The organism is Microcoleus sp. CZ3-B2, from assembly GCF_036705055.1.
Taxonomy (GTDB): domain Bacteria; phylum Cyanobacteriota; class Cyanobacteriia; order Cyanobacteriales; family Microcoleaceae; genus Microcoleus.
The window spans coordinates 1-57,320 of record NZ_JAUBTN010000033.1; the positions used below are offsets into that span (position 1 = coordinate 1).

56 protein-coding genes (1 of these 56 running past the window's edge) are annotated in these 57,320 nt (G+C 45.5%); 34 read left to right on the plus strand and 22 right to left on the minus strand.

The window, feature by feature from the left end; all coding sequences use genetic code 11:
* Together QUA97_RS16105 and QUA97_RS16110 are read right to left on the minus strand one after the other, a co-directional pair.
* Nucleotides 1-523: ArnT family glycosyltransferase (locus QUA97_RS16105; RefSeq protein WP_333195211.1), on the minus strand; the 523-nt coding region annotated here is incomplete at its 3' end.
* Between the two features lie 405 nt (nt 524-928).
* Nucleotides 929-1,507, minus strand: coding sequence for a hypothetical protein (locus QUA97_RS16110; RefSeq protein WP_194068199.1), 579 nt, complete (start codon nt 1,505-1,507; stop codon nt 929-931).
* 311 nt (nt 1,508-1,818) lie between these two features.
* Between QUA97_RS16110 and QUA97_RS16115 the strand changes: the two genes are divergently transcribed.
* Together QUA97_RS16115 and QUA97_RS16120 are read left to right on the plus strand one after the other, a co-directional pair.
* On the plus strand, nt 1,819-2,151 hold the full coding sequence (locus QUA97_RS16115; protein WP_194068200.1) for a DUF565 domain-containing protein: 333 nt from the start codon (nt 1,819-1,821) through the stop codon (nt 2,149-2,151).
* 57 nt (nt 2,152-2,208) lie between these two features.
* Nucleotides 2,209-3,354, plus strand: coding sequence for a glycerate kinase (locus QUA97_RS16120; protein ID WP_194068201.1), 1,146 nt, complete (start codon nt 2,209-2,211; stop codon nt 3,352-3,354).
* 407 nt (nt 3,355-3,761) lie between these two features.
* On the opposite strand, the gene QUA97_RS16125 is transcribed toward QUA97_RS16120, so the two are convergent.
* Entirely contained in the window at nt 3,762-4,127 is a 366-nt protein-coding gene (locus QUA97_RS16125; protein ID WP_194068202.1) for a hypothetical protein, read from the minus strand.
* Nucleotides 4,128-4,454: 327 nt separating this feature from the next.
* Here QUA97_RS16125 and QUA97_RS16130 point away from each other — a divergent pair, with 327 nt between their 5' ends.
* A complete protein-coding gene (locus tag QUA97_RS16130) occupies nt 4,455-4,982 on the plus strand; it encodes an orange carotenoid protein N-terminal domain-containing protein (protein WP_194068203.1) in 528 nt (175 codons plus the stop codon).
* 336 nt (nt 4,983-5,318) lie between these two features.
* Here the strand turns inward: QUA97_RS16130 and QUA97_RS16135 are convergent, their stop codons facing one another.
* Entirely contained in the window at nt 5,319-7,214 is a 1,896-nt protein-coding gene (locus QUA97_RS16135; RefSeq protein WP_194068204.1) for a sensor histidine kinase, read from the minus strand.
* 212 nt (nt 7,215-7,426) lie between these two features.
* On the opposite strand from QUA97_RS16135, the gene QUA97_RS16140 reads away from it, so the two are divergent.
* From QUA97_RS16140 to QUA97_RS16150, 3 genes are all read left to right on the plus strand, one after another.
* Entirely contained in the window at nt 7,427-7,576 is a 150-nt protein-coding gene (locus tag QUA97_RS16140; protein WP_194068205.1) for a hypothetical protein, read from the plus strand.
* Between the two features lie 157 nt (nt 7,577-7,733).
* Nucleotides 7,734-8,453, plus strand: a complete 720-nt coding sequence (locus QUA97_RS16145) for a response regulator (protein ID WP_194068206.1) — start codon at nt 7,734-7,736, stop codon at nt 8,451-8,453.
* A 599-nt stretch (nt 8,454-9,052) separates the two neighbouring features.
* Nucleotides 9,053-10,705: an alpha-amylase family glycosyl hydrolase gene (locus QUA97_RS16150; protein WP_333195212.1), complete on the plus strand. Its 1,653-nt coding sequence runs from the start codon at nt 9,053-9,055 to the stop codon at nt 10,703-10,705.
* 422 nt (nt 10,706-11,127) lie between these two features.
* On the opposite strand, the gene QUA97_RS16155 is transcribed toward QUA97_RS16150, so the two are convergent.
* Together QUA97_RS16155 and QUA97_RS16160 are read right to left on the minus strand one after the other, a co-directional pair.
* Entirely contained in the window at nt 11,128-13,776 is a 2,649-nt protein-coding gene (locus QUA97_RS16155; protein WP_333195213.1) for an EAL domain-containing protein, read from the minus strand.
* A gap of 360 nt (nt 13,777-14,136) precedes the next feature.
* Entirely contained in the window at nt 14,137-14,940 is an 804-nt protein-coding gene (locus QUA97_RS16160; RefSeq protein ID WP_194068209.1) for a DUF2267 domain-containing protein, read from the minus strand.
* 355 nt (nt 14,941-15,295) lie between these two features.
* Here QUA97_RS16160 and QUA97_RS16165 point away from each other — a divergent pair, with 355 nt between their 5' ends.
* Both QUA97_RS16165 and QUA97_RS16170 read left to right on the plus strand, forming a co-directional pair.
* Complete coding sequence (locus tag QUA97_RS16165) at nt 15,296-15,622, plus strand: hypothetical protein (protein WP_194068210.1); 327 nt, start codon at nt 15,296-15,298, stop codon at nt 15,620-15,622.
* Nucleotides 15,609-16,061, plus strand: coding sequence for a response regulator (locus QUA97_RS16170; protein ID WP_194068211.1), 453 nt, complete (start codon nt 15,609-15,611; stop codon nt 16,059-16,061). The genes QUA97_RS16165 and QUA97_RS16170 overlap by 14 nt, the downstream gene beginning before the upstream one ends.
* On the opposite strand, the gene QUA97_RS16175 is transcribed toward QUA97_RS16170, so the two are convergent.
* The 3 genes from QUA97_RS16175 to QUA97_RS16185 all read right to left on the minus strand — a co-directional run bounded on the left by QUA97_RS16175 (nt 16,036) and on the right by QUA97_RS16185 (nt 17,506).
* Nucleotides 16,036-16,452, minus strand: coding sequence for a DUF2294 domain-containing protein (locus QUA97_RS16175; RefSeq protein ID WP_194068212.1), 417 nt, complete (start codon nt 16,450-16,452; stop codon nt 16,036-16,038). The two genes, QUA97_RS16170 and QUA97_RS16175, sit on opposite strands and share 26 nt — an antisense overlap.
* Before the next feature lie 470 nt (nt 16,453-16,922).
* Complete coding sequence (locus tag QUA97_RS16180) at nt 16,923-17,303, minus strand: BON domain-containing protein (protein ID WP_194068213.1); 381 nt, start codon at nt 17,301-17,303, stop codon at nt 16,923-16,925.
* The gene (locus tag QUA97_RS16185; protein WP_333195214.1) at nt 17,291-17,506 is read right to left on the minus strand and encodes a hypothetical protein; all 216 of its coding nucleotides are present in this window, start codon (nt 17,504-17,506) and stop codon (nt 17,291-17,293) included. Before QUA97_RS16185 ends, QUA97_RS16180 begins: the two co-directional genes overlap by 13 nt.
* Nucleotides 17,507-18,481: 975 nt before the next feature.
* Between QUA97_RS16185 and QUA97_RS16190 the strand changes: the two genes are divergently transcribed.
* The 4 genes from QUA97_RS16190 to coaBC all read left to right on the plus strand — a co-directional run bounded on the left by QUA97_RS16190 (nt 18,482) and on the right by coaBC (nt 21,693).
* Nucleotides 18,482-18,730 carry a hypothetical protein gene (locus QUA97_RS16190; RefSeq protein WP_333195215.1) on the plus strand — a complete coding sequence of 83 codons (249 nt, stop codon included), beginning with the start codon at nt 18,482-18,484 and terminating at the stop codon, nt 18,728-18,730.
* A 498-nt stretch (nt 18,731-19,228) separates the two neighbouring features.
* Nucleotides 19,229-19,855, plus strand: coding sequence for an alpha/beta hydrolase (locus QUA97_RS16195; RefSeq protein WP_194068216.1), 627 nt, complete (start codon nt 19,229-19,231; stop codon nt 19,853-19,855).
* A gap of 47 nt (nt 19,856-19,902) precedes the next feature.
* Complete coding sequence (gene isiD, locus QUA97_RS16200; RefSeq protein ID WP_006632739.1) at nt 19,903-20,115, plus strand: protein IsiD; 213 nt, start codon at nt 19,903-19,905, stop codon at nt 20,113-20,115.
* A 378-nt stretch (nt 20,116-20,493) separates the two neighbouring features.
* Nucleotides 20,494-21,693, plus strand: a complete 1,200-nt coding sequence (coaBC, locus tag QUA97_RS16205) for a bifunctional phosphopantothenoylcysteine decarboxylase/phosphopantothenate--cysteine ligase CoaBC (protein ID WP_194068217.1) — start codon at nt 20,494-20,496, stop codon at nt 21,691-21,693.
* Nucleotides 21,694-21,709: 16 nt separating this feature from the next.
* Here coaBC and QUA97_RS16210 read toward each other — a convergent pair whose 3' ends face one another.
* Nucleotides 21,710-22,099, minus strand: coding sequence for a helix-turn-helix domain-containing transcriptional regulator (locus QUA97_RS16210; protein ID WP_194068218.1), 390 nt, complete (start codon nt 22,097-22,099; stop codon nt 21,710-21,712).
* The gene (locus QUA97_RS16215) at nt 22,068-22,424 is read right to left on the minus strand and encodes a type II toxin-antitoxin system RelE/ParE family toxin (protein ID WP_333195225.1); all 357 of its coding nucleotides are present in this window, start codon (nt 22,422-22,424) and stop codon (nt 22,068-22,070) included. Before QUA97_RS16215 ends, QUA97_RS16210 begins: the two co-directional genes overlap by 32 nt.
* A 142-nt stretch (nt 22,425-22,566) precedes the next feature.
* On the opposite strand from QUA97_RS16215, the gene QUA97_RS16220 reads away from it, so the two are divergent.
* Nucleotides 22,567-23,040: a hypothetical protein gene (locus tag QUA97_RS16220; RefSeq protein ID WP_194068219.1), complete on the plus strand. Its 474-nt coding sequence runs from the start codon at nt 22,567-22,569 to the stop codon at nt 23,038-23,040.
* Between the two features lie 230 nt (nt 23,041-23,270).
* On the opposite strand, the gene QUA97_RS16225 is transcribed toward QUA97_RS16220, so the two are convergent.
* The 3 genes from QUA97_RS16225 to QUA97_RS16235 all read right to left on the minus strand — a co-directional run bounded on the left by QUA97_RS16225 (nt 23,271) and on the right by QUA97_RS16235 (nt 27,277).
* The gene (locus tag QUA97_RS16225; protein ID WP_194068220.1) at nt 23,271-24,341 is read right to left on the minus strand and encodes an aromatic ring-hydroxylating dioxygenase subunit alpha; all 1,071 of its coding nucleotides are present in this window, start codon (nt 24,339-24,341) and stop codon (nt 23,271-23,273) included.
* Entirely contained in the window at nt 24,341-25,027 is a 687-nt protein-coding gene (locus QUA97_RS16230) for a class I SAM-dependent methyltransferase (protein ID WP_194068221.1), read from the minus strand. Before QUA97_RS16230 ends, QUA97_RS16225 begins: the two co-directional genes overlap by 1 nt.
* A gap of 297 nt (nt 25,028-25,324) precedes the next feature.
* Entirely contained in the window at nt 25,325-27,277 is a 1,953-nt protein-coding gene (locus QUA97_RS16235; protein WP_194068222.1) for an FAD-dependent oxidoreductase, read from the minus strand.
* A gap of 728 nt (nt 27,278-28,005) precedes the next feature.
* Between QUA97_RS16235 and QUA97_RS16240 the strand changes: the two genes are divergently transcribed.
* Nucleotides 28,006-30,378, plus strand: a complete 2,373-nt coding sequence (locus QUA97_RS16240) for a CHAT domain-containing protein (RefSeq protein WP_333195216.1) — start codon at nt 28,006-28,008, stop codon at nt 30,376-30,378.
* A gap of 95 nt (nt 30,379-30,473) precedes the next feature.
* On the opposite strand, the gene QUA97_RS16245 is transcribed toward QUA97_RS16240, so the two are convergent.
* Nucleotides 30,474-31,283 (minus strand): SDR family NAD(P)-dependent oxidoreductase, encoded by an 810-nt coding sequence (locus QUA97_RS16245; RefSeq protein WP_194068224.1) that lies wholly within the window; start codon nt 31,281-31,283, stop codon nt 30,474-30,476.
* Between the two features lie 202 nt (nt 31,284-31,485).
* On the opposite strand from QUA97_RS16245, the gene QUA97_RS16250 reads away from it, so the two are divergent.
* Nucleotides 31,486-31,659, plus strand: coding sequence for a hypothetical protein (locus QUA97_RS16250; RefSeq protein ID WP_194068225.1), 174 nt, complete (start codon nt 31,486-31,488; stop codon nt 31,657-31,659).
* A gap of 206 nt (nt 31,660-31,865) precedes the next feature.
* On the opposite strand, the gene QUA97_RS16255 is transcribed toward QUA97_RS16250, so the two are convergent.
* Entirely contained in the window at nt 31,866-33,296 is a 1,431-nt protein-coding gene (locus QUA97_RS16255) for a carotenoid oxygenase family protein (protein WP_333195217.1), read from the minus strand.
* A gap of 293 nt (nt 33,297-33,589) precedes the next feature.
* Here QUA97_RS16255 and QUA97_RS16260 point away from each other — a divergent pair, with 293 nt between their 5' ends.
* The 6 genes from QUA97_RS16260 (at nt 33,590) to QUA97_RS16285 (ending at nt 40,409) form a co-directional block, all read left to right on the plus strand.
* Nucleotides 33,590-34,624, plus strand: coding sequence for a S66 peptidase family protein (locus QUA97_RS16260; RefSeq protein ID WP_333195218.1), 1,035 nt, complete (start codon nt 33,590-33,592; stop codon nt 34,622-34,624).
* 254 nt (nt 34,625-34,878) lie between these two features.
* Nucleotides 34,879-35,622, plus strand: a complete 744-nt coding sequence (locus QUA97_RS16265) for a class I SAM-dependent methyltransferase (RefSeq protein ID WP_333195219.1) — start codon at nt 34,879-34,881, stop codon at nt 35,620-35,622.
* A 328-nt stretch (nt 35,623-35,950) separates the two neighbouring features.
* Complete coding sequence (locus QUA97_RS16270; protein WP_333195220.1) at nt 35,951-36,952, plus strand: cytochrome c oxidase subunit II; 1,002 nt, start codon at nt 35,951-35,953, stop codon at nt 36,950-36,952.
* Nucleotides 36,953-37,030: 78 nt separating this feature from the next.
* Nucleotides 37,031-38,836, plus strand: a complete 1,806-nt coding sequence (ctaD, locus tag QUA97_RS16275; protein ID WP_333195221.1) for a cytochrome c oxidase subunit I — start codon at nt 37,031-37,033, stop codon at nt 38,834-38,836.
* 370 nt (nt 38,837-39,206) lie between these two features.
* Complete coding sequence (locus QUA97_RS16280) at nt 39,207-39,830, plus strand: cytochrome c oxidase subunit 3 (RefSeq protein ID WP_194068231.1); 624 nt, start codon at nt 39,207-39,209, stop codon at nt 39,828-39,830.
* 297 nt (nt 39,831-40,127) lie between these two features.
* Nucleotides 40,128-40,409 carry an HNH endonuclease gene (locus QUA97_RS16285; RefSeq protein ID WP_194068232.1) on the plus strand — a complete coding sequence of 94 codons (282 nt, stop codon included), beginning with the start codon at nt 40,128-40,130 and terminating at the stop codon, nt 40,407-40,409.
* 255 nt (nt 40,410-40,664) lie between these two features.
* Here the strand turns inward: QUA97_RS16285 and QUA97_RS16290 are convergent, their stop codons facing one another.
* The 4 genes from QUA97_RS16290 to QUA97_RS16305 all read right to left on the minus strand — a co-directional run bounded on the left by QUA97_RS16290 (nt 40,665) and on the right by QUA97_RS16305 (nt 43,638).
* Nucleotides 40,665-40,970, minus strand: coding sequence for a (2Fe-2S) ferredoxin domain-containing protein (locus QUA97_RS16290; RefSeq protein WP_194069526.1), 306 nt, complete (start codon nt 40,968-40,970; stop codon nt 40,665-40,667).
* A 277-nt stretch (nt 40,971-41,247) separates the two neighbouring features.
* Nucleotides 41,248-42,222 carry a cysteine synthase A gene (locus QUA97_RS16295; protein ID WP_194069528.1) on the minus strand — a complete coding sequence of 325 codons (975 nt, stop codon included), beginning with the start codon at nt 42,220-42,222 and terminating at the stop codon, nt 41,248-41,250.
* A 60-nt stretch (nt 42,223-42,282) separates the two neighbouring features.
* Nucleotides 42,283-42,864, minus strand: coding sequence for a Uma2 family endonuclease (locus tag QUA97_RS16300; RefSeq protein ID WP_333195226.1), 582 nt, complete (start codon nt 42,862-42,864; stop codon nt 42,283-42,285).
* A 135-nt stretch (nt 42,865-42,999) separates the two neighbouring features.
* Entirely contained in the window at nt 43,000-43,638 is a 639-nt protein-coding gene (locus QUA97_RS16305; RefSeq protein WP_333195222.1) for a peroxiredoxin, read from the minus strand.
* A gap of 161 nt (nt 43,639-43,799) precedes the next feature.
* Between QUA97_RS16305 and QUA97_RS16310 the strand changes: the two genes are divergently transcribed.
* The 5 genes from QUA97_RS16310 to QUA97_RS16330 all read left to right on the plus strand — a co-directional run bounded on the left by QUA97_RS16310 (nt 43,800) and on the right by QUA97_RS16330 (nt 47,131).
* Nucleotides 43,800-44,075 carry a hypothetical protein gene (locus tag QUA97_RS16310; RefSeq protein ID WP_194069534.1) on the plus strand — a complete coding sequence of 92 codons (276 nt, stop codon included), beginning with the start codon at nt 43,800-43,802 and terminating at the stop codon, nt 44,073-44,075.
* Between the two features lie 94 nt (nt 44,076-44,169).
* Nucleotides 44,170-44,532 (plus strand): cupin domain-containing protein, encoded by a 363-nt coding sequence (locus tag QUA97_RS16315; RefSeq protein WP_333195223.1) that lies wholly within the window; start codon nt 44,170-44,172, stop codon nt 44,530-44,532.
* A gap of 532 nt (nt 44,533-45,064) precedes the next feature.
* Nucleotides 45,065-45,949, plus strand: coding sequence for a ChaN family lipoprotein (locus QUA97_RS16320; protein ID WP_194069538.1), 885 nt, complete (start codon nt 45,065-45,067; stop codon nt 45,947-45,949).
* Nucleotides 45,950-45,986: 37 nt separating this feature from the next.
* The gene (locus QUA97_RS16325; protein ID WP_194069539.1) at nt 45,987-46,568 is read left to right on the plus strand and encodes an NADPH-dependent FMN reductase; all 582 of its coding nucleotides are present in this window, start codon (nt 45,987-45,989) and stop codon (nt 46,566-46,568) included.
* A 428-nt stretch (nt 46,569-46,996) separates the two neighbouring features.
* Nucleotides 46,997-47,131, plus strand: coding sequence for a hypothetical protein (locus QUA97_RS16330; RefSeq protein ID WP_255515909.1), 135 nt, complete (start codon nt 46,997-46,999; stop codon nt 47,129-47,131).
* A gap of 203 nt (nt 47,132-47,334) precedes the next feature.
* On the opposite strand, the gene QUA97_RS16335 is transcribed toward QUA97_RS16330, so the two are convergent.
* The gene (locus tag QUA97_RS16335; RefSeq protein ID WP_194069541.1) at nt 47,335-48,168 is read right to left on the minus strand and encodes an inositol monophosphatase family protein; all 834 of its coding nucleotides are present in this window, start codon (nt 48,166-48,168) and stop codon (nt 47,335-47,337) included.
* A gap of 148 nt (nt 48,169-48,316) precedes the next feature.
* A complete protein-coding gene (locus QUA97_RS16340; protein ID WP_194069571.1) occupies nt 48,317-49,750 on the minus strand; it encodes a BCD family MFS transporter in 1,434 nt (477 codons plus the stop codon).
* Nucleotides 49,751-49,894: 144 nt separating this feature from the next.
* Here QUA97_RS16340 and QUA97_RS16345 point away from each other — a divergent pair, with 144 nt between their 5' ends.
* The 8 genes from QUA97_RS16345 to QUA97_RS16380 form a co-directional block, all read left to right on the plus strand.
* A complete protein-coding gene (locus QUA97_RS16345; RefSeq protein ID WP_194069573.1) occupies nt 49,895-50,839 on the plus strand; it encodes an aldo/keto reductase in 945 nt (314 codons plus the stop codon).
* A 350-nt stretch (nt 50,840-51,189) separates the two neighbouring features.
* The gene (locus QUA97_RS16350; RefSeq protein ID WP_228050206.1) at nt 51,190-51,717 is read left to right on the plus strand and encodes a methyltransferase family protein; all 528 of its coding nucleotides are present in this window, start codon (nt 51,190-51,192) and stop codon (nt 51,715-51,717) included.
* Nucleotides 51,718-51,780: 63 nt separating this feature from the next.
* On the plus strand, nt 51,781-53,226 hold the full coding sequence (locus QUA97_RS16355) for a hypothetical protein (protein ID WP_194069543.1): 1,446 nt from the start codon (nt 51,781-51,783) through the stop codon (nt 53,224-53,226).
* A 387-nt stretch (nt 53,227-53,613) separates the two neighbouring features.
* Nucleotides 53,614-55,197, plus strand: coding sequence for a chloride channel protein (locus tag QUA97_RS16360; protein WP_194069545.1), 1,584 nt, complete (start codon nt 53,614-53,616; stop codon nt 55,195-55,197).
* Nucleotides 55,198-55,258: 61 nt separating this feature from the next.
* Nucleotides 55,259-56,113 (plus strand): Rpn family recombination-promoting nuclease/putative transposase, encoded by an 855-nt coding sequence (locus QUA97_RS16365; RefSeq protein ID WP_194069547.1) that lies wholly within the window; start codon nt 55,259-55,261, stop codon nt 56,111-56,113.
* A gap of 67 nt (nt 56,114-56,180) precedes the next feature.
* The gene (locus QUA97_RS16370; protein WP_194069549.1) at nt 56,181-56,495 is read left to right on the plus strand and encodes a hypothetical protein; all 315 of its coding nucleotides are present in this window, start codon (nt 56,181-56,183) and stop codon (nt 56,493-56,495) included.
* 146 nt (nt 56,496-56,641) lie between these two features.
* A complete protein-coding gene (locus tag QUA97_RS16375) occupies nt 56,642-57,079 on the plus strand; it encodes a J domain-containing protein (RefSeq protein ID WP_194069551.1) in 438 nt (145 codons plus the stop codon).
* 64 nt (nt 57,080-57,143) lie between these two features.
* Nucleotides 57,144-57,320, plus strand: the 5' portion of a protein-coding gene (locus tag QUA97_RS16380) for a DUF3143 domain-containing protein (protein ID WP_194069554.1). It continues 96 nt past the right edge of the window; 177 of the gene's 273 nt are visible here — the first part of the coding sequence; its start codon is at nt 57,144-57,146; its stop codon lies beyond the right edge, outside the window.

The window sequence follows — 57,320 nt, forward strand, 5'->3', positions numbered from 1 at the left end:
AGAGGGGGAGAGTGGGAGAGGGGGAGAGGGGGGGAGTGGGAGGGGAAAATATTCCCTTGGACTTCTCCGTTACATCCGCTACATCCGCTACAGAATCCGTTGCCGAACTTCCTTCTGTCTTCGATAGAGTATAGAATCCGAGACAAGTAAGGGCGATCGCGCACAAAGCCGACGGCAGACGTACAGCCCACTCGTTAACTCCCAAAGTGCGGTAAGCCACCGCCATCAGCCAGTAAATCAGCGGCGGCTTGTCAAACCTGGTTTCGCCGTTGAAATAAGGAGTGATCCAATCCCCTGTCACCGTCATTTGACGGGCGGCTTCGGCAAACAGCGGTTCGGTTTCGTCAACTAAGCCAATGTTGCCAAGATTCCACAAAAAAGCTACGAAGCCGATCGCCCCCAGCCACAACAGCGACAGTAACAAAGGTGCTAACGGGCGGTGCTTGCGATATTCTGACAAATTTTTAATAACTTCCTTCACCCAAACTTCCTGCGATTTTAGATTTAAAATTTTAACTCGCATTAGAGAGTCTACCGAAAGATTTGCTTTCTCGAAACTCGAAACTCGATCGAATCCGGTTCAAATCAAATCTTGCACCACGCTCAGCAATACCGAAAAAACCGGCTTTCTCAACCAAAATATCGGGCCGCAGCTAAGTAAATCCACCTAATGAAATATAAAATATAGCTCGCGACAAAGCTGGCTGTGTATGTCTTCCTCCGACTTCCTTCTTCCTTCTGCCTTCTGCCTGATGACGTTGTACGGAAAGCTCGGAGGCGACAGCACTAATGACTAATGACTAATGACTGATGACTAATGACTAATGACTAATGACTACTGACGTTGTACCGAAAGCTCGGAGGCGACCGCACTACTGACTACTGACTACTGACTACTGACTACTGACTAATGACTACTGACTAGCCTTCAAGGCTGCAAAATTAATTGCCATTCCTCCGCTGTGCTGTTCCAAGCGGGCGAGGCTGTCTCCCCGGCAACGTAAGGCCCCCAGTAGCGGCGGGAACCATCTTGAGCAAAAACCACCACAATGTCTCCCCGTTTGACTTGTAACTTGCCATCCGGCAGCGATAGCATTAGTCCCTTGTCGCCTCCTTCCCCCGGCGCAAAATCCCAGTGTGCCGGTTTCCCGTAGGATTTCTCGGCTTTGCCTTTCGACAGCAGGGCTACTCGCACTGGGTGTTCGCTGCGGTTGCTGACGCGCAGAATGCCGGCGGCTTTAATATTTGCAGGGATTGAGGCAAGCAATTCCTCCTCTGACTCGCGGGGCGCTGCTATTGAGTCGGGTTTTGGCTCGTTTGCGGTATCTGCCGAGGCTGTGGTAACTGGAGAAACGGGGGGTATTGGGGGGAGTGCGGTGGCTGCGTTCGGTAGATCGCTGGGCTGATTTGCACCGTTGGAGATCGTGATTTCAAAGCGTCCCAGAAACATTCCTATCATTAGGACGATCGACAATCCAATAAAAATCTGGTAAATTTTAAGCTTCATAAGTTTTATTCTTAAACATATAGTTCGCACAGGTGCAATTAGTCATAACTACTTGGAATATAGAGCCTGGGGCTGCTTTGCCACAAGATACAGATACACTTAATTAGTTGACCGATCGCAAGCGAGCGTCTTTGCTAGCAAAGAGGAGGGCTTGACCTTCGATCGCCAAAGCTAATGCAGTCGTGGCGATCGCTCAATACCATCTTAAATGTTAAATTTTAAATTTTAGATGGGGGCCGACACACCCGGTAAACATTTGGAGTCGCTCTCGACCCGCATTTTTTAACTCATCAGTATAATTTTTAACGACTATGCAGAATACCCGAATTAACAGATTGCTTGACATTCTGGGCGAGCAATTCGCACGCTGGGCGAGCAATCCTTGGCGGCGGATTTCGCTTTTGCTCATTAGCTTGCTGTTCGGCACTTTTTTGGGAACTGCTCTTTCGACGATCGCCGGACAATCCTCTGATTGGGATATTATCGCCGCGGCGCTGTTGGTATTGTGGACGGAATTGGTGAGCCTGCTGCTTTATCGTTGGCAGCGGCAAGGAACTCGTTATTTATGGCTGGAAATGCTCCAAGCTCTGAAAATTGGTGTTACTTATAATTTATTTGTGGAAGCTTTCAAGCTTGGTTCTTAACAAGTATTGAGTTTTAGAGGCCTTGCTTTCGAGTGTCCGCCCCATATTTTTAAGCAGATGGATCGAAACTTAAATCCTGTAGAAATTTTAGAAGCATGGATAACTGGCGATCGCCCACTCAAAAAAATCGGCGCCCGCGAGTTAGAATTGCTGGCAGTTTGGGAACTTGCGGATGAGGCGCGATTGCGCGCTTTTAACATTACTCCCGACTCAGCAGCCGATGTTGTCCGTCACAAAAGCGATTTATTCTTTGCTCTGCTTGACGAATTGCATACTTTCCCGCTCAAGTCAACTATTTTTCTCGAAACTTTGTGGAATCTTTGGCTGCCGCTAGCAATCCAATTATCTACTGAAAAACAAAGTTTCAACCGTCCTCTAATTCAAGGCATTTTAGGCAGTCAAGGAACCGGGAAAACGACTTTATGTCAAGTTTTGAAGGTGATTCTGGGAAAAATGGGATATTCTACGGTCAGCATTTCTTTAGATGACCTTTACAAGACTTATGCCGATCGCCAACAACTCCAAAAAGCAGACCCCCGTTTAATTTGGCGCGGCCCCCCCGGAACTCACGATATTGACTTGGGAATCGCAGTTTTAGACAAGTTGCGCGGTTCACAAACTAGCGAATTAGCAGCAGTTGATAATCTAAAATCCGATTTCCCGAAAACAGATATAATTAAAAATATAGAAATTCCCCGGTTTGACAAATCTGCCTGGGGTGGTGCGGGAGACAGAACTCAACCCGAAATTATTTGCGGTGCGGATATTGTACTGTTTGAAGGTTGGTTTGTCGGCGTAAATCCAGTCGCTGATGCCACATTGAACGAGTTTTTAGCAACTGCGCCGTTTCCGATTTCTACAGAGGCTGACTGTCAGTTTGCGCGCGATATGAATGCGAAGCTCCACGACTATTTGCCGCTGTGGAACCGATTAGATCGGTTGATGCTTTTGTATCCCCGAGATTACCGCCTTTCTCAAGTGTGGCGCAATCAGGCGGAACGGGAAATGATGGCGCAGGGTAAGTCGGGAATGTCGGAAGCCGAAATTAATCGGTTTGTTGAATATTTCTGGAAAGCGCTGCATCCTGAGTTATTTATGCAGTCGATGCTGGAGGGCGATCGGGTAGACTTAGTAATTGAAATTTTGGACGATCGCACTGCGAGCAAGATTTGTCGGGCGATCGACTTAAAATCAATCAATTAGCGACACTTAAAACTTCATAGGTATAGCCTTTCAAGCGAAAAATGAGGTACTATCCGGCATGGGGCATAGGCCAAACCGGGCATAGGGCATACCTCAATTTTGTGAGAACCGCTATATAACATTTTTCTAAAGATGTGCTGATGAAGTCTTAGCCCCCCCAAAGTATGGGGGAGCTAATATCTAGCGCTACTTTATGAAATTGGTATTAGATGAAATCCTCTCTTCATCGGAAGAGTAAATTAACAGCTAACAGTTAACAGTTAACAGCTAACAGTTAACAGCTAACAGTTAACAGCTAACAGCTAACAGCTAACAGTTAACAGCTAACAGCTAACAGCTAACAGTTAACATCATGTCTGAGTGCAACCGGAATTGATATTATGTGTCGAGGATTGAGCATTTCTCAATTAACTGCCAGGAGTACCGAGATCGATCGCCTTCTCTACCAAATCGTCGGTAACATTTCCCGCTGCACCTGCCGGCTTAATTTCCTTAGCCATCGCCCGAAAATCATCGGGCTTGCTGCTTGAATTTGCCGATGTTGGGATATCTTTAGGAGCGGGAACATCAAATTTAGGCTTAGTTGCAGCCGCGGCAGCTTTGGCACCTGCACTTGTGCGATCGACTTCACTAACGCTGAATTCTTTGGAAGCTTCGTAGTCTGCCGATACATCAACATTCTGCAACTTTTGTTCTCCAGCTTCCACATTTTCAGTTATTTGCTGAGCGTCAAATGTTTGAGAGTTATTTGCTTCTTTACTGACTTCAGACATATCGGACTCCTTGCTAGTTTTATTTAAGAATTCAATATTTAAATAATAATTTAATTTCGCAGCCTTTTCATCTATCTGCAGATGTATCGGTGGCTTCTATCTTAAGGATGACTTTTGACTACTGGTGGCTAAACATTACGCCCGTATAAAAAACTCATCTAACCGCCAGCCCGTACCCCAAACCCTTATAAAATCAGTCATTTGCTAATCAAAAATCTCAAATCAAAAATCTCAAATCTTAAATCACATTACCTCTAGAGGATGGTGACTTGTACTTACAAATCTTGATATTTATATATTCTGGAAGCATTTTTAAGGAACTTATTTATGAACTCACCCGCCGAAACCAATTCTCACTCTCTCTCCAACGACACTCAAAAGATAGTTCAGAAAATCAACGGGTTGGGTACAGATGAAAAACTGGCGCTGCTCTACTTTATTTATGAAGAAATGGGAGATTCAATTACACCAGCAGCTCCCCAAGCCGCAGAGCCAGAATTAGCTCCCGTGCTGTTAGGTGATTTTTACAACCTTTCTGATGATGAACAACTGAATATAATGCGAGCTATTGTCAACCGCGATGACACCCCTTATTCTCGCGATTACGGAGCTTTAACTGCTAATAATCAGTTGGTGGTTTGGTATGCTTGGGCTATTGGTATGGGTGCTAAAATTGTCGATATCCCCGAAGGATATGAGGCAACTGAGGCTGTCAATGGCCTGTTGGGTGAAATTGAAGGTCTTGATTTTGAACAGCAAATTTCGGTGCTGCGCGATGTAGCTAATAATATGGGCCACACCGATGTTAAACCAATTGCTACTCAGGCTGAAGTTGGGAAAACTTCTAGTCTTTAGTCGGTTGTTAAAACCGCTTCGAGCTAAACGCAGAATCCTGTCCGAGCGATTAACCGCACAGATAGGTTAGTTTGCAGTGCGGAATGCGAGTACGCTCCTAGATTGCGGAATGCGAGTCCGCAATCTAGGAATGTTTTTGTTTTGGTAATCGATCGCACATAATACGATCGCCAATATCAAATTCGGTAGCATCAGAATTGTAGATTTGCATCCTTGAGAGTGCTGTCCCCGAAGAGCGACATCGATTTCGCTCTTCGGGGACAGCACTATATAATTTTGATGCTATCAAAAAGGATCTGACCCGACTTCCTTCTTCCTTTTGTTTCCTGCATTTTTTTAGAGTTGAGCATTAATTTTGCGCGGAATTTCGATGGTAAATGTCGAACCTTGTTCTAGTTGACTTTCTGCGGCAATTGTGCCGTCCATCATCTGAACTAAAGAAGTACAAATCGCTAATCCTAAACCGGTACCTGGATAAGCGCGGGCTGCGGTTTGGTCGGCTTGGCGGAATTTGTCAAAAATTTTGGGCAGATCGGTTTCACAGATGCCGATTCCTGTATCCCGAACTGTGATACTTAGCCGATCGCCATTTAATTCCCGCACCTCAATCGAAATGCAGCCCTGATGCGTGAATTTAATCGCGTTGGAAATCAGATTAACCAAAACTTGCCGCAGCCGCCACTTGTCATTAACTATCAACCGCTCCTGCAAGCAGACGCTGACAGACATTGCTACATTCTTTGCAGTGGCTTGAGTTCCAAATTCCCGGGCGGCATCCATTACTAAGTGCGCTAAATTAAATTCTTCTATTTCTAATTCTGTGCGGCAACTCTCAATTTTGGAGAGTTCGAGGATATCGTTAATCAGGGTTAGCAGGTTTTTGCCATTATTTAAAATCCGCGATACCATCTTTGTTTGCGCCTCTGTCAGCAGTTGTTTGTGCTGGCGCAGCAGCAATTGAGAAAAGCCGATAATCGCATTCATGGGAGTTAGCAATTCGTGGGACATGGTGCCCAAAAATTGGGATTTTAACTTCGCTGCTTCTAGCAGTTGCAATTTTTGCTGTTGAATGCGCCGGCCCTGATTTTCCAGTTCTTCCTGCTGGCGAATTAACAGCTCGTTTTGCAACTCTAAAAGCTGTTCTTGCTTTTTTAATTTTTCGATCGCCCGCGCGTTGTTAATCGCGATCGCAGCTTGTTTTCCCATTACCGCCAGCAGTTGCACAGATCCCTCAATTGCCGCGCACTCTTTGCCGGTGCCGATGGCCAACACGCCCAAACGCCCACTTTCTCCCGACTCGATCGCCGCAGCGATTGTCGCCGCCGGGAATCCCGAGTCGCAGTCAGAGTAGCACAGTTGCGACTCTCCCGTCGCAAACGCTTTCAACAGCAGGTTGTTTTGCACCTGCGGGGTTTTGCCTTTCTCAAAGCTTTGGGAGCCTCCGACAGCGGTGAGCTTGAGGCCGCTGCAATCGCAGTCGGGGAGCGCTACCAGGCAAAATTCAGCTCCGGCGATCGCCTCTAAAGTCGCGTCTGCGATTGCTTGTAACAATTCCGACAAGTTACCCGCGCGCTGGCTTAACAAATTTGTAAACCGATCGATCGCCTGCAAATCTTGCCCAGCCTGCGTTAGCGTCTTGTTTTCGCACAAATTTTCGGCTCGGAAGTTAGCTTGCGAGCACGCTTGGGGCCCCAAAAATTCTGGTTCTGCTTCTGTCCCGGCTTGAGTTTGTTCGATCGCGTCCATATCTGTGTAGGTTCCCACCCACTCTAAAATATCGTGACTTTGTGGGTTCGCGGGCGCTCCTCTGGCTAGGTTCCAGCGGTAAGTGCCGCAGCGCGCCAACAAACGAAATTTTATTTCGTAACTTGGCGGAGGGGTTTGAGGAGTGTGCGTTAGCGAAGCCCGCCCCTGCGGGGGCTGCGCCAACGAAGAGGATCGGGCCAACAGACGAGGACGGTCTTCTGGGTGAACGCGCGCTAAATAGCCGAAACCCAAGGCTGCTGCTGCTGGTACCCCCGTATACTCCTCCCAGCCATGACCTAAATAAGTCGCCCAGCCCTTCGCATTTACTTTCCAAACTATGTGAGGAATTGCCGATCGCAGGCGATCGTCCTGAGTTTTGCAGTCCCAAACTTGCCGTTGGGGGGAAGTTATTTCTGATACTTTGTGTAATACTTCCGTGTCGGAAAACTCGGAGCGAAAAGAGTTATTGCTGTGATAGTGAGTCATAACTGGTTTTTATAAATAAGCACTCAACTTGAACCCTAACATCGACTCAAGACTCGCGCTACTAGCTTTATTTATTTTGATTGCCCGAATGCATCAAAAGTTTTTATAGTTTAAATGTATCTGAGTAGTGTTATCTTTACCTCTATCAAGGGGCGGACAATGGCATAATTCAGTTAAACTGTTAAAAACATTGAGAGCTTACCAGCAAAAAAATGGGTTTAAAGCGTCCCTTTGGAGGGAGAAAGGAAAAATTAATTTCCCTCGCTGACAATCTCTTCGCGATCGAGTACGAGGTGACAGTCCCCGGTCAACTGTTGAACCGTCCCGCGATCGGGCGCAAGCTGGCGATCGCAGCAAAATAACTTAAAAATTAACTTGCATTCTTGGCGACTGCATGAGTATGCTTAAACAAGATGTGCGGCTTGTCAAACTCTAAATCAGCACACATTCTCAAATTTACTCAGTTTGGCTGAGTCAGTGGACGATATTTTAAAAGTTTAGGGGACTATTGGAAGAAACATGAGTAAAATTCGCGTTGCATTGATAGAAGACCACGACCTGACAAGAGTCGGCATCCGCACAGCTTTACAACAGCGTGACACGATAGAAGTTGTCGGCGATGCAGCTAACGCTACAGACGGATTGAAACTGCTTCAATCTTCAAAGCCTGATGTGGCAATTGTAGACATTGGTTTGCCAGATTTTGACGGTATTGAACTTACACAAAAGTTCAAGAAATCGGTAGCGGAGTCCGATCCCGATACCAAAATTTTGATTCTGACTTTTCAGGACAATGAAGAAGAAGTGCTGGCAGCTTTTGCCGCCGGAGCTGACTCTTACTGCATGAAAGATATCAGCTTCGATCAGTTGTTAGACGTGGTAAAAGTAACTCACGAAGGTAACTCTTGGATCGATCCGGCGATCGCCCGCATTGTTCTGAAACAAGCTCGCACGAAGGAGTCGGCCCCGGAAGAACCGAAGGTTGAGGGCAAAAGAGTCACAATTAAGGCGGCCGAACCCGAGTTCAGTCACATCATTGAAACTTACCCTTTAACCGAGCGGGAATTGGAAGTTTTGGAACTGATCGTGCAGGGTTACAGCAATGCTGCGATCGCCGAAAAGCTGTACATTACTGTCGGTACGGTCAAGACTCACGTCCGCAATATTTTAAACAAGTTGTGCGCTGACGATCGCACTCAGGCGGCCGTTCTCGCCCTCCGTTCTGGCTTGGTTGGATGAAGCGTTATCAAAAGGCTAAAAAGTAGTTAACATAGGGTGCGCGTTGCGCGCCTTACTCCGATCCAGTAGGGTGTGCAACGCGCACCTTACTGCCAGAAATATAGGCGGCAATCTCACCATCGCCACCGCGATATTTTTAAGTATTAAAAAGCTATATGCTGTTGTGCAAATAAACATTGTATATTTTGATGACAATCAAAAATCGTCAAATTCTCTCCCCCTCTCCCCTGATCCCCATCGGACCCTCAATCGCCATACACAATCTATATGAGCAACAGCTTATTTACCTCCGCATCTATCCCAGTGCAGATATTTTAAGTTATTATTTATCAGTAAATACACCTTAAGATAGATGTCAAACAATCATACCATTACTAATAGTTAAGATTGAACGATCGCAAATAAAACAAATGGCGATCGCACTTACGAATACTGGCGCGATTTCACTTCACAAAATGCAGAAGCCAGGGCAAAATACCCTGCTTTGAGGAATAGTTGAGCAGTTAAAAAAGTTATATCCGCAGACTGATGCCTGAGTTCGCTTACATTTGCGAAATTAAAAGTATCAACTCTTACTGAAATATTCTAAAAGAGGTACTATGGCGGCTCCAATTGAATTCAAATTATTTGCTCCTTACAACAAAGGAGCTGCCTTGATGGGGTGTTTTTCTAATTGGGAAGAAATCCCGATGGAAAAGGATGAAGAAGGTAATTTCAGCACCAAAGTAGATTTGGAGGATGGCGTTTATCAATACAAATTCCGCGTGCAGTCGAAAAGCTGGTTTCTGGAAGCAGATCAGTGGATAGATTTAGTAGATCCCTACGCGACTGACATTGACGATCCGAGTCAAAACGCCGTTGTTAGGATCAAAAATGGCGATCGCATCGTCGATAGCTACGTCTGGAAACACGACGACAAACCCCTCCCTGCCGATCGAGAATTAGTAATTTACGAAATGCACGTTGCCGACTTTTCCGGCGGCGAAGCAGATCCCCTCGCCCGCGGCAAGTACAAGCACGTAGTCGAAAAACTCGATTACCTAGCAGATCTCGGCATCAACGCGATCGAACTAATGCCCCTCAAAGAATACCCTGGCGACTACAGTTGGGGCTACAACCCCCGCTACTTCTTCGCAGCTGAGTCCAGCTACGGCACCACAGAAGAACTCAAAAACCTCATAGACGAGTGTCACGCCCGCGGCATTCGCGTCATCATCGACGGGATTTACAACCACTCCGAATCATCCAGCCCCCTCACCCAAATCGATCACGATTATTGGTACCACCACGCCCCCCGCGATCCAGACAACAATTGGGGCCCGGAATTCAACTACGAATTTTACGACGAAAAGTTAGGAACTTACCCAGCGCGCAAATTTGCCGGCGATGCAGTCCGCTATTGGGTTCAAGAATACCATCTCGACGGCATTCGTTTCGACGCAGCGCGACAAATTGCCAACTACGATTTCATGCACTGGATCGTTCAAGAAGCCAAAAATGTCGCCGGCCCAAAACCGTTTTACACTATTGCCGAATACATTCCCGAAGAGCCTAGCATCACCAATGTAGACGGGCCGATGGACGGCTGCTGGCACGACAGTTTCTATCACTCGCTGATTCCACAACTGTGCGGCGATAATTTTGATTTAGAGCGGCTCAAAGAGATAATCGACTGCAAGCGCCAAGGTTTCTTGGGCGCTACAAATGTAGTCAATTATTTGAGCAATCACGACCACGATCGCCTATTCTCAGAATTGGGCGATCGCGGAATTTTGGATGAAGCAGCATTCAAGCGGGCGAAGTTGGGAGTTGCGCTGTTAATGACGGCAGTTGGCGTGCCGCTGATTTGGATGGGCGAAGAATTTGGCGAATACAAACCCAAAACAATCGAGCAATCTAAAATCGACTGGACGCTGCTAGGAAATGACATGAATAAAGGTTTGTCGGAATACTACAAAGGCTTGATTCACCTGCGTAAAAATAACCAAGCACTTTACACAGAAAACATCGACTTTTTCCACGAAGATCCCGACGCGAAAGTGTTTGCTTACACTCGTTGGAACGATGAAGGTTCGAGAGTTGTGGTAGTGGCGAATATGTCGGAAAATTATCTGGCAGATTACAGCGTTCCCCACTTCCCGGCCAACGGAACTTGGCATGAATGGACGGGAAATTATGATGTTGAATCCGGCGATGACCATATTATGATTGACTTGCCGGAATACGAAGCAAAAGTCTTTGTTTGGCAGTAATATCAATTCCGCTTGCACTCATACCGGAATTGTTGACTGTTGACTGTTGACTGTTGACTGTTTGCTCGTTACCAGGCAGAGCCTGGTAACGCAGATCCGGAGGCTCTGCCTCCTTTGAGGAAAGCAACTTACAGGAGAAAGCAGTGTAGACCGATGCCCTGAACCCAAGAAATACAGCATATTCCAGGTTTATGAAGTACAGCAGCAGGCAGCAGGCAGCAGGAAGAGGTAATAATAGCAATGATTTGGGCACTCGAAAATGCCCGATCGCGCTGTGACCGTTGCTGTACACCCCGCGAATGCCTGCCTCTGGTAGTACGTGCTTTGAAAATACACGCCTTCGGGCCCGACTCCCATCCCACAAAACAATCAAAATCATCCCGCAATTAGGCAGCGCCCTTTTTTGTTTTGCTTCCGGGTTGTTAATTTAAACTACATATTTTACTCAGTTGATTTTCCCGGCACAATTCGGTTACGGCGGCCACCGGTAATGGTTTGCTAAAGAAGTAACCTTGACCCATCTCGCACTGCAACGACTGCAAAAATGCCAACTGTTCGGCAGTTTCCACACCCTCTGCAATCACCTGTAAATTCAAGCCCTGTCCCAGGGCGATCGCCACTTTCACAATCGTAGCACCGCTGCTGCCGTTGAGCAAATCTGCCACGAAGGATTTGTCTATTTTTAAATTATTGAGCGGAAAGTTTTTCAGAGACCACAAAGAAGAATAACCGGTGCCAAAATCGTCCAGAGAAATGTGAATTCCCATTTGCTGTAACTGCCGCAATACCGACACCGTAAAATTCACATCGGTCATCGCAATGCTCTCAGTAATTTCTATTTCCAAATACTCAGGATTTAACTCGGTTTCTGACAAAATTTTAGCGATGGTTTGTACCGTGTTAGGCTGCATAAACTGGCGGCCTGATAAATTCACAGCTATCCGCATGGGCGGCAATCCCATTAACTGCCACGCACGATTTTGCAAGCAAGCAGTCCGCATCACCCATTCGTCTATTTGGCAGATAAATCCTGTTTCCTCAGCCAAGGGAATAAATCGATCGGGAGCAATCAAACCGCGTTCGGGATGCTGCCAGCGGATCAGAGCTTCCACTCCGACTATTTTGCAGGTATTTAAGTTTATTTGCGGTTGATAGTGCAGCACAAATTCTGAGTTTTTCAGAGCTTTGTAAAGCTGATTTTCTAAGTTAAGTTCTTCGGAGACTTGATTGCCAATCGCCCGCGTGTAAAACTGATAATTATTCCGACCCTTCTGTTTGGCTCTGTACATCGCAGCATCAGCATTTTTTAGCAAAGTTTCTGCATCTTCTCCGTCGTAAGGAGCCAAAGCAATTCCCAAGCTAGCCTTAGTATAAAGCTCCAGCCCGTCAAAATCAAAAGGACTGCTCAAACTGTGGATAATTTCCTTGCAAACCTTAATTGCTTCCTCTGGGCTGTTGATATTGTGCAGCAGCACGGTAAATTCATCCCCGCCCCAACGAGCGAGGGAATCACCCGCGCGCAAACAGTTAGTCAAACGCCGAGATACACCTTGCAGCAACAAATCGCCCACGGGGTGTCCGAGAGTATCGTTAACATTTTTAAATCTGTCCAAATCTAGAAAGATTACCGCCAGCATTTCGGCGTTTTGGTGAGCGTTAGCTAAAGCTAAAGACAGCCTTTGATTAAACAGCAATCTATTCGCTAAACCAGTTAGTTGGTCGTGAGAAGCTTGATGTCGGATCATCGCCTCGACGCGCCTCTGCATTGCAGCCATGTACAGGTGCGTTCCCAAAGATTTTGCTAGCTTCAGTTCCTCAGTGTTCCACTGTTGAGTTTCCCCGGTTTTGATTTCTTTCCAAGCTGTAAAGGACTGTCGGGGACGATCGTTCCGGGCGTCGGAATTGCAATTTCCAGCCCACCAAATTTCGGTTTCTACCGGGCTGCGAAAAACGGTGAGACAGCCGATGCACTGTTGGCCGTATTGCAGCGGTATTGCCAAAAATGACCGCAGGTCAGATTCGATCAAATTGGCAGATAAAGATTTGAGTTGAGGTTCTTGAGAAATATCGGAAATCGCGTACAATTGCGGTACGATTAAACCGGAAATATTTGTATCAATTGAACTGTAATGCTCGGAATGTAAATTTGGAAAAACACCTAATTGGCTGGTATTAACGGCAGTTTTTTCTGCTTCGTTTTCATTGGAAAACCCCATGATCTGCTGCCAAAACTCGCTGAGTTCCAAGTCGCCCTCCGAAGGCTGCTGGCCGCAGGTATAAAGTTGAGCGGGCAGATCGCCAAACTCGGCTGCAATGTACAGCCGCCCTCCCGAACCGTGCAAATGCTTGACAGTTTGTTCGAGAACTACTTGCCGAATTTCGTGGAGTTCTAGAGGAGAGTGCAGCAAACTGCTAATTTGGTTGACAACGGCTTCGTCGCGCGCTTGCTGTCGGGCTTGACTCAGCAGAAAAGATTGGGCGATCGCAATGGAAAGCTGATCCACTAGCAACTGCACCATTTTCAATTCTCGATCGCTAAACCGTTTCGGTTTGCCGTGGTGAGAGACTAACAGCCCCCAAAGCTGATTTTGATGCAAAATCGGCACCGTCAGAGAAGAAAGCGCCCCCATAGCCGTGAGATATTCAACGTGACAGGAGTCTACAGGAGAATAGCGAATATCTTCAACTGCTAAAGTTTTGCCGGTTTCGGGACAATCTAACCGATTAATTGTTTGATGCTGCAATTGGACATCTACAATCACTCGCTGCCGCGCTTTGACAAACATTTGGCGGGCACTATTGGGAATATCGCTTGCCGGAAAGTGCAAACCAAGCAGAGATGGCAAATTGTCGCCGTTGATGGACTCAGCAATCACTTCACCGCTACCGTCGGGTTGAAAGCGATAAACTTTTACCCGATCGCTGCCTAAAAAACTGCGAATTTCTCGCACTGTTGTCGTCAAAATCTCTTGCAGTTCTAAAGAGTTGCGAATGCGATTAGTAATGCGATTGAGTAAAATTTCTTGTTCGAGAGTCGATCTTGACATTGCTCTAACTTTTGCGCGGGCCATCCCTTTTGATCTCCGGCTGTTGACAGCATTTTTGCGAGCCGCTGTGTTAACTCGCCCTGTATTACAGAATACAACACTTTCGCTGCGTCTGGGGGATTTATTCAACGCGGGAGCGAGAAACTCGGTTTCTGGGGCTCGTTTTGATTTCCCGACAAATTTCGGTGAGAAACCAGGTTTCTCAAAAGACTTTTATGAGGACTAAAGTCCTCACTGCCAACCTATTGGAGGGACTAAAGTCCTCACTGCAAACCTATTGGTGGGCATGGAGAAACCGGGTTTACGAGACCTGCTTCTGACTTATAGCACAGAATGCTGGTTCCTCAACCCGGTTTGTAAGTATTTATACTCGGAAATATCCTGTTAAGCCGACTGCCAAATTTCCCGAATTCTGTCCGGCAAAAAGCCCGCTATTTCCTGAATTCGTTCCTCGGACAACTCATCCTTCGTTGCCGAAAATACGGCGGCGATCGCAGTTTCCGGTTTTACCCCAGAAGGAAGTCCACCTTCTTGTTCCACCCGAAAAATAAACAAGTTGGAATCGATCACAAAAGGTGCAGGCCCTTGCCAAGGCGGACGCACCCGGCTCAGCAATCCCACCAGCGGATTCGTATCTTTCCAGAGCTCTGCTATTTCTTTTTGCAGGGTTTTGTCGTCCGTCGCCGGCAAAACTTCTGTGTGCAGTTCGGCTTCCACGCGATCGCTTGCTTCTGTTGTCATCAAGTCTCGCATTGTCCGGTACACCAATTCGGTAATGTCGCGGGCATCAAAAATATCCTCCATGTTACCGTTTAGCATCACTTTTTCCAAAAAGGGCATATCCTTAGTGGCGATCGGAACTGCTGACCCTTCTTGATGCAGGGACTTAGGAGGATTCGTCTCCATTTTTTGCAACATTTTGCGACCTTTTTCGGTTAAATCGGCTTTTTGAAATGCCACTAAAGGCGGCAATAACTCAGTCCCTCCGTAAGGCTCTCCGCTAAACTCTGCTTTGATAAATTCTTTTTGGTTGAGGTAGTCTAAGTGACCGAGCAATTCCGCTTCTGCTATTTCTCGACCGACATACTTTTCTGCTGCATTCCTAATTGCCGACTCTCCCTGGGCGTTGCCGCTGCCAATCTGTTTGAGCAAAAGGTAAGTCAGGTCATCTCTGATTGCAATTGTCATTAATATCTCCTAGATTAATATCCGGTAAACAACAAGTAAAAATTGATATCTTTATTTGCTAAATTTGCGATAATTACTACTTACAAACATTAAAATATAAATCTGCTCAACAAGTATCTCTCAACAGGGGGAAATTGTTAAACATTTGTATCTGTTATAATCTTGCTTTAGGTATATTTACTGATTTTAACCTCAGTCTGCTGTTGGTAGTCCTGCGCGGGGGCGAGGTCGAAAACCCGGTTTCTGCGTCAAGCATCTATCGGAATAGATCGACGATTTTTCCGAGAAATCTGGTTTTTTGCCTCCGGGACTGTGCAGGTAGTATTCAGCAAAGCCTCTGCCGCTGTTGAGAACAATGAAAGTAATTAAAATAAAAGGCTTTTCTGGCAATACTTTTGGTGGCGATCGCCTCTGCTTGCCAAGGCTGACGCACGGGCAAGGGCAGGTAGATAATTTGCGCTCTCGATCGGTAAAATTATGGAGATGCTATGGTATCGATAGACTGATACAGTCTTTGCCCCAACTAGCAGCGATATTGTACAATCGAGCTAGACCAAAGACCGATCGTCTGAGAGCTACAAATACGAGCCAATCTGTTTCGAGTGCCAGAGCGCCACTTGAGGAATGCCTCGCTGATAACTTTGACGATCGTTTTTCGATCTGCATTTATGAACTACCCTAATTGGAATCAGACTTTGGAATCCTCGTCATTAAATAACGGTCAATCGGCGATTGACAGCCGTCCTCTAGTTTTGGCGGTAGACGACAATCACGACAACTTAGAGCTGCTGACGCAAATACTGGATTTGTTCGGCTGCGAGTTCGTCGGAGCCGTTGACGGGTACAGCGCTCTGGCGACAGCGGCCGATCGACTTCCCGACCTCATCGTACTAGACATTTGCCTGCCGGATCTAGACGGTATAGAATTAATCAAGCGCATCAAACAAAACCCCGACCTGATCGATGTTCCGATTGTGGCTGTCACAGCACTGGCAAAAGCAGAAGACCGCGATCGGATTCTCGAAGCCGGCTGCACTGCATACCTTTCTAAACCTTTTAACATCAAGGACTTAGAAACTATTATCCGCGACCACCTCAACTATCATCCTTTTCAGATTTAGTTTTAGACTTAGAACTAGAATCGCGAACTTTAGGTGCAGACTCCAAAATTGCTATGGTTCCCGTGCGGCCAGTCTCCAAAGTCGCATCGCTGAGCAAATCAGTCACTCCCACACCTAAAATTTCTTTGATTAAGTCTTTCAGTTGCAATTCCAGAACCGACTCTAATTGCGATCGTACCTGCGAAGCCAAATCTTCCTGACCGTTCTGAGCCAGCAACTTTTCAGGCTGAGTAATCGCATTTTCGATCACAATTATTAATTTATTATCCAAAAGATTGCACAGCGCCTGACTCGTTTGGTTCCCGAGTAGAGAGCGGTACAAAGCTTGAATTCCCTGTGCAAGACTGCGTTCTAATTTGCCGCGAGTAGGCACTAAAATTTCCCCGGTCATATTTTTTAGCTACAGCGATATAATTCAAAAAAACTGTTATATAAGAAGTCAGTAGTCAGTAGTCAGTAGTCAGTAGTCAGTAGTCAGTAGTCATTAGTCATTAGTCAGTAGTCAGTAGTCAGTAGTCAGTAGTCATTAGTCATTCTAGCCGAAGAGCGAAGTCGAAGGCTAGTCATTAGGAAGAAGGCTGGAGGCTGGAGGCTGGAGGCATAACAATGAACTCTTGCCTCCGTTGCAGTCGGGAGCATCTGGTGTTTTGCATTTGAGCGTGCGAGCGTCGCCGAAGAGCGTATTGTACAACTGGCGAGCGGGGACGATCGCACTATAATAAAAATGCTTTTTGCAAAACTCCAGAGGCCTCCGTTGCAATCGACTGCATGGGGAAAGTGCAATTAAGAACACCTAACTATGATGGGCGATTGCTATAACTGTTAACTGTTAACTGTTAACTGTTATAAACAACCTTCGTGCTAGCCGACAGTAACTTGATTGGTTTCCACGCCAGTTGCACCCTTAACACCTTTAGCAATTGTCACTAACTTGTTGACAATTTCCTGACTGGGAACTGTACCTTTGAGAACCACCGTAGTGCCGAGTTGCGCCACATAAACAGTCTCAATATCCGCAACATCAGGATTTGCATCAAAGGCCTGAGCTACCCGTTTAGCTAAACCGCTTTGATCGTATTCTCCATTCAATCCCATGCGTTCCGGCGGGATTGTCTGAGGGCTCGCAGCAGCAGGTTGAGCAGGTGCTTGAGCTTGAGCTACAGGTGCTTGGTAAGCTGGAGCTTGCACATTTTCTTGATTTTCAAGTTTTTCTAAACCAAACAATCTTTTTAGCCAGCCCATAGAGTTTGTCCTCCGACAAAGTTTGTGTTAATTTTTGTGTTAATTGACAGTTGACCGATCGCAGTACATTTGTTATGCTCAATACCAGGAATTGCGATCGCACTCGCCAGACGCAGAAACCGAATTTTTATACAAAAAAACATAGTTTCCACCATCGCCCCCGCTAGGAAAGCCCGGTTTTTTGAGCTGTTTGCGCCAGTCATAAATACCATTTAATGTTGCATGAGTTCGCAGATCATCTGTCTGGAGACATAAATTCTCCCACTCTCAAACAAATACCAGCGCTCACCGTGGCCGCCAATCAAACTTAAAGTCTTATGCCCCTACTTGTAGAATTTTGTTGTACGCCCAATGTGCCAAGTCCCCGCAGCAGGAAATTTAGGAATGCTGTAACCCGATAGATAATTATCATAAAAATTGGTTAGTACAACTAGCTTTTTGTAAGCATTTTAGCGGTAGCAAGTTAACAGTTTAGCTCCTTAATATCCTGGATAAATATATATTTTTAGTTTAAAGTCCAGGCAATCTTTGCCGCAGCAAAATCAGGTTTCTGTAACATTCCAGCAACTCATGATTAGGTCGATATTTTAATAAAAACCATTGCAGTTTGTTGGGCAGGTTGGGAGTTCGCCCTGTCGATCGTCCAAACTGTTCACCCATCCAGAGCCAATGTAGCTAAAGTTACTAAAAATTATTAATCGCTGTTTATGAAAAGTAATTTAACTTTTGATAACAATATAAATCGTGACAAAAATTTAATAATTGTAACTAAAGGAACATTTTTTAGCTTACAGAGCTAATACTGTAGAGAGATGTCATTTTAGGCGGAAAGGGGGAGCATGAGCTTGTAATTATCAAGCAAGGGAAACCAGAAAAATTAATGCTTTATGCAACTGGATTTTCGCGCGATCGCCTTTAAGTCAAGTTTGAGCAGATAATAGCAATGATTATTTTTGCTTATGCCTTGACAGTATTAGCTTTCTATTCTTTGACTGAGAAAATTTCGAGAACCCAAATCAACTTTGACGACTGCTGCTACCTCAGTAATTGGTAATCGGTGAAAATCTCATCCGTCCCTGTTACCTGTTAGATATTCCGAGCAGTATTTCTAGGGTTCTAAAAGTTTAATTGGGGATGTTGGCAAATTGCCGTTACTGTAAAACTCTGGAGTGTTAAAAATGCTAAAACAAATGTGTTGGTTGCCGAGATTGGGAGGCAATGGAGAAAAGATATTGCACTTGCGTACCGAAGTGCGTCAAGCGTGGCGGCCTTATACAGCTTTTCCGCAGTTCGCTGCCTCCGACTACCTGGAACAGGACGGTTCTAAGGGATGGGCAACTTTTCAGAAGCTGACAACTCAAGGGTGGAATTTAATATCGACTGAAGAAGGGCAGCAGTCGTTTTTTGACCAACAGAAAAGTGCTTAAACAAACAGAAATCGTAGCAATAAAAGAAGAGGTAAAATCCTCTTCTTTTTATTAGTGCCTTGGACGCAGAAACTTTTTTAAACCATGATATTTTCGCGATATTATGTCTGGCAAATTACCTGTAATATCAATTTCGGTTGCACTCCTCGGAATTGTTAACTGATAATTTTGGTCAGAGAAAGCACTGATGACGATACTGTTGTGGTGAGGTAAGGAAGTAATATTTATATTCGGTGCTAGGGATTGATGGAACAGTATAGTCTGGGGGATGAGGAACCGTTGGCGCGGGTTTATCTGAAGGAAATTGTGACTGTTTTGTGAGTGGCGGATTGCTACTTGGATCGGGTCGCAGTGCAGCCTAAAGTTAACAGTTAGTCAAGTGCGGATTGACTTAGGTAAGGTGTGCTGCGGCGCAGCCGGAGCGTTAAAAATTTGGTTTTACTCGCCACGACAATTTATAATTGTAGTAATGCCAGATTACCAATTACTAACACTATCATGTCTTTACAATTTATTAGCATTCCGCCAACAACCGATCGCCAACCTGTCGCTTTGATTGTCGCTTTACACGGGTGGGGTGCTAATGCTCGGGATTTGGCGGCCTTAGCACCGGCTTTCAATTTGCCGGATTATCAGTTTGTGTTTCCCGATGCCCCGTTTCCCCATCCCCAAGTAACGGGGGGCAAAGCGTGGTATGACCTTCAAAGCAAAGATGCTGGGGGATTGGTAGAAAGCCGGCAATTGCTGAGGGAATTTTTGCTTTCTTTGGAAAGCAGCACGGGCGTGCCTTTGTCTCGCACGATTTTAGGGGGCTTTTCTCAAGGCGGAGCGATGACTCTGGATGTGGGATTGACTTTGCCGGTAGGGGGTTTAATTTGTTTGAGCGGTTATTTGCATTCGTCGATTTCGCCCGCTGCGGGGAGTGCTTTGCCGCCTGTTTTAATCGCGCACGGTACTCAAGATACTATTGTGCCGATTAGTGCTGCGGTGCGATCGCGCGACAGTTTGACTGCTTGGGGATCTCAGGTGCAGTATCGAGAATTTAACATGGGACACGAGATTCTACCGGAAGTTGTAGATGTAATGCGAAGTTTTGTTGTAGAAACTGTGTCGAAATGTGATTAAAGGCTTAGTATATAGTATGGCGGAAGTCTAGGGCAGGGGTAAAAAACATGAAAACTTTAACCAAAGCATCGCGCGATATTGCTGTACTTACTTCTCAAGACGTGGCAGAATTGGCTGTCCGTTTGGAGGTTGACGATTATACTGATCCTTTTGAGGGATTGAATGATTGGCATTTGTTGCGATCGCTTGCCTTTCAGCGGCCGGAGCTGGTTGAACCTTATCTCCACCTTCTGGATATGGAAGCCTACGACGAAGCATAGGCTTAAAAATCTAGCTTAAAATTTTCGACGGAATTGAGGAAGAAGTTAGCAGCATTTTTTGTTGTGGATTGAACAGATGAGTTATGGATTGTTGTCTGTTTTAATCTCAACTTCTTTCTTGATTTTTTTTTATGATAGGTGAAGGAAGAAGTCATTAGTCATTAGTTATTAGTTATTAGTTATTAGTTATTAGTTATTAGTTATTAGTCATTAGTGCTGTCCCCGCCGAGCTTTCCGTCCAACGTCATCAGGAAGAAGGAAGAGGGAAGAGGGAAGAGGGAAGAAGGAATTAAGAGATGCGAGGGGCAATTATCGGGAATGGTTTCAGAAATTCATCAAGTTTTCATAACCTAGAAGGTTGCTATATTACAAAAAATCATGAAGGGCAGACGAATTTTAATCGGCGTTAGTGGCGGGATTGCGGCTTACAAAGTTTGCGAAGTCGTTTCAACTTTAGCAAAAGCTGGAGCTGAAGTTAAGGCGATTCTTACTGAGGCTGCGGGGGAGTTTGTAACGCCTTTAACTTTTGCTACTCTTTGCCGCCATCCTGCTTTTACGGACAAAGATTTTTGGCAAGCAAATCACGGTCGCCCGCTGCACATTCAACTGGGAGAATGGGCGGAAGTTTTTGTGATTGCTCCTTTGACAGCTAATACCTTGGCTAAGTTGGCTGGGGGTTTTGCTGATAATTTGCTGACTAATACTGTTTTGGCTTCTACTTGCCCGATTTTGCTGGCACCGGCGATGAATACGGATATGTGGGAACAGCCTGCGGTGCAGCGGAATTGGCGGGAGGTGCTGACTTATCGGCGCTATCACGCGGCGAATCCGGGGGCGGGAATGCTGGCGTGCGATCGCGCGGGTGTCGGCCGCATGGCAGAACCTTGTGAGATTTTGCCTCACATAGAGTCGCTGTTGTATGCGAAGGGCGATCGAGATTTAGCGGGTAAGCGGGTGTTAATTTCTGCGGGAGGAACGCGGGAACACCTCGATCCGGTGCGGTTTATCGGCAATCCTTCCACGGGCAAAATGGGCATAGCTTTGGCGCAAGCCGCACTGCACCGTGGCGCGACAGTGACGCTGGTACACAGTATAACTGGGGAATTGCGGCTGTCAGGTGTGCGGGCGAGATCAGTTACGAGTGCAGAAGAAATGCGGCAGGCGATGCTGCAATGCTTTCACGATGCGGATTTGACGGTGATGGCGGCGGCGGTAGCGGATGTGAGGCCGGCTGAGTACAGCAGTGAAAAATTGCCGAAGCGATCGCTCCCGAATTGTTTGCCTTTGGCACCGGTAGCGGATCTTGTGGCAGAGTTGGGAAAATTGAAACAGCCGCATCAAAAACTCGTCGGGTTTGCAGCACAAACTGGGGATATTGTCAAACCGGCTTTGGAGAAATTGCGATCGAAGAAACTGGATGTAATTGCCGCCAACCCGATCGACAAAATAGGTGCAGGTTTCGGCAGCAATACCAATCAAGCAATATTAATTAATGCCGCCGGCAAGCAAGTAGAAATTGCACCTTGCAGCAAACTAGAAATGGCTCATCGGTTGTTTGATTTTGTGCTGGAAAGGTGAGGGCGCGATTTACTTCTTAACTTGCATTAGCTGGTTCGGGCAATAATTCTGATTCCCCCATTTCCGTTGATATCGAATCAGCGGGCAACTCAATACCTGCGACAGTAATTTCTAGTTTAAATCCTAACGCTTCGAGCAATTCTACCAAACTGTAAATTTCCAAACCGCCGCTTTCAGTCAGCATTTTGTCAAGTTTTTCGTGATGTTCTTTTGCTGACTCCGAAAGAGCATTCATCCTGATTTTAGCCTCAACCACCTTTCTGATGGCATTTCTCAAAAGTGCGGGTTCAGGGTCTTTTTCTTCCAAGATAGCCCCGATAAAACCACCAGCGTGTTCGGCATCTTTGAGAGATTCAATTAGAGACTCGTAATAGCTATCGCTGGTAGGCATTTTCATTTCTTTCATAGTCGGCCGAATACTCCTTCGCTTTGAGAATATCTTGTTCTTGGGTACTTTTATCCCCACTACAGAGCAGAAGCACAATTGTCCCTCCTATTTGTCTAAAATAAATCCGGTAGCCAGGGCCGTAGTTAATCCTAAGTTCACAGACACCATCTCCAACTGACTTATAATCCCCCAGATTGCCGAGACTAACTCGCTCAAGCCTTGCATCAACCTTAACTTGGGCTTTGCCATCTCGTAGGGCGTAGTACCACTCTAAGAAAGGAATCCTGCCATCAGGTCGGATGTAACGTCGAATTTCACGCTTGTTGTACTTCCATAATTTTATCGTAATTGATTGACAATTCCTATCGTAAGTGCGATGACAGTGCATTAAGTGGGCAAATCATACTTAAGACAGAGGCATTCTACCGACAAAATAGTAAACCTTGTTTGAGGAAACAAAGTTTAAATCAAACAGGGGATTGTGAATGAATTTTAAATCGATCGCAAAAACCAATCTACTATTCGGCAGCCTGATAATTAGCCTCGGATTGCAAGCACTTCCAGCAGCAGCGCAATCAGTCACCGACGCGCAAGTTTCCGCCCTCGTAGAAGCGCTGCGACAAGCCGCCCCGCCACAAGCCGCAAATGACGGAATGTACAGTCAGTGGCAAGTTTTACCAAACAATATTTCCCGCTGGGCCAAATTCTGTACCAAACAAGATTTAACACCCCAACAATTTGAAGCCGACGCGACAAAAGCCAAATCAATTGTTACCTGTATCGTGGGCGATTTGCTGCGCGACGAATACAAAGCTAGCGGCAACAATGAATTAACCGCTGTACGCCGCGCCGCTTGCTGGTGGATGACTGGGGAATCCGCAGCTTGCAAAAGCGGCGCAACTGCTACTTTTGCGGAGAAAGTTGTCAAGGTTTACCAGCAGCAGCGCGCTAAAAAGTAAAGTTTGTGCTGGCGGAATTTAGATTTTTGAGGTTCGATCGTTCGGACTTCAGTCCTTCTTCCGAGTCAATCGGGACTAAAGTCCTGACTACAAACAAACCTGCCTCATTTTTTTGAAAAAGGCTATACAATTTATACCCAATCCTGGTTTTGGATATTCTTTATGAACCAGTCGGTTTTGGGGCCGACATCGTTTGTGCAGACGCGGTTTCAACCGCCGAATCATCTAAATTACCCCTTTTCTGCCTGATTTCTCATCAACTTTTGCACGCTACCCAAAGCCCGATTTAATTCGTAACTCTTTCTTTCTGAATTATGCAAAAAAGCCTGCTGTTCTTCTTCAATCATCAACACATCCTGCCGCACCAAACCATCTAATAACTTTTGAGCCGCACCGAAACAACTATCTTTAATAAACCTGCGAAACCAAACAGGCAATTTGTGCAGCCGCCAAAACGCATTTAATGAGGTAAAATGAATTAAATAAGCGCGAGTTTCTGTCTCGCTTACCGGGCCAACTAAGCAGTAAATTTTAAAGTCGCTTCCCAAGGTTGAAACCCAGTGCGGGTAAACGTAACTAACCTCTAGCGGTTCCGGGTGCAGCTTCCGCAGAGATTTAAAAAATAACTGGGAGATTGACCAGATTTTATCTATTTTGTAATAACTTTGCGCCTGATAGCGGGCGGTTACTTGATGCGCGTCTTCTGTTAAAGTATCTAATACTGGATTGGCCCAAGCTTGCAAGTCTTCATGCAAGTGTCCGTGGTACATATCCATCAAGTTTTCAATTAAAAATGAATAGTGGGCCTGACAGTCGATGACTGAAACTGTGGCAATATAATTGAGATGTTCCCACTCTGGTAAGTCTAATAAATCTATTTTTTGGGCTTGGGTTGCATCGCCGGGAAACAGCCAGATAAAACCGTTTTGTTCTTGGACTGGATAGGAGCGAATTTTGCAGTTAGGTAGCTTTTGATTTTCTGCTAAATAATCGACTTCGGCGCATTCTCCGCTTGTATTTAACCGCCATCCGTGGTAAGCGCATTCGATTAAATCGCCTTTGATTTTACCGTGGCTGAGTTTGACTTGTCGGTGCGGGCACCTGTCTTCTAAAGCGTTGATTTTGCCTGCACTGTCGCGGAAAAGCACGATCGCCCGATGCCACAATATCACGGGTAGTGGCTGACTCTGTACCTCTGTGCTGCGGGCGACTGCATACCATTGCTCCAAATTAATGCTCAACTCGCGGATGTGACTATTTTTTTCCCGCGCAGATACTGATTTTATCCCGTTGTTTTGCATTACAGATTTTCCCAAATCACGCCCATAAAACAATCCAATCTTACAAAATAACAGCCGGGAAAGCAACGACCGTACATTTTTTTAAATCTCCCTTCTGACAAATACCTGTCACTGGCTAAATGCTTCAACCAGCTTGGCGACAATCTAAATTTTAATAATCTTGAAGCATTGCGAAATCCGTATTTGGAACAGTCGGGCATAAAATCTCTCGCTGCACCTACTATGTAGCTGATTGTAGCAGGTGTTTCGACTTCCGAGACATTATCTAAAAAAACAATCTTTCCCTGCTCATTCAACAGTTTTTTAATTAATGATAGAGTGGCGGGGAGATTGGGGAAATGGTGAAAGGTGGAGTCACTAACTATTAAATCAAATTGGCTATCGACCTTTAAATGACTGGCATCCATTTGGATGTATTCGATATTGGGGGACGAGCGTTTCTGACGGGCGATATCCAGCATTTTTGCTGACAAATCTACCGCCACTACCCGATCGTAATACTTAGCTAATTCCCAAGCCAAAATTCCCGAACCGCAGCCAATATCTAATGCGGTACCTTTAGAGGACGATAGGTTTTTAATAAAGAAATCGTTCTGGCTTTGCAAGGTTGCAGCAAAATCGTATTCTGTTGCAAAAGCATCAAATATTACAGATTTAGTGCGATTTTTCCAGTTAGTTTTCAGCATCTATTATTGCTTTATACTCGTTCAATAGTTTAACCGCAGATGCACCCAGATAAATGCTGATGATTTTTTTTCAAGCTGTGTCTTTTGGGTGCAGCGAAACCGCGGCCACAAACCGTAACTCATCTGAATTCCTGCTAATATTACCAACTATCCTCAGCAAGGCGATCGCTCTTAATCCTCTAATCAAGGTGTTTGTAGTGAAAAATTTAATGCTCGCCTTAAAAATCAGAAGACTTGCATTCCTCACTACAAACCATTTTTAGCGGACATAATATAAAATCCGCCCCGCTGCACACCTTAGATTTTCAGTACGCCTTCGGGATTCACCGTCAACAGCGATCGCCTCTGCAAACCTTCCTCATATAATATCGCATTAGCTGCTAACAAACCGCTGCTCACAGCCCTTTCCATTAAACCGCAAGGAAACGGCATTTTCACCCAATCTCCGGCAAACAAAAGATTAGGTACAGCGCAGCTAGTGTCTGGCCGTTCCGCATAACTACCGGGTGGATAACCGGAGAAATTCTTTTGATTTACCAATTCCCGGTGCAGCAGAGTCGCCGCTTTTAATTCCGGTACAATTTCATACAATTCTTCCTCGAAAGTAGCGAGCAAAACTTCCTGGTTGGGAAATTCTTTCTCCTTGTAACAGTAAGCGTGCAGTTCCACTACGCTACCGCCAGTTTTCTGATGCCACTCGATGAATTGATCTTGAATTTTGTGGTAAAGTGTGATGCTGTCAGTCAGTTTGTAGCCGGAAAGCGAACTAAAATTGCTGTGTTCCCAGGGAAAATCGCGATCGAACCAAAAACGGCCCACCGCAAACGGATCGGCTATTTTCAAGCCCTCGATTCGGCTCTGCACCTGTTGATTTACTTCACCGCTAGCTAAACTAAACAAATGCTGCATCCCAGGAACATCGGCAGCAAAAACATAGTAATCAGCCTGCAATATTTCTCCCAATTTTTGCGGTTGTGATTTGTTTACTGCTGCTGCCAACTGTACCTCATCTGCTTTTTTATCGACTACCTTAAATCTGGGTAAATCCCGCTGAGCAGGCCCGCTCACAACTCGTCCCTCAGCATCAAAAACTGCTCCGTGACAGGGACAGTGAAATTGACCGTCGTTTTGTTTCTGAACTGTGCAGCCTTGGTGAGTGCAACTTAGAGAAATTGCTTCTTTTCCTCCAGGGGCGCTGGCAAATACGCTGTCTCCCGCGCCGAAATATTCTGTAGAGTTGCTGTCAGTTAACAGCGCGTTTCGTTTGACCCAAAAAGGCACTTTACTTTGCACGTCTCCCGACTGATAACTCAGAGAATCAATCCTGCCGTTTTCCCAGTGAATATTGCTAACTGCGACATCTGTTAATACTTTGCCACCTTTGCTTTCAATGGCTCTGGCAATAGGCTGCACCAAACTTGTACCCATATCTTGCCGCGTGCCGTTGAAGGCCAAACCTTCGGGATTTCCGAAAAAGTAAAAGTGGAAAAATTGCATTAATTCTCCGACGCTCAATTTGTCGGGAGCGTTAAGGCTGGATTTGGCAAAAGGCAAAAAATACAAGTCGTAAAGTCCGCGCGGAAATTCACCTTTTACCCAGTCAGCAACTGATATATTGTCGAGACGAGCGAAAGTTTTTTGCGTTTGAAAGCCGCCAATTTCTCGAAACACTTCCCAATGAGCGGGTTTTGTCAGGTTGATTCCCCACTTGAGACGGTTGGGAGAAGATATCGCCAGGTCAACTATATTCCAGGGGAAGGCTGAATGGTTGGGACGGAAAACTTCGGGTTTGTATTTGCCGTCTCTAAACAGGACGGCGTAGGATTCCAAAGATACAAAATTATCGGTAATTTCTAATTCTTCAACTACACTTTTGAGGTTGTAATATTGCGGAAAAAAACCGTGGAAACCGTGTTCCATCATAAAAGTTTCGTTCCCGACTTGTATCGGCCAACTAGCTATTTTGCCTCCGAGTTGGGGCGATTTTTCTAGTAGCGTCACCGCGAAACCTCGCTGACACAGTTCGTAAGCGCAGGCGAGCCCGGCTAAGCCGCCTCCGACAACTGCTACGGTTTTGCGGTTATTCAGCATTCGCGGTAAGTCAAGAGAATCTTGACCAAAAACGGCGGGTTCTGGCTTGGAAAATCGAGAGTAGCCCAGCAGCCCGCCGGCGGTACCGACTCCGAGGATTTTGAGGGCGGTTCTTCGAGAAATTGGTTGGGATTGTGGTGGATTGGTTGATTGACTCATCAGCGATACGCGATAACGGGCTTTAAACACAAGGACGCCATAAGGCATAATCATAGACCGAAATCAGGCTATGTGAAGAAATACTAAGATATATCCCCCGGATCGCCTTTGACACGCCCAAAAACCCATACCCTGCCACGTACTCCTGCTGTGGTTCCAAATTTTAGACGGAAGTTCAAGCTTCCAGATTTAATGCTGCAAGTAAATCTCTGATGCTTCAATTGACTGTTATTTGTTATTTGTTATTTGTTATTTGTTGTTTGTTGTTTGTTGTTTGTTATTTCTTATTTGTTGATTGCGATCTGTTATCTGTTGAGTTAGAAGGGTTAAAAATTCCAAATTTCGCCCTAATTATTTCGTTGATTCGAGAGTCCGACAGGGGTTGTTCACCTTGGTTTCATAGCGAAATCCCTCTTTTATAGGACTAAAATTACTCGCAGTTTCTGTCAGATTTTACAGTCGGTTTCAACTGAAATGTTGCACCATTCTCAATTACTTGTTTGGGAACAGGCTCTCCGGCCTGTTCCGCAAGAAAATTCATCTTTTGTGGAACGGGCCGGAGAACCCGTTATTAACTCTTGTGCAAAATGTGATTTTTAACCGATTATTGCTATAATACGGTGGTTGCAAACCCTGTCGGACTGTCGGTATAACGCGCGATCTAGTTGACAGCAATATCCTATAAAACAAGCCTTGTCCGCATAAAAATTTCTCAAAAACCAGAATCAATGAATATACAAAAGTATAAAAATTGGTTGATATTAGCAGAAATAACAGCATTTTTATGCTGCTTGCAAGTGCCTGTTTCTGCTAGGATAGCAGGTGCGATCGCCCCTAAAACCAACAGCCAACTAATCGCCGCCCAAAATCTCCAATCAGCCGGACTTTACCGCCAAGCTTGCAATAGTTTGCTCCCTGTTTTAGAAATTGGTAATTTCAACTGCCAAAGCTTAATCGACAATCAACTATCTCCGACAGAAAAGGCGACAGTTGAAAACTTGGCAGACACGGAACTCAGCGCATCGGGATTGAGAACTTTAGGCGATGTACTGCGCGTCACGGGTGCTTTGAAAACTTCCGCAATCATGTTAAACCGCAGTTTAGAAATTGCCCAAAATTTGCAGTTAAATGAAGCTATCAGCGCCGCTTATCTCAGTTTGGGAAATCTCCAGCGAGCGATCGCCAAACGGCAAGAAGATATCCGCAAGGATGCTAAGGTTAATTATGCCCAAGCTTTGGAATTTTACGAAAGGGCGATCGCCCTTGCTGCCCAAACCGAACAATTGCAAGCTAAATTAAGTAAACTGAGCCTGCTTGTGGAAACTCAACCATACTCAGATATCAGCAATTTGTGGCAAGAAATCCAGTCAAAAGTTGACAATTTGCCCGTCACCACTGAATCCATCTATGCCCGCATCGACTTTGCCGAAAGCCTGACTTGTTTGAAAGTGCAAACAATGGAGCGATCGCACATCGAGAAAATCTTACTACCTTTGTCGCCTGCAGTCCAACACTGTGCTGTCGCAGCCAAAAGTCAAACCCTAGGAAACCCAGAATTAATTTATGTTGCGAAACTATTGGCATCCGCAGCAAAAGATGCTACAAAATTAGGCGATTTGCGAGCAGAATCCTACGCCAAAGGCAGTCTCGGCGAATTGTACGAAATCACCGGACAATTATCCGATGCCAAACAATTAACCACGGAAGCTTTAGGCATTGCACAGTCAATTCAGGCGGCGGATATTGCCTATCGATGGCAGTGGCAATTAGGCAGATTGACGGTGAAAAGTAAGGGAGACAAAAAAAGTGCGATCGCAGCTTATCAAGCATCAGTTCAAACCCTCCAATCTTTACGCAAAGATTTAATTGCCGTCAATCCCGACGTGCAGTTTTCCTTCCGAGATAATGCCGAACCAGTTTACCGCCAACTCGTAGATTTACTCGTGACAACTGAGGGAAACACTCAACCAAATCAAGCAAATTTAGAACAAGCAATCCAACAGATTGACGCACTTCAACTAGCCGAAATCGAAAACTTTTTGCGGTGCAGTTTATCTCCTACCGTTGCCATCAATCAAATACCCGATCCTGAAGCTACACTCATTTATCCAATTATTTTAGAAGACAAAATAGCACTGATTTTTCAAGTAGCAGGAAAACCCCTAACATATCGCGAAACTCCCGTACCTCGAAAAACAGTAGAAACTACCCTGCAACAACTCCGAAAAAATTTGCAAACACCGGGAAATAATCCTGAAGTAATAGCGGATGCCAAAAAAGTGTACCAATGGTTGCTCGCACCGCTGAAACCCGAACTCGACAAAAATCCTCAAATTGAAACATTAGTATTTGTCCTCGATGGCGATTTGCGGAACATCCCGATGGCGGTGCTTTACGATGAAAAAACCGAGCAATATTTAGTACAAGATAAATATGCGATCGCCATTTCCCCGCAACTCACACTTTTTGCACCTCAACCGCTACAACAAAAACTAAAAGTCTTCGTCGGCGGCATCGGTCAATCGCAAAACATTGACGGTAAACAGTTTGAAACCATCCAAAAATTAAAGGAAGAATTAGAAGGAATTAGCCAAAAAGTTCCCGCCAGTCAACCCCTGCTTGAGGCCAATTTCACCAAAGCCAATATTCAAAATAAGCTTCAAACAGGCAACTTTTCAGCAATACACCTAAAAACTCATGGCGAATTCAGTTCAGACCCAGATGAAACCTATATTGTGGCTTACCAAAAACTCCTGAAAGGTCAAGATATCGCTAATTTAATTGAAACCGAAACTCCGCAGCAGCAAACTAATATTGAATTGCTTGTTTTGAGTGCTTGTCAAACTGCATCGGGAGATAACAGAGCAGTTTTAGGACTTGCGGGAATAGCGGTGCGTGCGGGGGCGCGCAGCACTTTATCAACTTTGTGGGAAGCGCAGGATGCACCAAATACGGAACTGATGTTACGGTTTTATGAGGAACTGTCGAAACCCGGAATGACTAGGGCAAAAGCGCTGCATTTTGCACAAAAGTCTCTGTTGGAAAGATATGAGCCGGCGAATATTTGGGCGACATATATTTTAGTTGGCAATTGGTTGTAAATTAACAGGTTTGTAGTGCGGACGGTCGTCCGCACTACAAACCGTTTTTGTTACAGTAATCGACTAGACATCATATTAGTCGATCGCGCGTTAGCCTAAGCCTCGCGCAATTTGCGATCGTCCCGCGCTCCATTGCGAAGTTTTGGAGTTGCCATCCGCAACACAAAATCCAGCAACCAAGGAGCAATTCGGTGACACAAAACTGCTAGATGACTTTGGTATCCCACCAAGATTTCCGGCGCATCTTTGTGCAATCCCGCCACAAGCGCTAGGGCAACTTTTTCGGGAGTTGTGGGCACTACCCACCGGAATTGTTCCAAGTCTCGCACCATATCGGTATCTGTTAGAGATGGCAATAAAGCTGTGACTCGAACATTGTACTGAGTTAACTCGCTACGCAAGGCTTGGGTGAATCCCAAAATTGCAAATTTTGTAGCAGAATACGTCGCCATTGTCGGAGCCGCAATTTTGCCCATCAAGCTCGAAACATTGACAATTGTTCCCTCTTTTTGCGCCGCCATTCGCTTCGCTATTAAGCGGGTAATTGTGTAGGTTCCGAGCAAATTTAAGGCGATTTCTTCCTCGATTAACGGTAGCGGGGCACGCAAGAATGATGCTTGGTGTGCTACGCCCGCACAGTTGACTAGCAGGTGAATTGGGCCGCAATCGCGCCAAGCTTGGGCGATCGCAATATTCACCGCTACTGACTGAGTTAAATCCAAAGCTAAGGGTACTATTTCTGTACCAAAAACATCGATTTCCTCTGCCAGTTCAATTAATTGCCGGCGGTTGCGCGCTACTATCACCAAGCGTTTGATTCCTTGTCGCGCTAATTCCAGGGCGATCGATCGCCCAATTCCGCGCGAAGCTCCTGTCACTAGAGCTGTTTTTCCTTGAAGTTGCATACATTAAACCCTCTGGATTTGAAGTGATCGCCGCGCGCGGAGTTATAAGTTGCGAGTTATGAATTTTGTGGAGTTAATTCAAAACTTTTGAATCGCCAACGCGCGCGGGATTTAAACTCAACTAAACCGTGACTTATGCAAAAAATCCTTCGATGTGGTATTGCTGTAAGGTGCTTGTGGGCGAACCGTACAAACAGAGTTTGTGCATAAGTCCTCTAAACTTTTGGTTTGGCAGAAATTTGCTAGAAATTTGCCAGAAATTTGCCAGAAATTTGCCAGAAATTTGCCAGAAATCTGGCTGCTATACCTTACTCAAGCAGACAAACTTGAGATTGTAAAACAAGGTAAGAAATCTTACCGAATTTGGTTGGCTTAATTCCCCTGTTTGGTTAGTCAGCGCAGGCGGACTTTGTTTGTGCAGCCGCGAATTATATTCGCCGGGGATTTTTGAGCAATATAGAGCATCAATCACATACCTCCTAGATATGAGTTTTTCGCTTCTACACACACCTTAACAACTTGACAGAAAAGTGGCAACAATTTTTAATAAATCTTCCGCAACACTTCTTGACAATTTTCTCATCAGGCGGATTTCCAAGTACCGTGAAAGCTCAAAGGTATGACACCGGGCAATTCTAGCTGACAAATAGGAGCGCTGTTTAGTCTGTCGCTGTCAAATATCCAGACTTCGCTGCTATCAGAATTCCCATCATAAACAACTGTCAAAATCCAACCTTTCTCCGAGGAAATATCTGGAACGTAGACGGGTTCTGTGGGATAGCGATTTTCGCCGCAATCGGCAATTGTGAGATTTCGGGTTTGTGTGTCCAAACGGGCGATCGCCCCGTAACGTTCCGCTACAATATCAACATCAGACCGATACATTGCCAGATAAATATACCGCGAGTCTTGACCAATGTCGGAAGCAGGTACAACCGGAAACTCGCAAGCTTTATCCAACAATTGTTCGGCTGCTATCACCTCGGCAGTTTCAGGATTTAAACATACCCGCCACAGAGAACCTTCCGCGTCAGTGCGAGTTTCACCTGTCGGTACTTCTTTCAGTCGCTGATTAGTTTGAAAGTCAGCGAAACGCACAAAATCTACCGCCACCGAACCATCTTCTTTGACAAAACCGTTAGCAAAGTGCCACTGAAACCAAGCATCAGTTTCGCCACAACTAACTAAAGACAGAGTTTCCGAATCAATAACTAATATCTGCGTTTTTAACTCCGGTTTCCAGTCAAACGAGTCGCCATAACTGCTAATTCCAGCTAACACTGGCAAAACATTGAGTCGCACCGGCGGCACAAAAAATATTAGATAGTTTCCCGCCAAAACAAAATCGTGTACGAGAGAAATCCCCTTTAAAGGAATAGTTGCTTTTTGCACGATTTTGCCCGTACAATCGCTTTTATACAAATTCAACTTGGGACTCGCACTGCTGGTAATTCCAAAGTTAAAAATATTGCCAGTAATCGGGTCGCGCTTGCAGTGAGCTGAATAAGAAAATTTACTATCTAAATTGCCTAAATTGTCGATTCCTTTAGTTTCCAGAGTTTGCAAATCTAGGCTGTGAGGTGGCCCGCCTTCCCATAATGCCAAAAGGCGATCGGGCAAAGCGAAAACTGAAGTATTGGCAGCATTTTTAACAGATTTAGTCCACCGCAACCACGCAGGCCCCGGTGCTGTCATGCCATAATTAGTGTAGATAAATCTATTAGCTTTTTCTTCAGCTTGATATCCCGCTGTTTGCACGTAGCGATAAACAGCAGCAGCACCGACATCGGTAAAATGAACTGCCAAAATTGCACCGTCGCCATCAAACCAGTGTCCCGCAGTCATGCCGCCGCGTTCCAAACGTCCGGGCCCGTTGCGATAGAGACTGCCGCGCAATCCGTCGGGAATTTTACCGCTTTTAACCGATAGCTGAGTCAACGGAAACTCCGCAGCCGGAGTGGCTAAAGCTTTAGCCCAGGATTTTTTAGCTGAGATGTTAGTGTCTATTTTCATGTTAAACTGGCAATTTTTAACTGGGCTGGCAGCAATTTCAATATACAATTATATAGCCTTTCTGTGCTCTCATAGGAGGTACTGTGCGACCTAGGGCATAGGTGTCCGTGGGCACAGGGCATAGGGCATAGGGCGATCGAACCGCTATAGCAGAAGTTATCTATAGCCGTTCTCAAGCGAGTCAAGTATTCACCAATTAATTAATAATTCCTCAAATATAAAATTTAAAACTCGTACGCTCGCGAAACCGAAGTATCTAAAATTTCACTTAATAGAAAAATGGTATAACATTTATGACTCTCCCCCGCCGCTATGTGCTCAGAACTTTTGGGTTGACTGCTATGGGCACGATATTTTTGCCGTTGGCGAAGCCCTTGAAGAGGATCGCCCAAAACAACATTTTCCCCCAAACAATTATTAAGCCTCCCCGCCTGCAAGTCGGTGATACAGTTGCTTTAATCAATCCTGCCGCTTTCAGTTACGAAAAAGAAATCCAAGATTTTTTTAAAGTATTGGATAACTTGGGTTTAAAAGTTAAACTGGGAAAGCATTTTTACGATCGCTACGGCTATTTAGCAGGGAAGGATGCCGATCGCGCCGCCGATGTCAACAGCGCCTTTGCCGATGACTCAGTGCAAGCTATTTTTACCGGGATGGGCGGCTGGGGCTGCAACCGAATTTTGCCACTCCTAGATTACAATATTATCCGCAACAATCCCAAAATAATTATGGGATTCAGCGATATTACGGCACTTTTATTAGCGATTTATGCTAAAACTAATATAGTTACTTTTCACGGCCCTTTAGGTGTCTCAAGTTGGAGCCCCTTTACAGTAAATTACGTCAAAAAAGTTTTGTTTGACGGAGGTGATGTCACCATGCAAAACTCCCAAAGCGTGCAAGTTCAAGTTATCCGGCGCGGCACAGCTAGGGGAAAACTAATCGGTGGCAATTTATCAGTAATTGCAGCAATGGTAGGCTCTACTTATTTGCCGGAATGGGAAAATAGTATTTTGTTTGTCGAGGAAGTTAGCGAAGAAGTTTATCGAATCGATCGAATGTTAACGCAACTTAAATTAGCGGGCATTCTCGATAAAATATCCGGTTTTATTTTCGGACAGTGTACCAAGTGCGAAGCTGAAAAACCGCAAGAGTCCTTAACCTTAGATCAAGTTTTGACGGATCGGATTCGCCCCTTGAATATTCCCGCGTGGTACGGTTCCATGACGGGACACATTCGGGATAAGTTCACTTTGCCGATCGGCAAAGAAGTCGAAATCGATGCAAATTCTGGTACAATCAAATTATTAGAATCCGCTGTCAGTTAAATCTTGAACTAAGTAAGTCGGTGGGGAAAAACACAACTGTGTTAAGAAAGATAAATGAGGCTCAAACCCCAATCCCTCCTGCATTCTGTCTCCTGACTCCTGCCTCATCCCAACTACAAATATTTACGCCTTTCTACTTATTCTCGATATTACCGAGGCAGAGCCTCTGGATGTGCGTTTCCAGGCAAAGCCAGGGAACGAGAAATAAATTTCAACACAAAATCAGTAAGATCGTGAAAAAAATTGCACAATTAATGAAACCCTTAACAGTAATAATTTTGACAATTCTTTGCCTGTTGCCGCTCAATGCCTGTGCAGCAGCAGAAGCAAGTAAAACCACCAATAGCGACACCATTTATCAGCAGCGAACCGTCCACAATCCCGACGGAATTGGCAAATTTTACATGGGTCGAGAAATTGCCCAAGTCATGGGATATGAAGGCGCTGGTTGGCTGGAAAGACCATCTCGCGGCATGGAAGAAAAATCCGCTAGATTAGTCAACAATCTCGATTTAAAACCAACTGATATTGTAGCAGACATTGGAGCCGGAACCGGGTATTTTAGCTTTCGCATCGCGGCCCTAGTTCCCGAAGGCAAGGTTTTTGCGGTTGACGTGCAGCCGGAAATGATTAATTTTCTTGAGTTGAACAAAAAAGAAAAAAATATTACTAATGTTGAGCCAGTTTTGGGCAGTTTCGACAATCCGAACTTGCCGGAAAACAGCGTAGATTTAGTTGTGATGGTAGATGCTTATCACGAGTTTGCATATCCTAGAGAAATGATGGAAGGAATTGTTAAAGCACTAAAGCCGGGAGGGCGCGCGGTATCGATCGAGTATCGGGGCGAAAATCCAATGATTCCCATTAAAGGTTTGCACAAAATGACCCAAAAACAGGTAAAAAAAGAAATGGCCGCCGTCGGTTTAGTATGGAAAGAGACAAAAGATATGTTACCCCAGCAGCATTTAATGGTGTTTGAGAAACAATCTCAAGTTTAGTAACAAAAAATACCAATTGTTTACCATATTTTCTAAGTTTTGTCAAGGGACATAAACCGTATTAATCTGAACGAGCGATCGCCCAAAAAAACTCATCTCAGTTTCACAAAAAAATGTAACCGCTCCCCTTAGCTCCAAACCCTTAGAGCATAAGTCATTCCCCATCAAAAATATCAAATCAGCAGCAATCAAAAATGGTATAAGCCTTAAGTAAGCATTAAGATAGGGATTGCACTCAAAATGTCAATTTACAATTAAAAATTGACAACCCAGAGTTGCTTCCCTAATTGTTCAAGCGAAGAAGTGTCGCTACTACTAAGGTATCAGCGTGAACATTCCAAGTTCCATCATCACCATGCTCGCCGGTATCGGAGTGACTCTGATCAGTCTCTGGTACGGGCAGAATCATGGTTTAATGCCGATCGCCGCTTCTGAGGAGGCATCCCAGGTAGACGGACTTTTCAACACAATGATGACCATTTCCACCGGACTATTTATCATGGTTCAGGGACTGCTGATCGTTGCTGCAATTAAATACCGCCGCCGTAAAGGAGACAACACAGACGGCCCGCCTTGGCATGACAACTTTCCTTTAGAAATTCTATGGACAGCCGTGCCAGCGGTGATAATTTTAGGAATCGGAGTCTACAGTTTTGAGATTTACAACTCAATGGGAGGCCTCGATCCGATGGGCAATCACGACCACGGCACCATGCAATCGCAATCTCAAATGCGCGGAAGTGCGATCGCGGCCACACTGTCAGATACACCCCAAAACGCCCCTAAAATTCCCTCTCAAAAGCTCGTTGCTCTTGGCGTTGGCGCATCCCCAAAAAATGAAAACAAAGCACCAGACTTAATTGTAAACGTCATAGGTTTGCAGTACGCCTGGATTTTCAGCTATCCAGAAAGCGGTGTTAGTTCCGGTGAACTGCATATGCCAGCCAACCGCGACGTGCAGCTAAATATTGCAGCTCAAGACGTGCTGCACGCATTTTGGATGCCGGAATTTCGCCTCAAACAAGATGCAATTCCCGGCCGGCCGAGCGAACTGAGATTCACAGCAAATAAAGTCGGCGAATACCGGATTGTTTGTGCAGAATTGTGCGGCGCTTATCACGGAGCGATGAAAGCTTTAGCATTCGTTCACACCCCCGAAGACTTCGATAGTTGGGTGAAGGAACAGCAAATTGCTAGCACTCAAAACTTAGAGGAAGCAATAGCAATTAATCCTGGGGAAATGTCAGACGGAGAATTTTTAGCTCCCTACGTCAGGGAAATAAAAATTAATCCAGAAACCCTAGAAAAACTTCACCCAAACCATCACTAAAAATAGTCATTAGTTCCTGGCAATTGGTCTTCGATCCAAAGCTAATAACTAATGACAAATAACTAATGACGAATAACTATGACACAAGCACAGTTCCAAGAAACTGCCAACCTTGAGGCTCGCGGCACAGCGCCGGCCGACAGACATTGGCGAGATTACTTCGGTTTTAGTACCGACCACAAAGTAATCGGCATTCAATACCTGGTAACAACTTTTGTCTTCTATTTAATCGGCGGCGTGATGGCGACAATAGTGCGAACCGAACTCGCCACTCCCGATAGCGATTTTGTCACCCCCGAACTCTACAACAGTTTATTTACCGTTCACGCCACGGTGATGATCTTCCTGTGGATCGTACCCGCAGGCGCTGGATTTGCTAACTTTTTGATCCCCTTAATGATTGGGGCAAAAGACATGGCATTTCCTAGGCTGAATGCGGTTGCCTTTTGGTTAATTCCAGTAGGCGGCGTATTGCTGCTGAGCAGTTTTTTGGTGGGAGCTCCGCAGGCTGGTTGGACTTCCTATCCGCCTTTGAGCTTAGTTACTGCTCAAGCCGGAGAAGAAATCTGGATTCTCAGCGTCTTGATTCTCGGAACTTCTTCGATTTTGGGAGCGGTGAATTTTGCCGTTACCATCTTCACGATGCGGGTTCCGAGCATGAGTCTCAATGAAATGCCTTTGTTTTGCTGGGCAATGATTGCGACGGCAGCGCTGACTTTAATTGCTACTCCAGTGTTAGCTTCAGCTTTGATTTTGCTGTCGTTTGACTTGTTAGCGGGGACGGCATTTTTTAACCCGACAGGTAACGGCGATCCCATCGTCTACCAGCATTTATTCTGGTTTTATTCGCACCCGGCAGTTTACATTATGATTATGCCCTTTTTTGGGGTGATTTCAGAAGTTTTGCCGGTGCATTCGCGCAAGCCAATTTTTGGTTATTTGGCGATCGCCTATTCCAGTCTCGCGATCAGCTTTTTGGGCTTAATCGTGTGGGCGCACCATATGTTCACCAGCGGCACTCCTGGCTGGCTGCGGATGTTTTTCATGATCACAACTATGATCATCGCCGTGCCCACTGGGATTAAAATATTTAGCTGGTTGGCCACTATTTGGGGAGGAAAACTCCGCCTAGTTAGCGCCATGCTATTTGGGATGGGTTTTATCTCAACATTCGTCCTCGGCGGCATCACCGGGATCATGGTAGCTTCCGTACCTTTTGACATTCACGTTCACGATACTTATTTTATCGTCGCTCACTTACACTACGTGCTGTTTGGCGGCTCAGTGTTTGGAATTTACGCTGCTTTTTACCACTGGTTCCCCAAAATGACTGGGCGGATGCTTAACGAATTTTGGGGTAGAGTTCACTTTGTTTTAACCTATGTGGGCTTTACTGTAACTTTCTTGCCAATGCACGCTTTGGGGATGCAAGGAATGCCCCGGCGGGTGGCAATGTACGACCCGAAATTTACCACGATTAATGTCATTTGTACGATCGGCGCTTATATGCTGGCAGTCTCGACAATCCCGTTTATTGTTAACGTGATTTGGAGCTGGAGATACGGCCCGAAAGCAGGCGATAATCCTTGGGAAGCTTTGAGTTTGGAATGGATGACGACTTCGCCACCGCCGATCGAAAATTTTGAAGGAGTGCCGGTATTAGCAACCGGGCCTTACGATTACGGCATGGAAAAAATTCAGCATACTGGGGAACGTCTCAGGCTGAAGTTGAGGGAAAATGCCACCCGCAACGCCAAGAAAGAAGGTATTCCGATTGCAGAGGCTCAAGCTTCAACTTTCTTTGGCGGTACTGCAACTTTAGTCGCTCCTGAATCGGAAATAAAAGCTGATTCTCCTGCAGATGAAAGTCAAGATGACAATTAGTCATCACTTATGAGTCATCAGTCATTAGTCATTAGTCATTAGTTATTGCTCGTTGCAATAGTAGAACTTTGAACTAATGACTTTTGACCGCACAGCAGCGATGTACAGATAATTTTTTTCTGTCTCTTCCCTCTTCCTTCTTTCTTCTTGCTGATGACGTTGTACGGAAAGCTCGGAAGCAACAGCAAAACATGACTAATGACTAATGACTAATGACTTCTTCCTTCTTCCTGATGACGTTGTACGGAAAGCTCGGAAGCAACAGCACTGATGACTGATGACTAATGACTGATGACTGATGACTAATGACTAATGACTAATGACTAATGACTTCTTCCTTCAAAATCCCATTACCAACTAGCAATTTATCATGCAACAAATTCCAACGATAGATCCAGAAAAAACTGCTCTCAATTACCACCACAGCGCCGAAATAGAAGGGCACGAAGAGCATCCCGACCACCGAATTTTAGGGGTGATTGTGTTCTTGGGCGCTGAAGGCATGATATTTTTCGGTATGTTTGCGGCCTATTTGATTTATCGAGCGATGGCCCCGGCGTGGCCGCCTGAAGGTACGCCCGATCGCGAGTTATTGCTGCCGGGAATTAATACCATAATTTTGATTGCTAGCAGTTTTGTGATTCATAATGCGGATACTGCAATCAAAAAGAATGATGTGGCGGGTATGAGGAATTGGTTGCTTGCAACTATCCTCATGGGCGTAGTGTTTTTGTGCGGTCAGGTTTACGAATATACTCATTTAGAGTTTGGCCTGACAACTAATTTGTACGCTAGTTGCTTTTACGTTTTGACTGCTTTTCACGGCTTGCACGTTACGTTTGGAGTGCTGCTGATGGCCGGGGTAGTTTGGCGATCGCGCGTGGAAGGTCATTATTCTAGCGAACACCACTTTGGCATCGAAGCGACCGAGATTTACTGGCACTTTGTCGATGTGATTTGGATTGTTTTGTTTGTACTGCTGTACGTGATTTGAACCTGTAGGTTTTTCTACTTAGGGAGCAGGCAAGAAGGCTGCCCCACCAGAAATTAATATGACCCCCCGTTGGGGGTTTTTTATTGTTTGCAAAGTGCGATCGACCTTTATATCGTTTCCGGTTGCATCGGAATGATTTAACCTTACTAGAACACAGAGAACACAGAGAGATTAGAGAGAAATGAATACAGGACGATGAAGAGAGGAATTGATATTACTCACTTTCTGAAAGCCGATCGCCCTAAACTACGCTAAATTAAAAGAAGCAATTGCCTATCAAACAGCATTGAAAAAATTATGCAGTGCGAATTGTGCGATCGACAAATGGCAGCATTAACCGCCCATCACCTCATCCCCAAACAAAACACCAAGCGGAAAAACGAAGATCCCAGCCCGACGATCGACATTTGCTCAGCTTGTCACCGCCAGATTCACTCTCTATTTGAGAACAAACACCTCGCCCAAGAGCTCAACACCCCAGAAAAGCTCAAAAATGACCCCCAATTCCAGAAATTTCTCTCTTGGGTGAAGAAACAAAAAACCGACAAACGCATTCAAGTACACGGCAAAAAAGCTTGACAATGCAAAACTAGCACTCAGATATAGCCTTTTTCAGAAAGATGAGGTACTATGCGGCATGGGGCATGGGGCATGGGGCATGGGGCATAGGGCATGGGGCATGGGGCATACCTCACCACGCTTGATAACCGCTATATCTAGTCCCAAGGTTCGATCGTTCGGACTTTAGTCAGCATTCATCAAGGACTAAAGTCCGAACGATCGAACCAATTTTATTGTTTTTAATTAATACATAGCAATTGCTCAAACACCGGGTTAGGGCTGCTGAGAAAGCTCGTGAAACTTGCGATAAAGCATCCTCTCTACCCGCTTTCCTCCCCGCAAATGTTGCTCGGTAATTGCCGCAACTTCCTCAGCAAAAACCCCACTGTACCAAACCTCTTCGGGCAGCACCAACACCATCGGCCCGTTGCCGCACTGTCCCAAACAACTGCTAGCAACAACTTCAACTTCTGAGGGGGACAATTTCTCAAACGCTGCTAGTACCTTTGCTGCACCTTGCTTGCGACAAGTGCGGTTTTGGCAAACAAGAACTCGCCTAGAAGATTCTGTGATTTTCATGTTTTTTTACTTGACATTCGACTACATATATGCTATTTTTTTATCATGGGAATAGGTGCGGCCATATATAACCAAATCTGACGATCGACCTTTTAAGGCTAACCATTGGCTCGCCTAACATGAATTTTTGATAAATCGGTTAACCGCAGATTTCAAGCCGATGCAACACCGATTGACGCGGATAATTTCCCGATACTTTGGGACTTTTACAATCTTGCCCGCGCTACAAGGGTTTTTTCACCCAGATTAATCTCGATACACCTGTGTAATACGGAGGCTAATCTGATGATAAACCTTTTGAGGCCAACCATTGGCGATCGAACAAACGCGACTGATACCTCGCCCCGCCGTCGCAGAGTACCGTAACAATCCTATGTCCAGGGCCCATTTGCTTCGCCAAAGCCACCGCCGCCCCCACATTAATCCCCACAGAACCGCCCATAAATAGCCCTTCTTTCCTCAACAATTGATAAATCACGCGGACAGCTTCAGCATCATCAATTTGGATAGCATCATCTACCGGCGCATTCTCCATATTCCCAGTGATGCGGCTGGTACCAATTCCCTCAGTAATCGAACTACCTTCAGTCTTAATTTCCCCAGTTTTGAAATAACTGTAAAGCCCGCTGCCCATCGGGTCTGCCAAAACAACTTTAATCGCGGGATTTTTTGATTTCAAAAACATTGCTACACCGGCAAAAGTTCCGCCCGTACCCGTCGCAGCCACCCAAGCATCAATTTTGCCCTCGGTTTGTTCCCAAATTTCCGGCCCCGTTGTCTCGAAATGAGCGCGGCGATTGGCTAAATTGTCAAATTGATTTGCCCAAACGGCATTCTCCATTTCCTCCGCCAATCTTCCAGACAATTTGACATAATTATTCGGGTCTTTGTAAGGAACAGCGGGAACAGTCCGAACTTCCGCGCCCAAGGTTTTCAAAGCATCGATTTTTTCTTGGGATTGAGTATCGGGAATCACAATCAAACATTTGTAACCTTTGGCGTTGCAAATGTGTGCTAAACCGATGCCCGTATTGCCTGCAGTGCCTTCTACAACAGTGCCGCCCGGTTTTAACAAGCCTTTTTCTTCGGCATCTTGGATGATGTAAAGTGCGGCCCTATCTTTAACGGAACCGCCGGGATTTAGAAACTCTGCTTTGCCGAGAATTTCGCAACCTGTTTCATCGCTGAAGCTGTTTAACCGAATTAACGGCGTGTTGCCGATAGTGCCTACAAAGCCGCTTTTGATATCCATATTTTTTACCTGCTGCATTCTATTATTTAGTCTGATAATAAGTTGATATTTATTGCTGTGCTACCAAATTTTGCTCATATTGAGTACGAATCCCGGCAAAACTGGGTCGCCGCTGACTGTCGCGGGATTGTCCAAACATTCCTCTGGCAAATCGGGACGGTAAATGTAAACTCGGCGATTTTTGCGGTCTATTAACCAGCCCAACTGCACTCCTGGTTCTCTCATGTATTCTTGCATTTTTTCTTGCAGCGGCTTGAGATTGTCTGAAGCAGACCTGAGTTCTACTACAAAATCCGGGCAAATAGGTGGGAATTTATCTTGCTGTTCTGGTGACAAAGCATTCCACCGTTCCAGTTTAATCCACGAGGCATCTGGAGACTTGTCACCCATTGAAAGCTTAAATCCCGTACTGGAGTCAAAACAGATACCGGTTCCATCTTGTCGGGTCCAAATATACAACTCTCCAAAGACGCTACCGCTGCGATTTCCTGTTGTTCCACCAGTAGGGGGCATAATTAGCAATTCTCCCGATTTGTTGCGTTCAATGCGTAACTCACTATTGATTTGACAGAACTCGAAAAAATCTTCGTCTGTCATTTGCAATTTGGGCGGTATTCGCAACAGGATTGTTGATGTCAACATCATTAATTTCCTCAATCGCTGTTTGTAATGAGGACTTCAGTCCTCAATAATTTAATTTGTTTGTAGTGAGGACTTCAGTCCTTAAAAATCAAGAAGGACTCAAGTCCTCACTACGAACCTCTTTGTAAATTAAACCTATTTATTCGGCTGAGGAGTCATCCGCAAATAAGGCTTAATCGGCGTGTAACCTTTAGGAAATTTCTCTGCCAACTCTGCGGGGTCGGTAATCGAAGGTACAATGACGCAATCGTCGCCATCTTTCCAATCAACTGGAGTCGCAACGCTGTATTTGTCAGTAAGTTGCAGGGAATCAATTACTCGCAGAATTTCATTAAAATTCCGACCGGTGCTCGCCGGATAAGTAATGCTCAAACGCAGTTTCTTTTCTGGGTCAATTACAAAAACGGTGCGGATTGTTAAGTTGTTGAGGGAGTTGGGATGGATCATGTCGTAAATGTCGGAAACTTTACGATCGCCATCTGCTAAAATCGGATAATTGAGGGTGACGTTTTGAGTTTCCTCGATATCTTTAATCCAACCCATGTGAGAATCTACATCATCGACGCTGAGGGCGATGGTTTTCACGCCACGTTTGTCAAATTCCGACTTGAGACGGGCGACTGCACCGAGTTCGGTGGTGCACACTGGGGTATAGTCTTTCGGGTGTGAAAACAACACCACCCAACTATCGCCGGCCCAGTCGTAGAAATTGATTTCCCCTTTAGACGAGGCTTGGGTAAAGTTGGGAACTGTATCGCCTAATCGCAGTGACATAACTGATTTCCTCTAATTTTATTTAACTACGGTTCTCTATCATCCCATAATTGCCCGGTTTATCGATCGCACTGTAAATGATTCTAAACTTTTTGGTCGATCGCCCGCCGATTCCATTACTGTAATCTATAGCCCGCCTTGTACCGCTAAATTTTCTGGCTATGCTTTACTTTTTGCTTCAGGCAATACGGCCTATTTTAGTTCCGCTGTGTTTTGTCTCCGCTTGGGCTTTAGTTTTTTTGCTGTGTTCGAGTGTCGGGCGCGCTGTCGCCGACTCGGTGCACAGAGCTGGGCGGATGCACCAAATCCCTTGCGCTAACTGCGTATTTTTTACCGGTGACTACCACCTCAAGTGTCCCGTTCAGCCTACCATAGCTTTATCTGAAGATGCGATCGACTGTCCTGATTATCGATCGCATTCGGGAACTTACGGTTAAAAAATCGATCGCCTTTTTAAACATTTCTTAATATTCCTCGCTTTTTCAATTAAACTTAAATTGCGATGGAGAGATTTTCAGGAGTGTGGAAAGAATGCTAATTCAAAAGCTCAATGACTGTGACGAGTTTATGGCTGGCGACGGTACTCAACTGCGAGAATTGCTGCATCCAGACAAACAAGCTGTGGATTTGCGTTACAGTTTAGCCCGCGCCACTTTGCCAGCGGGACAAACTTCGGCGCTGCACTCCCTGACAACTTCTGAAGTTTACTACATCCTCAGCGGCGTTGGGGAAATGCACATCGATGATGAGACTCAATTGGTGCAAGTCGGAGATGCAGTTTACATTCCGCCCAACGCCAAGCAGTTTATTTACAACTGCGGCCAAGAACCGCTAATATTTATTTGTATCGTAGATCCTGCGTGGCGAAAGGAAGACGAGACAATTTTTCAGTAAGTGTCGATAATTCTGTTTTAACAACTTTAACAACAACAGCACCCAGCCATATATACCGAGTGATTTCCTCTTTTTCAACTTTGATTCGGAGCTGCAATAATCCTCGGATTAACTTGCATTTCTCCCTTCTAATTAGTTGAGGAAGTATCAGCTTTGTTGGTGGGTGCTGCTATTGGTTTTTAATGAGACAGATGTGAGATTAAACAGCGTTTTACTCCTTAGATTCTATTGTGAACTTCGCTGTGGTATCTGGATGTGGTATCTGTCAGAGAAGCTTTTTGTTCGCTTCATATTTTTAATTTACCACCTTTTTCAAGAAGCGCAAGTACCTGCAACTAAACTTTACAAAAGAAGTCATTAGTCATCAGTCATTAGTCATTAGGAAGATGGAAGAGGGAAGACAACCCTCTAGGGGCGTAGATAATTGCGGAAAATTGTGAAGTTAAATGAAGCATTGAGCTTTGTGGATGCCCAGGTAAAATCCTAGAGTTCGGCTGTGGTTGCTGCTGCGAGAAACAGGCATAATATTTTTATGAAAACAACCAAACTCATCAAACTGTGTGTTTTATCGCTGAGCATTTTCCTGCTGTGTAGCAATGTGATAGCGACAGCAGAACCGACTGTGAAGCCTCAACCCCAGCAAACTTACACTAACCAAGAGATTCTGCAACAGTTGGTGAAGGCGAAAATTGTGTATCTGGGAGAAACCCACGATAGCGAGGCAGACCACCAAGCTCAACTGAAAATTATTCGAGAAATGCAGCGGCAAAATCGTAAAATTGCGATCGCCCTTGAAATGTTTCAGCGTCCGTTCCAAAGTGCGATCGACAACTACTTAGCTGGTAAACTGACAGAACAGCAATTAATCGAGCAAACAGAGTACGATCGCAGATGGCGATTTCCCTGGGAATATTACGCCCCAATTTTACGGTTTGCCAAAGAAAATCAACTACCTGTGCTCGCCTTAAATACACCCTCGGAAGTCACGAGAAAAGTTGCCAGTCAAGGTTTAGAAAGCCTCACAGCAGAAGACAAAAAATACATTCCGCCAACATCCGAAATTCGCACCGACAACGCCGAATACCGGCAAATGCTGCTAGAAGTTTTCCAACAGCATCAAAAAGCTGGAAAGGGAAATAGTACGGCTTTTGAAAGATTTTTGCAAGCCCAAGTTTTGTGGGATGAAACTATGGCCGAAAGTATAGCTGAATTTGTCAAAGCTAACCCCGACTATCAAGTTGTAGTGTTGGCGGGGAAAGGGCATATTATTTACGGTTACGGCATTCCCAGCCGCGTCGAGAGGCGTTTGGGAGTCGGGAAGGTAAAAACGCGATCCGTTGTATTCAATTCCAGTGAAAATCCTACTTTGTCGGCAGAAAAATCCATTGCTGACTTTGTTTGGCAGCACCAAGAATAGTAAAATTTTACTCGGAAGCAATTATCCCTAAAAATCAATGACAAACAGACCAAAAATACTGGCATTTGCCGGAAGTACCCGCGAAGCATCCTACAACAAACTGCTGGTAAAAGTTGCGGCGGCTGGGGCTAGGGCGGCGGGTGCAGAAGTTACCTATGTAGATTTGCGCGATTTGCCGATGCCGATATTTGATGAAGATTTGGAAGCAAAAGAGGGAATGCCAGAAAATGCCCGGAAGTTGAAGGAATTGATGATAGCGCATCACGGGTTTTTGATAGCTTCCCCTGAGTATAACAGTTCGGTTACGCCTGTGTTGAAAAATGCGATCGACTGGGTATCGCGCCCCGCACCGGGCGAACCGGGATTGGTGGCATTTACTGGCAAAGTAGCGGTAATTATGAGTGCTTCCCCTGGCGGATTTGGCGGTTTGCGGGGATTGGTTCATTTGCGCTCTATCCTGGGGAATATTAGCGTGTTTGTTCTCCCGGATCAGAAAGCAATTCCCAAAGCTTTTGAAGCGTTTAATGATGACGGTACGATGAAAGATGCCCAACAGCAGGAATCTGTGGAAAATCTCGGTGCTAAATTGTCGAATATCCTGTCTAAATTAATCGCCTAAGGCGATAAATTGATTTGGCAGTAGGGACACAACATTGTTGTGTCCCAATCCTAATCTTTGTTATTTTACTTGCTGTATAAACTACGTGCATCTGGGCTATCCCGATCGCGAATCGCGTCCTAAAAATTGCTACAATTATATAGCGGTTATCAAAAAAGTGAGGATAGCCCAATGCCCTATCCCCTATCCTATCCCGGATAGTACCTCATATGAGAGCTTGAAAGGCTATAGTTGATTGCTGGTGATTCTCACCCCAAAATTAACATGACATTCACCGGAAATCCAAACTCAGCACCTGTATTACTGACAACCAAAGAAGCAGCGGTAAGCTGTTGCTCATATAGATTGTGTATGGCGATGGAGGGGGAGAGGGGGAGAGGGGGAGAGGATTTGAGGATTTTTGATTGTCATCAAAATATACAATTTAAATGCAGAACAGCTTAGCCAAAACCAGCAGCCGCGCTTTAGCATCGCACTTAGAAAATCATCCGTCTGACGAATCCCTGAACTCGCAGAAAGATTACCACAAATTTTACCACTACCGCATCACCCGATCGACCTAAAGAAAACCACCCGATCGCACATTGGCAGAAATGCACAAGAGCAAGCATAATTTAACCATCGGTCATCGGTCGGTTATACTTGTTACAAACCGCACGGCAGGCGTGGGAGACTCCTCCGTCACACCTGCCATGCAGTTTTATTTAAAATTGTCCGATTGGGCATCCCTGCACTACGATAAAACAGGTTCGAGGCTACATTAATATCAGCCCATTTTCTTTTTCTTCCAAGCTTCCACAAACGGCAAAAATACCGACACTAACTCCTGCCGGTTCATTACCAAAGTCGGATAAGAAACCCTCCCGTAATTCTTCCCCACTTCCAACGGAAAAATCGCCTGGGACTCCAGCGGCAACCAAACCGCACCCGCAGCCTTCACAATTACCCAACTCCCGGCAATATCCCAAATTTTCGGAGTCGCTTCCACGCCTCCCATAGCCACACCCGAAGCCACCATCAAAAAATTGTAACTAGCCATCCCCAACATCCGAATTTTACTCGGAAGATGAGGCCCAATTCCCACACTGCGAGAACACAAATTAAAAATATGATTTCCGCTCATTTTATCAGGATTAGGGCGAATTGGGCGATCGTTTAAAAACGCACCTTGAGGCATATTTGTCAATACCTCATCTCCCGCCAAATCCTCTGCATAAAAACCATGAAAAGTTTGATTTAACGGCGGCAAATGCACGCAGCCAAAAACCGGAGTTCCGCGATACAATAAACCTAAAGAAATCCCCCAAATTGGAATTCCGCGAGCAAAATTAGTCGTAGCATCCAAAGGATCGACAACCCAACACCATTCAGTATCGGGGAAAACCTGTTCCCCTTCCTCGCTCAAAATCCCGTGGCTGGGAAACGCAATTGCGATCGCATTTCTAATTTCCGCATCCGCCCAATTGTCAGATTGCGTAACCAAAGTGCCATCATCTTTCTCATCCGCTTGTACGCAACCGAAATCTTTCAAAAACTGCTGTCCGATTGTCTTGACAGTAGTTTGAGAAAAAGTCAAAATAGAGTTCCAAAAATCTTGCATTTCACTAAAAATTAACAACTAACGGAGATGGGGAGAGAACTCTCCAATTACCAATTTCCATTCCCAAATGACTGATGACTGATGACTGATGACTACTGACTACTGACTACTGACTACTGACTACTGACTACTGACTACTGACAAAATATCAGTCTAGTTCATTTTCAAGAATAGTGGCGATCGCACTTTTAGCATTATCCTGAAACTCCCGCACATCCACCCTACCCAACAGCCAAACAGCCAGAATCATACCCACCGCCGGCACAGCAAACACTAACCCGTAAGCCAACATCGGCACCCCAAACAAACTCCTGCCAAAATCCAAAATAGCACCGCCGCTAACAGTCGCCACACCCCGCGCCATCGCCTGCGACAAACCCCAAGCACCAATAAAAGTCCCCGCCGTTTCTGCAGCAGTCAAATCCAACATCAAACTTAGCGCACCAGTCGTCGTAATTCCTGAAGCTAATCCGAAGCACATTAAAGCCGACTTAAACACAATTGGATTACCAGTAAATCCCGATAAAATAATCAAGCCCAAACAAGCAGCCACCGACAAACAACCCAATCTAATCGTATTTTGCTTGCCGATGCGCGGCACAATTAAAAAACCAGTAGCACTCAAACCAAAAAGCACACCAGTACCGTAAATAGCATTCAACCGCGTAGTTTCCGAAATCGGCATCTTAAAAATTTCCCCGCCGTAAGGTTCCAAAACCGCATCCTGCATAAACAAGCAAATTGTCATAATCAGCAGGAAAGTAAAAAACAAACCGGTTTGACGGCTAGCAGTCAAAATCCGCAGCGCACTTCCCAGGGTAATTTTATCTTCTCGATTCACTGCGCTCGATCGCACCCCGTACCGCGAATACTTTTTCTCAACCCCAAAAGTTGCAACCGCCACCAACAGCAAAACAACTGCCGGCACTTTTACAAACAAACCATTAATCGAAGCCTGCAACACTTCCCGCGGCACATCCCCATCAATTTGCTTCAGCAAACCGCTGCTGACAATCGCCCCGATAATGATACCAACCATCAGCATCGACCATACAACACCAATCAACTTCGATCGGTCTTCCTCATCGGAAACATCCACCAACAAAGCAGCAAAAGGAGTCGAACTCGAACAAATCGCGATACCGTAAACTGCAAAAACCAAACCCAACAAACCCACCCAACCGTAAGTCGGAGTCGTCCATCCCACAGCCTCCAAACTGTCGCCCAAGCACCACATCACCTGCACCGCCAAAAAAGCCGAAATTACAAACAACAGCCCTCCCAGCCACACGTAACCCGTGCGGTGATGCCCGAACAAAGGCTTAGCATCAGACATTTGCCCGAACCACACCCTAGCCGGAGCGACAAACTGGTGCATCGCCAGCGTACCAGCCACCACAGTAGCCGGAATCGCCAACTCCTTAATCATCACGCGATTGAGTACCCCCAGCGTCAAAATCGACATCATGCCCAGCCCCATCTGAAACAAACCCAGCCGGAACATAGTCAGCAAATTAACCCGCTTTGGGGCCACAGTCGCGGAATCTGTTAATCTAGAATCTGGCAAACGGTCGATCGACATAACTATTAAAATAAATACAGCATGACTCATTTATAGTAACTGAGATACAGCCACCTTTCCTCCCAAAGCCCGAAGCTCAAATGCGATTATTCGTATAAATTCATATAAAAATAAAGAGAATCAATAACTGTGGATTTACCAACCGTGACAACCATTACCCTAGGACAAAACGGCCCAGCCGTCATTCCCCTGTGCGTCGGAACTTGGGCTTGGGGCGATAAACTATTTTGGAACTACGGCAGCAACTACGGTGCCACCGAAGTAGAAGCAGCATTCAAAACAGCCCTAGACGCAGGAGTCAACTTTTTCGACACAGCCGAAGTCTACGGTAACGGCTTGTCAGAAGAATTGCTGGGACAGTTTATCAAAAAAACCAGCCAACCCGTCCAAATAGCCACCAAATTCGGCCCCGTACCTTGGCGGATTACCGGAAAATCCGTTTCCGACGCTTTGAGTGCCAGCTTAAAACGCTTGCAAGTAGAACAAATAACCCTCTACCAAGTCCACTGGCCCTTCACTTTTTTACTGAGTCAAGAAAGCCTAATGAACGCCTTAGCAGACGAAGTAAAAAAAGGCAGAATTCAAGCAATAGGAGTCAGCAACTATTCAGCAGAACAAATGCGAGAAGCCCACAAAATACTCGCAGCCAGAGGCGTACCCCTAGCAACAAATCAAGTCCGTTATTCATTGCTGTCGCGGCAAGTAGAAAAACAAAAAATTGTCAGTACCGCCTCGGAATTGGGAGTAACAATTTTAGCTTACAGCCCCTTAGCCCAAGGATTGCTGACAGGTAAATACACCGCCGAAGAACAACCGGCAGGAGCCCGGAAACTGGATTCCCGCTTCAGCAAAACAGGCATCGAAAAAATCGAATTAGTCATGTCCACCCTGCGGAAAATGGGCAAAAAGCGATCTCGCACGCCCGCCCAAGTAGCCCTAAACTGGCTAATAGCCCAAAACGGAGTCATCCCCATTCCCGGCGCCAAAACCGCAAAACAAGCCCAAGAAAATGCAGGCGCATTAGGTTGGACTTTAAGCCAAGATGAAGTCAACCAACTAGAGCTAATGACACGTCCTTGGCTAGAATAAATTTGTTAATTGTTGACTGTTGATTGTTGACTGTTGACTGTTCGCCGTAGGTTGGGTTTTAAGCTGTCGCGCATTTTAATTGCATATTCAGGCCGGGTAGGATGTCCATCCCACAAGAGTTTTATTGTTTTTTGACATACAGTTTAAATGCCGCAACAGCTTACTTCCCTCTTCCTTCTTCCTGATGACATTGGACGGAAAGCAGTTGCCAGTTGTCAGTTGTCAGTTGTCAGTTGTCAGTTGTTACCACCAATAACCAATAACAAACAACCAATAACCAATGACTAATGACTAATGACTAATGACTAATGACTAATGACTAATGACTAATGACTAATGACTAATGACTAATGACTTCAACTATGAAAATTTTAACTGACTGGGGTTTCACCCGCGAAAGCTTGCGTCACAACAGCCGCGGCGAATATTTAGTATTACTGCAAGGAGCATTACTAGCAGGATTTGCCATTTTACCAGTTTATCAAATGCCGGGATTCAAAATTGAATCAACTCAATTAATTTATGTTACCTGGTTTTTCGCAGCTATGCTCGGCTTAGGCGCGCTAATTTTAATCGTCAAAGGATTGATAGACTTAGGAAAAAACCTCACACCTTTACCCTATCCCATAGAAAACGGAGAATTAATCCAAACAGGAATTTACAGCATAGTGCGACATCCGTTATACAGCGGCTTAGTTTTAGCAGCTTTCGGTTGGGCAATTTTTCAAATGAGCCTATCGCACTTAATAGCAACTGCAATTTTACTGATATTTTTTGACATCAAAGCAAATCGTGAAGAAACCTGGTTGAGTGAAAAATATCCCGACTATTCAGAATATCGTCAGCGAGTCAAAAAACTAATTCCGGGCATTTATTAACAGAACCCCTCAACCTCTGCGTTAATCCGCTTCAATTTGCTTCAATCTGCGGTAAAAAAAAACATGAACCATCGCAAAAAGTTACACATTAAAATTCTAGCATTAATCCTATTTATAGGCTCGTTTTTAACAACAATTAATGGATGTAGCTTTTTTATTGCAACAAAATCCTTTCAACTTCCCGACTCAGCCAAACAAGAACCCTGGCCAGTACAAACAGGCCTCCGAGTCAACATCCTCCGCGAAAACATCCCAACAGTTAATCGCATAGTTTTAGTACCAGACGAAGCCACATTCTTAGCAGCAATTCAAAAATGGAATCTCAAAGGAAACTGGCCCATTCTCATCGAAGACAAAAAATACGCGCCGATGTTTGTGCAGCGCTTCCAACCCGAAGAAATCATCCGTTTGCCGAGCATCAAACAGCAACTCCCAAAAGGTCAAAAACTCCAACAATTAATGCTCAACAGCGCAGCAGCAGCCTGGGATTCCACGGATACTCAAACCTTAAGAGCCAAATGGACTGAGCTGGGCTGGGAACCTCCAGGAGTAGTAATCACATCAGAAAACGACCCCGCACGTACAGCAGCAGTTGCCTTAGCAGCAGCCCGCGGCGAACCTTTAGTATTTCTCGAAGGTAACTTCGGAAAACCCAACGATAACCTCAATGATACACAGTGGAAAAATCTGCAAGCAGCGGTTACAAAAGCCGTCGAATCCACTGGATATTTTTACTCTCAACTCGGAGATCCGATCGACACAATTACCATTGTACGCCAACTAGCAGTAAAATATCAATCCCCCAAAAACAAAGACGAACAATGGGCTGTTACCGACGGTTTAGGAAGGCATCCCAACGGCGAACGGTGGGCAGCCGCTGGCTGGATTTACGGCTCCGAAGTGCGATCGATATATCAAGCCATGTGTGCCATATTTCTCGACAGCCAAACAGCCATGCTTTATAACAGCTACCCCACAGAAGGGAATTGGGGAAAATATGGAATGGCAGAAGCATCTAACAAACTAAAAAGCATAGGCCTTAACGTAGAATTAGTGCAACAACCAGAAGCTAGCTTGGAAAGGTGGCGGAGTTTAGCAGCAATACCGTGGGCCTTTGACTTAATATTGATGAATTCCAAAGGCTATCCAAAATCATTTCAAGTCGGTAACGGCGACGCGGCAGTTGACGACATACCAAAGCTGCAATTTCCTGCAGCAATCCACATGATTCACAGTTGGTCAGCATCAGCTCCCGATGATGTAAATACCGTTGCTGGTAGGTGGTTACAAAATGGTGCTTACGCCTATATTGGTAGCGTCAACGAACCTTTTTTGGCTGCATTTCTTCCACCTAAAATAATGGTCGATCGCCTAACACGAGGTGCACCCTTTTTAATGGCCGCCCGCCAGCTAGAATCCCCTCCTTGGAAAGTCGCCACCATTGGCGATCCGTTAATGTCGATCGCCAAAGCCAGACCAAGAATCCCGCCGGATAAACAACGGATCTGATGTTGCGCGCGATCGATTTTAGCTTTGAGATTTGTGGTTTTAAGGTAGAATCTCGCATCGCCAATTTTTCAATCGGAATGTTGTATTTCACTGAATTATACGATTGTACAAGTTCATGGATGCGATCGCCCGCTAGCGCCAACACTGTAAATATAGTTAATGAGCATTATCGCCAGAATCTATCTAAGTTTGAATGTAACTGAGAATTCGATCGCGCCCAATTTGCTGACTCTCTGAATCGGTCGTTCCACCCCAGCCACTGGCCGCCAAAATCTACCGTAAAATACGCCTTAATTAAGTTGTCAATTCCCCTAAAATCACTCAAAATGAAAATAAGAAATAAAATGTAATATTTATCTAAATTCTCACAGAAGAATTAACCGTTAAATGACAGCCACCCCTCCTGTGGATCTGCCGCCACCTGAGCCAACCGCAGAAACTCCCGAAGCCTCCCGCCTCAGCCCGTTGTTTAACCGCCTGCACCCCAGCCCCGAAACACTCCTGCTCATCCTCTCCCTAGTCATTGGGGGAGTTACGGGCGCGGGCGTCGTCACCTTTCACTATCTCATCCACTTCATCCACAGCCTGATGCTGGAAGACTTCATGGGGGCGATCGCCTCGAAAGGCCCTTGGACGCTAGCCTGCATTCCCACCCTAGGCGGAGTCATCATCGGGCTGATGCGCTGGCGGTTTCGGGATTTTGGCCCGAATATGTCATCGTTAATTGCAGCCACCCGCGGCCTACAAGAACTCTCCCCCCTCAAACCCATCACCAAAATGGTGGCCGCCTCAGTATCCCTCGGCACCGGCGCATCCCTCGGCCCGGAAGCCCCCAGCGTCGAAATCGGCGCCAACTTCGGAATGCTGCTAGCCCAAGTCTTGCAGCTTTCCCCAGAACGGCAGCGCTTGCTCCTCGGCGCGGGAGCTGCAGCAGGTTTATCGGCCGGGTTTAACTCTCCCATCGCCGGAGTGTTTTTTGCCCTAGAAGTCGTGCTCGGCAGCACCTTCGCCACTTCGTCAGTCAGCGTTGTCTTGCTCTCCGCCGTCGTTTCGGCGCTGATCGCTCAAATTTGTTTGGGAGCTCAGCCGGCCTTTGCTTTGCCTGTCTACGATGTCCGCAGCCCCCTAGAACTGCCACTATACATGGGATTGGGGCTTTTGGCGAGCTGTGTGTCCCTAGCTTATACAGAAGCAATTCAATTGACCGATCGCTGTTTTCAAGGAAAAATCCGAGGATTTGGTTGGCTCGGACGACTGCCCCGCCCGTTTCATCCGATCCTCGGCGGTGCGATTGTCGGTTTAGTCGCCCTGCCATTTCCTCAAGTTTTGGGCGTAGGCTACGAAACAGTTGAAGCCATGCTGCAAGATGTGAAATTTTCCTTGCCTTTGCTGTTGTTGCTGCTATTCGTCAAACTGGCGGTGACAGCAATCAGCCTCGGCAGCGGTTTGGTAGGGGGGATATTCGCTCCGGCGATGTTTTTGGGAGCTTGTCTGGGTTCGGCTTACGGCATCTTTTTGGAAATGTTGCCGGCAATGAGCGATCGAGTTGCAGGCCCTGCTGCCTATGCAATGGTGGGCATGGCCGCGATCCTTGCCGGCAGCGCCAAAGCACCGCTGACAGCCATCCTGTTGATGTTTGAATTAACCCGCGATTACCGCATTGTCTTGCCTTTGATGGCTGCTGTCGGATTGAGCGTTTGGTTGGTGGAGTTTGTCAACCGCCGATCGACTACTCACAGCCTTAACCTGCACCAAATGGGCGTAGATGTTGCTGTCAATTCCCCGATCGCAGCCAGAGAACAGTTGCAGGATTGGGAAGATGCTCTGGGCGATCGGATGGTCACAGAACTAATTTCTTGCCAGCTCCCCATTGACGGCGAACAGAGCAGCGAAGAGTCAGAATTGGCGATCGCTAATGCACATTTACCCGAAGATGTCAAGTCTTTTCCTGAAACAAAATCAGCAGTTTGACTGCTCTCAAATCCGCTACTCCGTCACAAAACTAATAACCAAAAACCTAAATATTACAGCCATGATATTTATCAACCCAAAAACCGATTACGCCTTCAAAAAAATCTTCGGTTCATCAGAAAGCAAAGATATTCTGATTAGCTTTCTCAACGCCTTAATTTATGAAGGCAATTCTACCATCGAAGACTTAGAAATTATCAACCCAAATCTGCCGCCCAAACTTGAAGGCTTAAAAGATAGTTATCTGGATGTGAAAGCCCAACTCAAAGACGGCACTGTAGTCATCATTGAAATGCAAGTGCTCAACGTTCAGTCTTTTGGCAAGCGAGTTTTGTACAATGCAGCAAAAACCTATGCTTTTCAATGGGAAGCAGCACAAGGATATCGATTGCTGAAGCCAGTGATTGCTTTGACCATTACGGATTTTGAAATGTTTGCTAACAGCGAAGAATGGATTTCTAGATTTGTGTTCAAAGAAGTAAATAAAAACTTTACGTATCCCGAAAACGACCTGGATTTAGTGTTTGTAGAGTTGCCCAAGTTTACTAAAGGAGAGGAGGAACTTGAAACCTTAGCAGATAAATGGATCTATTTCATGAAAAATGCCAGAAGTCTCACATCAATCCCAGAATCAATGGATAGCATACCCGAAATACAGGAAGCTTTTAATATTGCGAATCAATCCAAGTTAAGCCGCGAGGAAGTGGCAGATTTGGACAGAAGAGAACAGTTTATTTATGACCAACAGGGCGCGATCGTGAAAGCTGTTCAGGAAGGCATAGAACAAGGCATAGAACAGGGCATAGAACAAGGTATAGAACAAGGGATGCGATTGGAGAAGTTGGCGATCGCCCGACAACTACTTTCACGTCTAGATAATGCCACGATTGCCCAAGTTACGGGGCTTAGCGTTTAGGATGTAGGGAATTTGCGAGAAAGCGATTCCTAGTTTAAAGTAATGGGGTAGGAAAAATCGATTTTTTATGTCACTGGACTATCCTGAATATGAAAAACTACGCAAGCAAAGTTGGTTCTTGGGATTGCTTTGGCGTATAGGTGACTCGGGATACTATCTGGGGCTATTTGGGGCAGTAGGCTCGCCATTAGTCCTGATTTACAACCAACTCACAAGTCAAAAATATCATTTGCACCCTAAAGCAGCTTTATTGCTTGGGTTTCTGTTAGTAGCATTCTTCGCCTGTATCTTTTGGCTCTCGGCACTACTTAAATATTTTGCATTGAAAAGAGGAGAGGCTTTAAACAATAAACGCTTAAAGCGACCTATCGATAGGACGTAGAGCCGATCGCCCACCTTCAAGCCCTCGACATCGCAGACAGTGGCGCTACCCTCAAATTTGGTCTAAAATAATCAAAAATTATCAACAAGCCCAGAGGCGCTTCGGTGACTCCTAACGAGGCAACTGCACAAAACCAAAGTCAGAAAATGCCAAGAAAAGCCCCCTTGGGTTCTAGTTACTACGGCTTGTTAGGCTTGCATCCTTCCGCATCGCCGATCGAAATTCGGCGATCGTACCGGGAACTGAGCAAACTCTACCATCCTGATACCACCAACTTGCCGCCCACAGTCGCCACCGCCAAATTTCAGCAGCTTAACAACGCCTACGCCACCCTCAGCAACCCAGAACGCCGCCTCGCCTACGACCTCAAAATAGGCTATTCTCGGATGAACGTGATTCAGCAGCCCCCTGGTTTTAACACTCCGGTTTCTCGATCGCGTGAAAAAACTTCTAACTCGGCTTATCTAGACCCCACGGATCGCCCTCTTTCCCCAGGAGAAATATTCGCCCTGTTTATCATGGGAACTACTTTAATCGGATGTTTGGTACTGGCGATCGCGATCGGCTTAATTCGCGGCAATTAAACGTTCAAATCCCCAATCCAAAATCTCCCAATCCAAAATCTCCCAATCTAAAATCTAAAATCCCATGACTCTTCCTTCCGCTGATACTCCTTTGTACAACCATCCGCTGCCAGAAATCGAGCAGTGGCTAAAAAGCCGCGGCTGCGAGCAAGACCGGCAAGAACTACACTGCTGGCAGATCGATCGACCTACCTGGAAAGCAGAACTTTTCCTCGATATCGACCAAATCACCGTCCGCTAC

Bases quoted from the DNA above. Each gene is read 5' to 3' on its own strand.
- QUA97_RS16110 (WP_194068199.1), bottom strand. From the start codon at position 1,507: ATGAAGCTTAAAATTTACCAGATTTTTATTGGATTGTCGATCGTCCTA.
- QUA97_RS16115 (WP_194068200.1), top strand. From the start codon at position 1,819: ATGCAGAATACCCGAATTAACAGATTGCTTGACATTCTGGGCGAGCAA.
- QUA97_RS16120 (WP_194068201.1), top strand. From the start codon at position 2,209: ATGGATCGAAACTTAAATCCTGTAGAAATTTTAGAAGCATGGATAACT.
- QUA97_RS16125 (WP_194068202.1), bottom strand. From the start codon at position 4,127: ATGTCTGAAGTCAGTAAAGAAGCAAATAACTCTCAAACATTTGACGCT.
- QUA97_RS16130 (WP_194068203.1), top strand. From the start codon at position 4,455: ATGAACTCACCCGCCGAAACCAATTCTCACTCTCTCTCCAACGACACT.
- QUA97_RS16135 (WP_194068204.1), bottom strand. From the start codon at position 7,214: ATGACTCACTATCACAGCAATAACTCTTTTCGCTCCGAGTTTTCCGAC.
- QUA97_RS16140 (WP_194068205.1), top strand. From the start codon at position 7,427: ATGGGTTTAAAGCGTCCCTTTGGAGGGAGAAAGGAAAAATTAATTTCC.
- QUA97_RS16145 (WP_194068206.1), top strand. From the start codon at position 7,734: ATGAGTAAAATTCGCGTTGCATTGATAGAAGACCACGACCTGACAAGA.
- QUA97_RS16150 (WP_333195212.1), top strand. From the start codon at position 9,053: ATGGCGGCTCCAATTGAATTCAAATTATTTGCTCCTTACAACAAAGGA.
- QUA97_RS16155 (WP_333195213.1), bottom strand. From the start codon at position 13,776: ATGGCCCGCGCAAAAGTTAGAGCAATGTCAAGATCGACTCTCGAACAA.
- QUA97_RS16160 (WP_194068209.1), bottom strand. From the start codon at position 14,940: ATGACAATTGCAATCAGAGATGACCTGACTTACCTTTTGCTCAAACAG.
- QUA97_RS16165 (WP_194068210.1), top strand. From the start codon at position 15,296: ATGAAAGTAATTAAAATAAAAGGCTTTTCTGGCAATACTTTTGGTGGC.
- QUA97_RS16170 (WP_194068211.1), top strand. From the start codon at position 15,609: ATGAACTACCCTAATTGGAATCAGACTTTGGAATCCTCGTCATTAAAT.
- QUA97_RS16175 (WP_194068212.1), bottom strand. From the start codon at position 16,452: ATGACCGGGGAAATTTTAGTGCCTACTCGCGGCAAATTAGAACGCAGT.
- QUA97_RS16180 (WP_194068213.1), bottom strand. From the start codon at position 17,303: ATGGGCTGGCTAAAAAGATTGTTTGGTTTAGAAAAACTTGAAAATCAA.
- QUA97_RS16185 (WP_333195214.1), bottom strand. From the start codon at position 17,506: ATGACTGGCGCAAACAGCTCAAAAAACCGGGCTTTCCTAGCGGGGGCG.
- QUA97_RS16190 (WP_333195215.1), top strand. From the start codon at position 18,482: ATGCTAAAACAAATGTGTTGGTTGCCGAGATTGGGAGGCAATGGAGAA.
- QUA97_RS16195 (WP_194068216.1), top strand. From the start codon at position 19,229: ATGTCTTTACAATTTATTAGCATTCCGCCAACAACCGATCGCCAACCT.
- isiD (WP_006632739.1), top strand. From the start codon at position 19,903: ATGAAAACTTTAACCAAAGCATCGCGCGATATTGCTGTACTTACTTCT.
- coaBC (WP_194068217.1), top strand. From the start codon at position 20,494: ATGAAGGGCAGACGAATTTTAATCGGCGTTAGTGGCGGGATTGCGGCT.
- QUA97_RS16210 (WP_194068218.1), bottom strand. From the start codon at position 22,099: ATGAAAGAAATGAAAATGCCTACCAGCGATAGCTATTACGAGTCTCTA.
- QUA97_RS16220 (WP_194068219.1), top strand. From the start codon at position 22,567: ATGAATTTTAAATCGATCGCAAAAACCAATCTACTATTCGGCAGCCTG.
- QUA97_RS16225 (WP_194068220.1), bottom strand. From the start codon at position 24,341: ATGCAAAACAACGGGATAAAATCAGTATCTGCGCGGGAAAAAAATAGT.
- QUA97_RS16230 (WP_194068221.1), bottom strand. From the start codon at position 25,027: ATGCTGAAAACTAACTGGAAAAATCGCACTAAATCTGTAATATTTGAT.
- QUA97_RS16235 (WP_194068222.1), bottom strand. From the start codon at position 27,277: ATGAGTCAATCAACCAATCCACCACAATCCCAACCAATTTCTCGAAGA.
- QUA97_RS16240 (WP_333195216.1), top strand. From the start codon at position 28,006: ATGAATATACAAAAGTATAAAAATTGGTTGATATTAGCAGAAATAACA.
- QUA97_RS16245 (WP_194068224.1), bottom strand. From the start codon at position 31,283: ATGCAACTTCAAGGAAAAACAGCTCTAGTGACAGGAGCTTCGCGCGGA.
- QUA97_RS16255 (WP_333195217.1), bottom strand. From the start codon at position 33,296: ATGAAAATAGACACTAACATCTCAGCTAAAAAATCCTGGGCTAAAGCT.
- QUA97_RS16260 (WP_333195218.1), top strand. From the start codon at position 33,590: ATGACTCTCCCCCGCCGCTATGTGCTCAGAACTTTTGGGTTGACTGCT.
- QUA97_RS16265 (WP_333195219.1), top strand. From the start codon at position 34,879: ATGAAACCCTTAACAGTAATAATTTTGACAATTCTTTGCCTGTTGCCG.
- ctaD (WP_333195221.1), top strand. From the start codon at position 37,031: ATGACACAAGCACAGTTCCAAGAAACTGCCAACCTTGAGGCTCGCGGC.
- QUA97_RS16280 (WP_194068231.1), top strand. From the start codon at position 39,207: ATGCAACAAATTCCAACGATAGATCCAGAAAAAACTGCTCTCAATTAC.
- QUA97_RS16285 (WP_194068232.1), top strand. From the start codon at position 40,128: ATGCAGTGCGAATTGTGCGATCGACAAATGGCAGCATTAACCGCCCAT.
- QUA97_RS16290 (WP_194069526.1), bottom strand. From the start codon at position 40,970: ATGAAAATCACAGAATCTTCTAGGCGAGTTCTTGTTTGCCAAAACCGC.
- QUA97_RS16295 (WP_194069528.1), bottom strand. From the start codon at position 42,222: ATGGATATCAAAAGCGGCTTTGTAGGCACTATCGGCAACACGCCGTTA.
- QUA97_RS16300 (WP_333195226.1), bottom strand. From the start codon at position 42,864: ATGTTGACATCAACAATCCTGTTGCGAATACCGCCCAAATTGCAAATG.
- QUA97_RS16305 (WP_333195222.1), bottom strand. From the start codon at position 43,638: ATGTCACTGCGATTAGGCGATACAGTTCCCAACTTTACCCAAGCCTCG.
- QUA97_RS16310 (WP_194069534.1), top strand. From the start codon at position 43,800: ATGCTTTACTTTTTGCTTCAGGCAATACGGCCTATTTTAGTTCCGCTG.
- QUA97_RS16315 (WP_333195223.1), top strand. From the start codon at position 44,170: ATGCTAATTCAAAAGCTCAATGACTGTGACGAGTTTATGGCTGGCGAC.
- QUA97_RS16320 (WP_194069538.1), top strand. From the start codon at position 45,065: ATGAAAACAACCAAACTCATCAAACTGTGTGTTTTATCGCTGAGCATT.
- QUA97_RS16325 (WP_194069539.1), top strand. From the start codon at position 45,987: ATGACAAACAGACCAAAAATACTGGCATTTGCCGGAAGTACCCGCGAA.
- QUA97_RS16330 (WP_255515909.1), top strand. From the start codon at position 46,997: ATGCAGAACAGCTTAGCCAAAACCAGCAGCCGCGCTTTAGCATCGCAC.
- QUA97_RS16335 (WP_194069541.1), bottom strand. From the start codon at position 48,168: ATGCAAGATTTTTGGAACTCTATTTTGACTTTTTCTCAAACTACTGTC.
- QUA97_RS16340 (WP_194069571.1), bottom strand. From the start codon at position 49,750: ATGTCGATCGACCGTTTGCCAGATTCTAGATTAACAGATTCCGCGACT.
- QUA97_RS16350 (WP_228050206.1), top strand. From the start codon at position 51,190: ATGACTTCAACTATGAAAATTTTAACTGACTGGGGTTTCACCCGCGAA.
- QUA97_RS16355 (WP_194069543.1), top strand. From the start codon at position 51,781: ATGAACCATCGCAAAAAGTTACACATTAAAATTCTAGCATTAATCCTA.
- QUA97_RS16360 (WP_194069545.1), top strand. From the start codon at position 53,614: ATGACAGCCACCCCTCCTGTGGATCTGCCGCCACCTGAGCCAACCGCA.
- QUA97_RS16365 (WP_194069547.1), top strand. From the start codon at position 55,259: ATGATATTTATCAACCCAAAAACCGATTACGCCTTCAAAAAAATCTTC.
- QUA97_RS16370 (WP_194069549.1), top strand. From the start codon at position 56,181: ATGTCACTGGACTATCCTGAATATGAAAAACTACGCAAGCAAAGTTGG.
- QUA97_RS16375 (WP_194069551.1), top strand. From the start codon at position 56,642: ATGCCAAGAAAAGCCCCCTTGGGTTCTAGTTACTACGGCTTGTTAGGC.